This window comes from Pseudomonas sp. MF6776 (genome assembly GCF_016613125.1).
Classification (GTDB): domain Bacteria; phylum Pseudomonadota; class Gammaproteobacteria; order Pseudomonadales; family Pseudomonadaceae; genus Aquipseudomonas; species Aquipseudomonas iridis.
In genome coordinates, this window is record NZ_JAENSQ010000022.1 from 1 (window position 1) to 57671 (window position 57671).

General features: G+C 57.5%; 51 protein-coding genes and 3 pseudogenes (1 of these 54 running past the window's edge). 24 read left to right on the plus strand and 30 right to left on the minus strand.

Annotated features, from left to right (window positions below):
* The first annotated feature begins 111 nt into the window (after positions 1-111).
* Entirely contained in the window at positions 112-318 is a 207-nt protein-coding gene (locus tag JJD74_RS31535) for a universal stress protein (protein WP_442793287.1), read from the plus strand.
* A 127-nt stretch (positions 319-445) separates the two neighbouring features.
* Positions 446-586, plus strand: a pseudogene (locus tag JJD74_RS31540) (LysR family transcriptional regulator); the annotation flags it as partial.
* Positions 587-633: 47 nt separating this feature from the next.
* On the opposite strand, the gene JJD74_RS21750 reads toward JJD74_RS31540, so the two are convergent.
* Entirely contained in the window at positions 634-1242 is a 609-nt protein-coding gene (locus JJD74_RS21750; RefSeq protein WP_200616782.1) for a TetR/AcrR family transcriptional regulator, read from the minus strand.
* A gap of 160 nt (positions 1243-1402) precedes the next feature.
* Between JJD74_RS21750 and JJD74_RS21755 the strand changes: the two genes are divergently transcribed.
* From JJD74_RS21755 to JJD74_RS21770, 4 genes are all read left to right on the plus strand, one after another.
* The gene (locus JJD74_RS21755; RefSeq protein ID WP_200616783.1) at positions 1403-2569 is read left to right on the plus strand and encodes an ATP-NAD kinase family protein; all 1167 of its coding nucleotides are present in this window, start codon (positions 1403-1405) and stop codon (positions 2567-2569) included.
* A 34-nt stretch (positions 2570-2603) separates the two neighbouring features.
* On the plus strand, positions 2604-4007 hold the full coding sequence (gene gcvPA / locus JJD74_RS21760; RefSeq protein WP_200616784.1) for an aminomethyl-transferring glycine dehydrogenase subunit GcvPA: 1404 nt from the start codon (positions 2604-2606) through the stop codon (positions 4005-4007).
* A complete protein-coding gene (gene gcvPB, locus JJD74_RS21765; protein WP_200616785.1) occupies positions 4004-5560 on the plus strand; it encodes an aminomethyl-transferring glycine dehydrogenase subunit GcvPB in 1557 nt (518 codons plus the stop codon). Before gcvPA ends, gcvPB begins: the two co-directional genes overlap by 4 nt.
* Positions 5561-5682: 122 nt before the next feature.
* Positions 5683-7305: an acyl-CoA synthetase gene (locus JJD74_RS21770; protein ID WP_200616786.1), complete on the plus strand. Its 1623-nt coding sequence runs from the start codon at positions 5683-5685 to the stop codon at positions 7303-7305.
* Positions 7306-7449: 144 nt separating this feature from the next.
* Here the strand turns inward: JJD74_RS21770 and JJD74_RS21775 are convergent, their stop codons facing one another.
* On the minus strand, positions 7450-8115 hold the full coding sequence (locus JJD74_RS21775; protein ID WP_200616787.1) for a nuclear transport factor 2 family protein: 666 nt from the start codon (positions 8113-8115) through the stop codon (positions 7450-7452).
* Between the two features lie 416 nt (positions 8116-8531).
* Between JJD74_RS21775 and JJD74_RS21780 the strand changes: the two are divergent.
* Positions 8532-9022, plus strand: a pseudogene (locus JJD74_RS21780) (SDR family oxidoreductase).
* 39 nt (positions 9023-9061) lie between these two features.
* Here the strand turns inward: JJD74_RS21780 and JJD74_RS21785 are convergent.
* Positions 9062-9748: a LysR substrate-binding domain-containing protein gene (locus tag JJD74_RS21785; protein WP_200616788.1), complete on the minus strand. Its 687-nt coding sequence runs from the start codon at positions 9746-9748 to the stop codon at positions 9062-9064.
* Positions 9749-9825: 77 nt separating this feature from the next.
* Positions 9826-10398, minus strand: coding sequence for a hypothetical protein (locus tag JJD74_RS21790; protein WP_234451828.1), 573 nt, complete (start codon positions 10396-10398; stop codon positions 9826-9828).
* Between the two features lie 1549 nt (positions 10399-11947).
* Between JJD74_RS21790 and JJD74_RS21795 the strand changes: the two genes are divergently transcribed.
* The 3 genes from JJD74_RS21795 (at position 11948) to JJD74_RS21805 (ending at position 14689) form a co-directional block, all read left to right on the plus strand.
* Complete coding sequence (locus JJD74_RS21795; RefSeq protein WP_042559172.1) at positions 11948-12439, plus strand: cupin domain-containing protein; 492 nt, start codon at positions 11948-11950, stop codon at positions 12437-12439.
* Between the two features lie 341 nt (positions 12440-12780).
* Positions 12781-13674 (plus strand): glycine betaine ABC transporter substrate-binding protein, encoded by an 894-nt coding sequence (locus tag JJD74_RS21800; protein ID WP_200616789.1) that lies wholly within the window; start codon positions 12781-12783, stop codon positions 13672-13674.
* A gap of 349 nt (positions 13675-14023) precedes the next feature.
* On the plus strand, positions 14024-14689 hold the full coding sequence (locus tag JJD74_RS21805) for a TetR/AcrR family transcriptional regulator (RefSeq protein ID WP_042559171.1): 666 nt from the start codon (positions 14024-14026) through the stop codon (positions 14687-14689).
* A 13-nt stretch (positions 14690-14702) separates the two neighbouring features.
* On the opposite strand, the gene JJD74_RS21810 is transcribed toward JJD74_RS21805, so the two are convergent.
* The 7 genes from JJD74_RS21810 to JJD74_RS21840 all read right to left on the minus strand — a co-directional run bounded on the left by JJD74_RS21810 (position 14703) and on the right by JJD74_RS21840 (position 22348).
* A complete protein-coding gene (locus JJD74_RS21810; RefSeq protein ID WP_115148073.1) occupies positions 14703-15968 on the minus strand; it encodes an MFS transporter in 1266 nt (421 codons plus the stop codon).
* Positions 15969-15983: 15 nt separating this feature from the next.
* Positions 15984-16460, minus strand: coding sequence for an Atu1372/SO_1960 family protein (locus tag JJD74_RS21815; protein WP_200616790.1), 477 nt, complete (start codon positions 16458-16460; stop codon positions 15984-15986).
* Positions 16461-16541: 81 nt separating this feature from the next.
* Entirely contained in the window at positions 16542-17447 is a 906-nt protein-coding gene (locus JJD74_RS21820; protein WP_234451829.1) for a glycine betaine ABC transporter substrate-binding protein, read from the minus strand.
* Positions 17447-17917: a VOC family protein gene (locus JJD74_RS21825; RefSeq protein WP_047301088.1), complete on the minus strand. Its 471-nt coding sequence runs from the start codon at positions 17915-17917 to the stop codon at positions 17447-17449. Before JJD74_RS21825 ends, JJD74_RS21820 begins: the two co-directional genes overlap by 1 nt.
* Before the next feature lie 186 nt (positions 17918-18103).
* Positions 18104-19189 carry an L-dopachrome tautomerase-related protein gene (locus tag JJD74_RS21830; protein ID WP_200616791.1) on the minus strand — a complete coding sequence of 362 codons (1086 nt, stop codon included), beginning with the start codon at positions 19187-19189 and terminating at the stop codon, positions 18104-18106.
* 106 nt (positions 19190-19295) lie between these two features.
* Complete coding sequence (gene mdeB / locus JJD74_RS21835) at positions 19296-21959, minus strand: alpha-ketoglutarate dehydrogenase (RefSeq protein ID WP_200616792.1); 2664 nt, start codon at positions 21957-21959, stop codon at positions 19296-19298.
* Positions 21960-22039: 80 nt separating this feature from the next.
* Positions 22040-22348, minus strand: coding sequence for a putative quinol monooxygenase (locus JJD74_RS21840; protein ID WP_042562073.1), 309 nt, complete (start codon positions 22346-22348; stop codon positions 22040-22042).
* Positions 22349-22615: 267 nt separating this feature from the next.
* On the opposite strand from JJD74_RS21840, the gene JJD74_RS21845 reads away from it, so the two are divergent.
* On the plus strand, positions 22616-23506 hold the full coding sequence (locus JJD74_RS21845; protein WP_047301094.1) for a LysR family transcriptional regulator: 891 nt from the start codon (positions 22616-22618) through the stop codon (positions 23504-23506).
* Positions 23507-23564: 58 nt separating this feature from the next.
* On the opposite strand, the pseudogene JJD74_RS21850 reads toward JJD74_RS21845, so the two are convergent.
* Positions 23565-23726: pseudogene (locus JJD74_RS21850) on the minus strand (IS21 family transposase); the annotation flags it as partial.
* A 234-nt stretch (positions 23727-23960) separates the two neighbouring features.
* A complete protein-coding gene (locus JJD74_RS21855) occupies positions 23961-24347 on the minus strand; it encodes a VOC family protein (protein ID WP_042559163.1) in 387 nt (128 codons plus the stop codon).
* A 98-nt stretch (positions 24348-24445) separates the two neighbouring features.
* On the opposite strand from JJD74_RS21855, the gene JJD74_RS21860 reads away from it, so the two are divergent.
* Positions 24446-25330, plus strand: coding sequence for a LysR family transcriptional regulator (locus JJD74_RS21860; protein ID WP_200616793.1), 885 nt, complete (start codon positions 24446-24448; stop codon positions 25328-25330).
* Positions 25331-25376: 46 nt separating this feature from the next.
* On the opposite strand, the gene JJD74_RS21865 is transcribed toward JJD74_RS21860, so the two are convergent.
* The 3 genes from JJD74_RS21865 to JJD74_RS21875 form a co-directional block, all read right to left on the minus strand.
* The gene (locus JJD74_RS21865; protein WP_234451831.1) at positions 25377-26474 is read right to left on the minus strand and encodes an alkene reductase; all 1098 of its coding nucleotides are present in this window, start codon (positions 26472-26474) and stop codon (positions 25377-25379) included.
* Between the two features lie 220 nt (positions 26475-26694).
* Positions 26695-27513 (minus strand): DoxX family protein, encoded by an 819-nt coding sequence (locus JJD74_RS21870; RefSeq protein ID WP_200616794.1) that lies wholly within the window; start codon positions 27511-27513, stop codon positions 26695-26697.
* 275 nt (positions 27514-27788) lie between these two features.
* On the minus strand, positions 27789-28829 hold the full coding sequence (locus JJD74_RS21875; RefSeq protein ID WP_042559160.1) for a polysaccharide deacetylase family protein: 1041 nt from the start codon (positions 28827-28829) through the stop codon (positions 27789-27791).
* Between the two features lie 225 nt (positions 28830-29054).
* Between JJD74_RS21875 and JJD74_RS21880 the strand changes: the two genes are divergently transcribed.
* Positions 29055-29975 carry a LysR family transcriptional regulator gene (locus JJD74_RS21880; protein ID WP_042559159.1) on the plus strand — a complete coding sequence of 307 codons (921 nt, stop codon included), beginning with the start codon at positions 29055-29057 and terminating at the stop codon, positions 29973-29975.
* Between the two features lie 189 nt (positions 29976-30164).
* Here the strand turns inward: JJD74_RS21880 and JJD74_RS21885 are convergent, their stop codons facing one another.
* Genes JJD74_RS21885 through JJD74_RS21900 form a run of 4 tightly spaced genes read right to left on the minus strand, consistent with a single transcriptional unit; the run spans position 30165 to position 33193 of the window.
* On the minus strand, positions 30165-30956 hold the full coding sequence (locus JJD74_RS21885; protein WP_042559158.1) for an ABC transporter ATP-binding protein: 792 nt from the start codon (positions 30954-30956) through the stop codon (positions 30165-30167).
* Position 30957: 1 nt separating this feature from the next.
* On the minus strand, positions 30958-31773 hold the full coding sequence (locus JJD74_RS21890) for an ABC transporter permease (protein WP_042559157.1): 816 nt from the start codon (positions 31771-31773) through the stop codon (positions 30958-30960).
* Positions 31770-32891, minus strand: coding sequence for an ABC transporter substrate-binding protein (locus tag JJD74_RS21895; protein WP_200616795.1), 1122 nt, complete (start codon positions 32889-32891; stop codon positions 31770-31772). Before JJD74_RS21895 ends, JJD74_RS21890 begins: the two co-directional genes overlap by 4 nt.
* Entirely contained in the window at positions 32816-33193 is a 378-nt protein-coding gene (locus JJD74_RS21900) for a hypothetical protein (RefSeq protein ID WP_200616796.1), read from the minus strand. Before JJD74_RS21900 ends, JJD74_RS21895 begins: the two co-directional genes overlap by 76 nt.
* A 175-nt stretch (positions 33194-33368) precedes the next feature.
* On the opposite strand from JJD74_RS21900, the gene JJD74_RS21905 reads away from it, so the two are divergent.
* Positions 33369-34265 carry a LysR family transcriptional regulator gene (locus JJD74_RS21905; protein ID WP_200616797.1) on the plus strand — a complete coding sequence of 299 codons (897 nt, stop codon included), beginning with the start codon at positions 33369-33371 and terminating at the stop codon, positions 34263-34265.
* A 147-nt stretch (positions 34266-34412) separates the two neighbouring features.
* Here JJD74_RS21905 and JJD74_RS21910 read toward each other — a convergent pair whose 3' ends face one another.
* The 4 genes from JJD74_RS21910 to JJD74_RS21925 all read right to left on the minus strand — a co-directional run bounded on the left by JJD74_RS21910 (position 34413) and on the right by JJD74_RS21925 (position 39331).
* The gene (locus JJD74_RS21910) at positions 34413-36815 is read right to left on the minus strand and encodes a TonB-dependent receptor (RefSeq protein WP_200616798.1); all 2403 of its coding nucleotides are present in this window, start codon (positions 36813-36815) and stop codon (positions 34413-34415) included.
* 67 nt (positions 36816-36882) lie between these two features.
* The gene (locus tag JJD74_RS21915; protein ID WP_200616799.1) at positions 36883-37830 is read right to left on the minus strand and encodes a FecR domain-containing protein; all 948 of its coding nucleotides are present in this window, start codon (positions 37828-37830) and stop codon (positions 36883-36885) included.
* Complete coding sequence (locus JJD74_RS21920) at positions 37830-38339, minus strand: sigma-70 family RNA polymerase sigma factor (protein ID WP_200616800.1); 510 nt, start codon at positions 38337-38339, stop codon at positions 37830-37832. The genes JJD74_RS21915 and JJD74_RS21920 overlap by 1 nt, the downstream gene beginning before the upstream one ends.
* 83 nt (positions 38340-38422) lie before the next feature.
* Positions 38423-39331, minus strand: a complete 909-nt coding sequence (locus tag JJD74_RS21925) for a helix-turn-helix domain-containing protein (RefSeq protein ID WP_200616801.1) — start codon at positions 39329-39331, stop codon at positions 38423-38425.
* 161 nt (positions 39332-39492) lie between these two features.
* On the opposite strand from JJD74_RS21925, the gene JJD74_RS21930 reads away from it, so the two are divergent.
* The 5 genes from JJD74_RS21930 (at position 39493) to JJD74_RS21950 (ending at position 45815) form a co-directional block, all read left to right on the plus strand.
* Positions 39493-40851 carry a glutamine synthetase family protein gene (locus JJD74_RS21930; protein WP_115148083.1) on the plus strand — a complete coding sequence of 453 codons (1359 nt, stop codon included), beginning with the start codon at positions 39493-39495 and terminating at the stop codon, positions 40849-40851.
* 158 nt (positions 40852-41009) lie between these two features.
* Positions 41010-42098 carry a polyamine ABC transporter substrate-binding protein gene (locus JJD74_RS21935; RefSeq protein ID WP_200616802.1) on the plus strand — a complete coding sequence of 363 codons (1089 nt, stop codon included), beginning with the start codon at positions 41010-41012 and terminating at the stop codon, positions 42096-42098.
* Complete coding sequence (locus JJD74_RS21940) at positions 42095-43396, plus strand: NAD(P)/FAD-dependent oxidoreductase (RefSeq protein ID WP_200616803.1); 1302 nt, start codon at positions 42095-42097, stop codon at positions 43394-43396. Before JJD74_RS21935 ends, JJD74_RS21940 begins: the two co-directional genes overlap by 4 nt.
* Positions 43397-43591: 195 nt before the next feature.
* Positions 43592-45247 (plus strand): PqiB family protein, encoded by a 1656-nt coding sequence (locus tag JJD74_RS21945; protein ID WP_200616804.1) that lies wholly within the window; start codon positions 43592-43594, stop codon positions 45245-45247.
* 16 nt (positions 45248-45263) lie between these two features.
* Entirely contained in the window at positions 45264-45815 is a 552-nt protein-coding gene (locus JJD74_RS21950) for a PqiC family protein (protein WP_200616805.1), read from the plus strand.
* Here JJD74_RS21950 and JJD74_RS21955 read toward each other — a convergent pair whose 3' ends face one another.
* A complete protein-coding gene (locus JJD74_RS21955) occupies positions 45816-46661 on the minus strand; it encodes a site-specific integrase (protein ID WP_234451832.1) in 846 nt (281 codons plus the stop codon).
* 384 nt (positions 46662-47045) lie between these two features.
* Here JJD74_RS21955 and JJD74_RS21960 point away from each other — a divergent pair, with 384 nt between their 5' ends.
* The 5 genes from JJD74_RS21960 to JJD74_RS21980 all read left to right on the plus strand — a co-directional run bounded on the left by JJD74_RS21960 (position 47046) and on the right by JJD74_RS21980 (position 53112).
* A complete protein-coding gene (locus JJD74_RS21960) occupies positions 47046-48425 on the plus strand; it encodes a UDP-glucose dehydrogenase family protein (RefSeq protein WP_200616806.1) in 1380 nt (459 codons plus the stop codon).
* Between the two features lie 207 nt (positions 48426-48632).
* Entirely contained in the window at positions 48633-49811 is a 1179-nt protein-coding gene (locus tag JJD74_RS21965; RefSeq protein ID WP_200616807.1) for an MFS transporter, read from the plus strand.
* A gap of 155 nt (positions 49812-49966) precedes the next feature.
* Complete coding sequence (locus JJD74_RS21970; RefSeq protein ID WP_042559228.1) at positions 49967-50662, plus strand: HPP family protein; 696 nt, start codon at positions 49967-49969, stop codon at positions 50660-50662.
* A gap of 188 nt (positions 50663-50850) precedes the next feature.
* Positions 50851-51957, plus strand: a complete 1107-nt coding sequence (locus JJD74_RS21975; protein WP_200616808.1) for an enoyl-CoA hydratase/isomerase family protein — start codon at positions 50851-50853, stop codon at positions 51955-51957.
* 3 nt (positions 51958-51960) lie between these two features.
* On the plus strand, positions 51961-53112 hold the full coding sequence (locus JJD74_RS21980) for an acyl-CoA dehydrogenase family protein (RefSeq protein ID WP_150615577.1): 1152 nt from the start codon (positions 51961-51963) through the stop codon (positions 53110-53112).
* Between the two features lie 125 nt (positions 53113-53237).
* On the opposite strand, the gene JJD74_RS21985 is transcribed toward JJD74_RS21980, so the two are convergent.
* The 5 genes from JJD74_RS21985 to JJD74_RS22005 all read right to left on the minus strand — a co-directional run.
* Complete coding sequence (locus JJD74_RS21985) at positions 53238-54011, minus strand: enoyl-CoA hydratase (RefSeq protein ID WP_200616809.1); 774 nt, start codon at positions 54009-54011, stop codon at positions 53238-53240.
* A 15-nt stretch (positions 54012-54026) separates the two neighbouring features.
* On the minus strand, positions 54027-55154 hold the full coding sequence (locus JJD74_RS21990; protein ID WP_200616810.1) for an acyl-CoA dehydrogenase: 1128 nt from the start codon (positions 55152-55154) through the stop codon (positions 54027-54029).
* Positions 55155-55296: 142 nt separating this feature from the next.
* On the minus strand, positions 55297-56490 hold the full coding sequence (locus JJD74_RS21995; RefSeq protein WP_200616811.1) for an acetyl-CoA C-acyltransferase: 1194 nt from the start codon (positions 56488-56490) through the stop codon (positions 55297-55299).
* Positions 56491-56502: 12 nt separating this feature from the next.
* On the minus strand, positions 56503-57264 hold the full coding sequence (locus JJD74_RS22000; protein WP_200616812.1) for an SDR family NAD(P)-dependent oxidoreductase: 762 nt from the start codon (positions 57262-57264) through the stop codon (positions 56503-56505).
* 16 nt (positions 57265-57280) lie between these two features.
* Positions 57281-57671 carry the end of an AMP-binding protein gene (locus tag JJD74_RS22005; RefSeq protein ID WP_115148093.1) on the minus strand. Its footprint extends 1274 nt past the window's final position, so 391 of the gene's 1665 nt are visible here — the last part of the coding sequence; the start codon falls outside the window, past its right edge — the gene reads right to left on this strand; the stop codon is at positions 57281-57283.

Genomic DNA, 57671 nt, shown 5'->3' on the forward strand with positions numbered 1-57671 from the left:
ATCTGCCCGATCATCGAGGCACTGATCAGAGAGTAATGCCTGGCGGGTGAGCTGGAGATCGGAAAGCCCCTTTACGGTGGGATTCAGAGCTTACGTTGGTTTTTGGTTCCATTGCTCCCCAAACCCCGTATTGCATTCACATCACACCTTTTACAAGGAAATGCGGCGGACGCAATTGTGGCGTGCTCCCAACTGCTGGGGTGCGACAGCATTATCCTGGGGTCGCACGGTAACGGATATCTGGTAGGGATTTTTCTGGGTTCTGTCGCGGCTAAGGTGATTCAACTCTCGGATGTACCAATCACCTTAGTCAAATAACAGATCGTCAAATGCTTGATAGCGCGACCCCATGAGTGGGTGATCAAAGGTGTTCTTTGAGGATCGCAAACCGAAACGCTAAGGCGAGCCTGGAGCGCACCTGGGTCAGTTAATCCGCTCGTTGACGTCGTTGCTAAGGGGTGAGGAACGCATCGAAGGCCCAAGGCCGCCGCAACTAACGGTCGACGACGGCAATGCGTACCTCGCCGCCGGCCTGGCTGGTCTGGGCATGCTGTGGCTGCCGCATTACATGGCCGAGCATGCGCTGGTGATTCGGCGGAGTTGATGTGGAGAGGCATTCGGCCCAATGCCTCATTACTGCTGATGTGTGGTTTTATCAGTCAGTAGCAATCCGGAAGCCAATGCCAGGAAGCTTTCGGCTACATGCTCGGAAGCCGTTTGGGGATCTTCGGCATTGGCAATCCACAAGGAAGCGCCGAGCAGGGCACCCATGATCAGGCGTGCCGTCGTTTCGGTGTTGACCGCACGGATCGTGCCTTCATCGATCAGCTTCTGGATGCTGCGCTGAGTGCTGCGGATACACGCATTCTTGCTTGGCCATTGTGATGGATCACCCAGTACCGACGGGCCGTCGAGGAACACAATGCGCTGGATTTCAGGCTCGAGGGACATCTTGATGTAAGCGATGGATTCATCAATAAAGCCCTCCCAAGTCGTGCTGGCCTCAGCAATGATGAGCGACAACCGCGCCATCATCTCTTCATCTATCTGTGCGATGACCACCTGTAGCAAACCTTTCTTGTCACCAAAGTGATGGTAAAGCGCGCCTCGGGTCAGCCCGGCTTTAGCGGTTAAATCATCCATAGAACTGTCCGCATAGCCCTTCGCAGCGAATGCGTCCCGCGCCGCCTTGATCAGCTTGCCGCGGGTCTCGGTAATCATGTCCGCACGCTTCTGTGCCATCGACCTCTTCCTTATCAAAAAATTAACATTCGTGACGTATGTTAGTTGACATGCGCAGCGTATGTCGTATTGTGACTGACATACGAGGCGTATGCAATATATCTGAGCAGTGTGCTGCTCAGGCTGTGATACGCCGTCATTCAGCACAGGATACCGAGCAATGCGTGAGCAGCGCGATTCCGATATTTCACGCCTTTACGCCAGCCAGGGCAAAACCATCGGGCTGATTGTCAACCCTGTCGCCGGCATGGGCGGGCGTGTTGGCTTGAAAGGCACCGATGGTCCTGAAGTTCTGCAGGAAGCGATACGCCGTGGCGCGCGGCCAGTCTCAAGCGAACGGGCCACCCTGGCGCTCAAGCGCCTGGCGGCCTCGGCCACGCCATTTCGATTGATGACCGGCGCCGGCGACCTGGGCGAAGACGTCGCTCGCGCCGCCGGTCTCGACCCGGTCGTCGTATACCGACCATCTTCTGGATCGAGCCGGCCCGAAGACACTCGAAAGGCGGCCCTTGTCATGGCAGACGCCTGCGTCGATCTGCTGCTTTTCGCCGGGGGCGATGGGACCGCGCGTGACGTGCTGGAAATGGTCGGCGATCGCGTGCCCATCCTCGGTATCCCGACAGGCGTGAAAATGTACTCCGCCGTCTTCGCTACCAATCCGCAGAACGCCGGGAGCCTCGCGGCACGTGTTATTGCCGGCGAGTCAAAGGTGCGCCTTCGCGAGGCTGAGGTCATGGACATCGATGAGGCCGCCATGCGCACTGATCAGATGTCGGCGCGCCTGTATGGCTACGCACTCAGTCCGCACGAACGCCACCTGGTGCAAAACGCCAAGGCCGGTTCCGTCCCCAATGAAAACCTGGCGCTCGACGCCGTGGCCCGGCAGGTCGTCAGACAGATGAAAACCGGCTGCCTTTACCTGCTGGGGCCCGGCACCACGACGCGACGGGTGATGACCGAGCTCGGCCTGCCATCGACCCTGCTTGGCGTCGACGCGGTCATGGACGGCGCACTGGTGGGCGCCGACCTCAACGAACAAGCGTTGATCTGCCTAATGGAAGGCCATGAGACCCGAATCATCGTCGGCGTGCTTGGCGGCCATGGAAGCTTGTTCGGACGCGGCAATCAGCAGATCAGCGCCGAGGTGATCCGCCGCATCGGGCGCAAAAACATCATCGTGATCACCTCGATGGACAAGCTCATTTCCCTCGACGCCGGCTGCCTGTGCGTCGACACCGGTGACGGCGAAGTCGACGCCATGCTCAGTGGCCATATACGCGTTCACACAGGACCCGACCGGTCCGTCATTTTCAGGGTTCGATCCTGATCATTTGTTCCATCCGAAAAACGAGGATAACCCCATGAGTAATCATGTCGCCCACCCCTACATGGCGAACTCTGTTCCCGCACTCAAGCAGGAGATGCTCGACTCGATCGGTGTCGACAGCATCGAGGAACTGTTCGAGCAAATTCCCGAAAGCCATCGCCTGCAACGTCCGATCAACCTGCCGCCGGCACTGAGCGAGAGCGACCTGCGTCGGCACTTGATCAGTACGCTGTCGAAGAACAAAACGTGCGAGCAAAACCTGAATTTCCTGGGCGCCGGCTGCTGGCAGCACCACGTTCCGGCAGCGTGCGACGAGGTTGTGCGCCGCAACGAGTGGCTGACGTCGGTATTCGGCGAGCCAAGCTCCGACCATGGCCGCAACCAGGCCTGGTTTGAGTTCTGCAGCCAGCTCGGCGAGCTGCTGAACATGGACCTGGTGGGACTGCCGGTGCGCAGTTGGGGATGCGCTGCGGGCCACGCGATTCGAATGGCCACGCGCATTACCGGGCGCAACGAAGTAGCGGTGGTCCGCGCCATTGACCCGGAGCGGCTTTCGATCATCCGCAACTATTGCGAACCGGTCGACATGCCGAGCCACATCGTCGTACGTCTTGTCGACTATGACCCGGCAACCGGATTGCTCGATCTTGATCACCTTCGCGCCTCGATCGGCGCGCAAACGGCTGCCATCTATTTCGAAACCCCGTCCTACTTCGGGGTGATCGAACAGCAAGGCGCCGAAATTGCCGCCATTGCCCATGCGGTAGGTGCCGAAGTGATTGTCGGTGTCGACCCTATTTCGCTGGGCGTACTGGCTGCACCGATCGATTTCGGAGCGGACATCGTGGTGGGTACCACGCAGCCGCTTGGGGTGCATATGAATTGCGGTGGCGGCGTCAGCGGTTTCATCGCGACGCGCGACGAAGAACTTTATGCCCACCAGTACCCAACGCTGTTCATCAGCATCGGCGAAACCACCAAACCTGGTGAATATGGTTTTGGCCTGAGCCTGTTCGAGCAATCGTCATACGGCTTGCGTGATAAAGGAAACGATTGGACCGGACACTCGGTGTACATGTGGGCCATCGCCAATGCCGTGTACATGGCAATGATGGGGCCCCAAGGCTTTGAAGACGTCGGCAATGTCATCCTGCAACGAGCTCACTATGCGACGAAGTTGCTGGCTGACATTCCAGGCGTGCGCGTGACGTTTCCAAGCGGTTTCTTCAAGGAATTCGTGGTGAATTTTGACGCGACCGGACTCAGTGTGAAGGACATCAACAAGCGGCTTCTCGCACTCGGGATCTTCGGCGGCAAAGACCTGATACAGGACTTCCCGGAGCTGGGCGCCAGCGCCCTTTACTGCGTCACCGAGATTCACACTCAAGCAGATCTCGAGCGTCTGACCGCTGCACTCAAAAAGGTAATCGCACAATGAACACAACACTCAAGGAATACCACGCTCCCGTCTGGAGCGAACCGGTCATTCTGGAGATGGGCTATCCCGGCCGTCGCGGAGTGATTTTTTCTGACGTGGAAGCCGATGTTCAAGCTGCTGTCGGGAGTGCCGACGGCTTGATTCCTGCGAATATGCGCCGCACGCGCAAACCGGCATTGCCGGAAATGTCCGAGCCCGAGGTGCTGTATCACTATTTGCGCCTGTCACAGCAGACTCTGGGCATGATGAACATCAGCCTGTTCGGCACCTGCACCATGAAGTACAACGCGCAGATCAACGAGGCGATGGCTTGGCGGCCGGAAATCACTCATGTGCATCCGTATCAGGATGAGGACACCCTGCAAGGCGCGTTGGAAGTGGTGCATGGCATGGACACGATCCTGCGCGAATTGTCCGGGATGGATCAGTTCATCTTCCAGGCGGGTGGCGGTGCCGACGCGGCGTACACCAACTGCGCCGTGACACGTGCTTACCACGCGTACCATGGCGAACTGGCACAGCGTGACGAGATCATCACCACGATCCAGACCCACCCGAGCAGTGCGGCGACCGCCGCTGCGGCCGGGTTCAAGGTGATTACGTTGATGATCGAGGAGAACGGTTACCCGTCGCTCGAATCCCTCAAGGCCGCCGTGTCTGATCGCACCGCGGCGCTGATGGTGAACAATCCCGATGACATGGGCGTGTACAACCCGGAAATCCGCGAGTGGGTGAGGGTGGTGCACGAGGCGGGTGGTCTGTGCTTCTACGACCACGCCAACTTCAACGGCGCGATGACCAAGATCCGTGCCCGCGAACTCGGTTTCGATGCGTGCATGTTCATGTTGCACAAGACCTTTGGCGCACCGAAAAGCGGGGTCGGCGGCCCAGCGGTGGGTGCCTATGGTTGTTCGGCGGAACTCGCGCCGTTCCTGCCGGCACCGGTGGTGGCGTTCGACGGTGAGCGCTACAGCCTTGATTATGATCGGCCGCAGAGCGCCGGCAAGATCCGTGAATTCTGGGGCAACGTTCCCGTTATCCTCAAGGCCTATGCCTGGTCACGGGCCATGGGTGCTCAAGGCATGGCCGAAGCGTCCGATATCTCGGTTCTGGCCAACAACTACATGGAAAAAGGTCTGCTGGCTATACGCGGCGTAACCCGTTCCCACCCCGAAGCCACAAGTCCGCGAATGGAGATGACGCGCTACAGCCTTGAGCAACTCAAGGAAGACACCGGGGTCGACGTCCACGACGTGCAGAATCGTATGAGCGATTTCGGCATTGATCCGATGTGGAGCAGCCATCACCCGTGGTTGGTGCCGGAGCCTTTCACGCCCGAGGCGGGCGAAATGTATGGCAAGGAGGCGCTGGATACCTGGATCGCCGTGCTCGCGCACATTTCGGACGAGGCCTATTCGAACCCGGAGATCGTCAAGACCTCGCCGCATAACCAAGCTATTCACCGGATGAAAAGCGCGCCCCTGGAAGACCCGAAACACTGGGCAATGACCTGGCGCTCGTACCTGCGCAAAAACAACAAGCAGACTGTCTGAGCCGTTGCAGCGTCCCCCCGATGAGGCGGGGACGTCATCGAAACCTGATCAGAGCTAACAATCAGCCATCGGAGGTTGCCAGCATCGCTACACGGCTGGCGACTTCCCCACAGGAAAACGTCATGTCTATTTTCGAAACGGGCCTGATGCCCTCGTCAGTCAACCATATTGCCCTCTCGCCGCTGAGCTTCATCGAGCGGACGGCCTCTGTCTACGGTCAGTATCCGGCGGTGATCCACGGCGCTGTGCGGCGCAACTGGCAACAAACCTATGAACGCTGCAGGCGCCTGGCCAGTGCGCTCAGCGGGCGGGGCATCGGCAAGGGGGATACGGTGGCGGTCATGCTGCCCAACATCCCGGCGATGCTCGAAGCGCACTTCGGTGTGCCGATGATCGGCGCGGTTCTCAATACCCTGAACATACGCCTGGATGCCCAGGCCATTGCCTTCATGCTGGAGCACGGCGAGACCAAGGTGTTGATCACCGACCGTGAGTTCCACGAGGTCATCCGTGAGGCCTTGAGCGGGCTCTCCAATCCGCCGCTGGTGGTGGATGTGAACGATCCGGAGTACGGCGAAGGCAGTGCCGTCAGCGCGCTGGACTACGAAGCGTTCCTCGCTGAGGGCGATCCGCAGTTTGCCTGGCAATGGCCCGAGGACGAGTGGCAAGCCATCTCCCTAAACTACACCTCCGGCACCACCGGTAACCCCAAGGGCGTGATTTATCACCACCGCGGTGCCTACCTCAATTCCCTGGGCAATCAGATGACCTGGGCGATGGGCAATCACCCGGTGTATCTCTGGACATTGCCGATGTTCCACTGCAATGGCTGGTGCTATCCGTGGACCGTCACCGCGTTGGCCGGGATTCATGTGTTCCTGCGCCGGGTCGACCCGCAGAAAATCCTCACACTGATTCACGAACATAGGGTCAGCCATTTGTGCGGTGCGCCCATCGTCCTCAATGCGCTGGTCAACCTGCCGGACTCGGCCAAGACCGCCATCGATCATCCAGTCAATGCCATGGTGGCGGGCGCGGCGCCACCGGCCAAGGTCATTGGCGCGGTGGAGGCCATGGGCATCAAGATTACCCACGTTTACGGGCTCACCGAAGTCTATGGTCCGGTGACCGTGTGCGCTTGGCATGAGCAATGGGATCAGCAGTCACTGGATGAGCGTGCGAAGATCAAGTCGCGCCAGGGCGTGCGCTACCCGACCCTTGAAGGCCTGATGGTCGCCGACCCGCAAACCCTGGAACCCGTGCCTTTCGATGGCACCAGCATGGGTGAGATTTTCATGCGCGGTAATACAGTGATGAAGGGCTATCTGAAAAACGCCGAAGCTACAGCCGAAGCTTTCAAGGGGGGCTGGTTCCATACCGGCGACCTGGCGGTGCGACATCCTGACGGCTATGTCGAAATCAAGGACCGCCTCAAGGACATCATCATCTCGGGCGGCGAGAACATCTCCACCATCGAAATCGAAGGTGTGCTCTATCGCCACCCGGCGGTCCTGGAAGCGGCAGTGGTTGCCCGCCCGGATGACAAATGGGGCGAAACACCCTGCGCGTTTATCACGCTCAAAGTCGGGCATGAGGACACACGAGAGGCCGACGTCATTCAGTTCTGCCGTGAGCATCTGGCGGGTTTCAAGCTACCCAAAACCGTGGTGTTCGGCGAGCTGCCGAAAACCTCGACGGGCAAGATCCAGAAGTATTTGCTGCGCGACTCGGCCAAGGCACTCTGACAAGAGCGCCACTTGGAAACACCTGCGCGGATCGTAGGTTGCACATAGGCGGGATCGGCCCACCCCCGGCAACGGAGGAGGGCCGGGGACATGCCGGCTCGGTCTACAGGGTTCCACCGAGTGTCCGGAACATCCCGCTATCGTTCAGCAGCAATCAGGTGACGCCACAGGGGAACCTTGTCGTGGGCGCGCAGCGGATGTCGGTAGTTCGCGGAGTTCATTGGATTCCGTAGCGTCACCCGCGTCGGTGTCCTCTTGTATCAAGGTATCGCAGGCAAGAAAATCGGCGGGTCTGCACTTCTCGATAGAAGCACCGTCAAGATGAAAGGCATACGTTCTGAAAAAAGGCATCTCTGGCCTCCGGTGCAATCCTGATGACAGGTTGATGAACAGCGGCTGGCTGCCACCCCAATACAGCCACGTCCAACCGTCACCCTTGCGCTGGAAGATCCCGGTCGCAACATATTGGACGACCGTTGGCTCTTCGTTCTCAATCGTGTGACCGTCGATGCGGATTCGTGCCCAGGCAATGTCTCCGCGCATCCAGGACACCACGAGCCGTGGTTCCCAGCGGATGTTCAAGGTGGTCACCCAGGTCACTCCATTCTGTACTGCCTCGGCTCCCATGAAGTTCTCGTCCAGGCCGGAACCGGCGATCGCGACGTCAGGATCGGCGAAGTACTTGGCGACGTCCGAGCCTGGGGTGGAAAACCCCTGCAGAACCTTCGTAATAAACGCATTGAGAGATTCCCGGGTGGCCGTGTCGGTGATCATGGACGGCGACCGGTATCCGGCCAGGCGGTCGATCATAAAAACTCCTACTTTGGGCGCTGTAGGGGTTGTCTTCGGCTCACGGAGATGTGTCTGTCCGTTGCTTCTGGTAGTTCATACGCGGCGTATGTATTCATGTTATTTTGCATACGTAACGTATGTCAAGGTGCATGTATGCCGTATGTTTTTGTGTCAGCCGCAGCCGAGGAAGGTAGAAAGCTGGGGGAAGCCTTTGGAGGAAAACGCTGCCGGCGTGGGGGGGGGGAGTGATGCGCGCCAGCACTTTCTGCCGGCCGTTTTCACTCATCATTTCGCGGATTTTCATTATCCATAGACATGGATACACAAATTGGATTTAGCCCGTTTCTCTAAGTAATCCGACGGCTTAGAGTGAATTCGCCGGTTTGAAAAGCCGAGCTGAAAACCCCACTACGACCTCAATCGGAGATTCAACGTTGAGCAATAAATTGGCAGGTAAAGTTGCATTGGTCACCGGCGGCTCCACCGGCATTGGTCTGGCTTCGGCCCAGGAGTTTGCCGCACAGGGCGCAACGGTGTTCATCACCGGGCGCCGTCAGGCTGAACTGGATGCGGCGGTCGCGCTGATCGGCGATAAGGCGGTCGGAATCAAGGGCGACGTGGCCAACCTGACTGATCTGGACCATGTGTTCTCGCTGATCGCGGCACAGGCCGGGCATCTCGATAGCCGCGCAACATTCGTGTGAACGCCATCAGTGCTGGCCCGGTCGCCACGCCAGGTGTGGCAGGTATGGTGCCAGCCGAACAGCTCGATGGCCTGTACGCTCATCTGGCCAGCCTGGTTCCGATGGGGCGTATGGGTGATCCAGGAGAGGTTGCCAAGGCTGTGTTGTTCCTGGCGTCGGATGACAGCAGTTTTATCAACGGCATCGAACTGTTCGTTGACGGTGGTGCTGCGCAAATCTGATGGCGAAGGCATGAGTCAAACACACCCTGTGTGGGTGCTTCACTTCAATGTGGAAAAATGTTCAACCAGCCAATCGATGAACGCACGAACCCGATTGCTGAGATGTCGGTTGGGTGGGTAAGCCACATGGAAGGGGTAGGGGGCTGGACGCCAGTCCTGAAGGATGGGGACCAATGCCCCGCTCTCGATGTAGTGTTGCACGGCATACGTGAACGTATGGATTACGCCCAGACCCGCTAACCCGGCAACAATGTGTGCGTTGCTTTCATTGACGCTCAACACGCTGTTACCGATCACTTCGACTTTCTCGTCGCCGCGCTGAAAGGCTGCCGGGATCAGTCGATTGGTTCCAGCCGAGTGATAGCTGACAATGCGATGTGCATTTTCCAGCTCCCGTGGATGATTGGGTTCACCGAAACGTTGCAGATACGTAGGGCTTGCGCAGGTGGTACAGGAGGCCTTGCCCAAGAGCCTTGCCGCCAGCGACTGCTGCGCGATGGGACCGCCGCGAATGACACAGTCGACGTTGTCGCTGATCAGGTCGACAGTCCGATCGCTCACGCCCAGGTCGATCTTGATGTCGGGAAACCGTGCATAGTCAGGCAGGGTGGGAATGATCAGCGCGGTCGCCACGGAACCACCGACATTGACATGGATTTTGCCGCGAGGATTGCACTGCTCACCTTGAAAGCCGGCATTGATCTCCTCCAGATCCAGGATGATCATGATTTAACATAATATACATTATGCGAAGCGTTCTATAGAGGTCTGGGGGGCTCTTGTGGTCAGATTTGAAGCCAGGCTCATGACGGTTTAGGCTCCTTGCCTAGCTTGGGCTGAAAATCGGCCGGCGTCATTCCGTAACACACGATGAACACGTCTCTGCATTCCTGCTCGCGGTACCAGGCCACCACGCTGTCAATCAGTTCGTCCAGGACCCCAATTAGAATGTCGTCGTAGCCTTTTGGTGCACCGTTTTCGTATCGATAACGCGCATTGGTGAAAACGTCGCGGTATGTCTCGATCCAATGCTCGTGACGATCAAGCCGAACTCTTTGCCTGATTGGTTCAGGGATCGCATAGAACAACGTCAACAGATCGTGCTTGTTTGGATACTTACGGCTGGCCGGGATTTTCTCTGTCGTTTTCAAATACTCATGTGCAGCCGCGATTGCATCGTCGTCCGGTTTGTAGGTTTCATTGACTTGGCCAAGGTTGCCATTGGGCTTTGACACGAAGCTTTTGAGCAGGATTTCCATGCCAATTGCAGCATTGATCTGCGCAATGTCCAGCATGTCATGGCCACGTCTAAGGTGCTTCGCTGCCTTCAAATAGCGATATGCGCTTTCAACCATCCAGGGCGACAAATTTGTCATTACAACAGTCCTTTCACTCGTTTTCGTTCAGTTCTTAGACACCAAAGCCAGCAGCTTCGCAACGCTGGAGTCCTTGATTTACGTGGATTGTTACCGATTACACGTGTTTGCGTGCGGACTTGAAGGATACCGCCCATGCTTGATAGTGAGCACCTTTCCTTGTATCAACCACGCCGCTCAGGCTCGCCAAGTGGAGCTCTGCAGATTAATGGGGCCTCATGTAATCAGCATATCGGTATGTATACTGACAATTCCCAAGGGCATTGCTGAATGAGCGTTAGCAATATATGGGTTACGACATTGACCAAAACCTCAAACAAAAAATGCTTGATCGCAATAATCATCTCAGCGTCCAAAAAATTAATCGGACCCCTATTGTATTGGGTTTCCCCCCCCAAAAATCCAGCCCTTTTCATGAGCGTGACTCACACATTTATGAGCCCTAAATGACTGACATTCCTAAAGATCGAATAAAAAAAACGGAGAAGTTTTCTAAGTGCACTCTCACTATCGACATGATTAAAAGGCTTAATGCAACGGTACGGCAAGAGCGATGCCGCTCACGTAGAACGGCGAAACTTAAATATCTAGAAGCCCTCGTAGCTGAGTACCGTGACGTTTTTCGGGGATACGCAGAAAAAACACCCCCTCCGAGTGAGTAATCAATAATTCAGCCACAAATAACCAAAAAATATAACTCAACTAAATAGTCATTTAGTTGAGTTATAAGTTTACGGTGCCCCACATTTTTTGTGTCAGCTGTTTTGTGACAACTGATAACTATCAGCCCTAGGTATTGCACATCTGACCAGTGCATCCTAATGTGCCCAAGCTAGCGCGATTCCAACCTTGACAACTTAGAGCACTTCCACAAAGTCATTTTTATCCAGAACACTATCGAATTTCCGCTGCACAGCAATATATCAAGAGTTTCTAGCTCGGGTATTGTTCCGTTGACGGCTATTTGATTGTTCGGAGCCTCTCGAGGTCATATGCAGGCAACCAACCTTCAACTCCTTCAGCGCATGTCGTTGGTTGCTGTGGACATTGATTGTGTCTCGAAAAAAAGCTCGATTGCGCCCCCTTCTGCCGCTAGTCGTGCTACTGCGACAGTGCGCTTGTCATTGGCTTTCGGACTGAGCTTGAACCTGTTGACCGGAACTTCAGAATCTTGCGGGCGAGTATTTCTTACAATGCCGCACATTCGATAGCTGCCTTTCGTGGACCGCACCTGATCCCAGACTGAGCACTACTCAATCCCAAACAACTGCGGCTTGACCGAGCAGGATGACTTGATTTGTGGCTTAGGCTGCAAACGGAACGTAGGTCGGGAAAAGACATGCTTTCCTAATTTTCGACTTTCACTTCTCGAGAGTAACTCTTAGTCTGCAAACAGACTTTTTCGGAGTAGTTCAACGCTTTATTTTTTCGAAGGGTTTGCACAAGTGTGAATCCGATACGCAAACACCAAACTCACCTTGGCTAGACAGAACGCCTTCTGTTTACGTTGATTCTAATAAGTCTAATCGTTGTCCGGAGAAGTCACATCATGAAGAAAACAATAACCGCGGTATTGCTATCTACCTTAATGGTTGGTAATGCCGTATCTGCCGAAACGAACACCAATATTACCGAGGCACCAGGCCGAGGCAAACTGCCACTGCTGTCGCCCTATCGGCATACACTTCCCGATCTATACAATTTCGATAAGGCGCCAGTAGAGCAAACCTTGCCTGGCGTCACTCGGCAAGTGATTCACGGTTCTCAGAGCACTCTGGCGCGCTGGGTATTTGCAAAGGGTGCCATCGTGCCTCTTCACCATCAGCCCCATGAGCAGGTCACTTGGATAGTGTCGGGAGCAGTGGAAGTTTTTTCACAGGGCAAACGCTATACGGTCCGTGCTGGAGAGGTGATTATTTTCCCACCGAACGTGCCCCATGAGTTTCACGCCCTGGAAGAAGGTACTGTGAATGTCGACTTTTTCACCCCGCCTCGGCAGGATTGGATTGATGGCAATGGCAGCTATAACAAGTTGAAGTAGCAAGCCCTTGGAAGGGATACTTTGATTTATAGCTATTAATGTCTCTGTAGGAAGAGCTTGCTCACGAAGAACTTAAGAGCGCAGCGTCAAGTCAATCATTGAGATTTTTCGCGAGCAAGTTATCTCCTAAATAAGATTTGGCTTAAGTGTAAGCGAACAGCCAACACGCCTACTGAACTCGCAAATTAAGGATGATGGTGTCCGCCTATTTTTTAGCGGACGCGACTGATCGCACGCGCGATATAGAGGCACCAGCACCCACCTAATGACGCTGGTGCAAAACAGATCCTTTCCAGTGCGAAGTTTTAATTCGCAGGCTTAACTCTCTCTAAGGAGAAGACATGCGTAATCCCTCATCTCGCCGTTCAGCCAAAACTCAGGCCGTGCCTCACCAATCCTTCTCCAAAGCAAACGTTGTCAGCGGTCCGCGCATTGTTCGGCTAGGCGTGACAGACCTGTCTTTCCATCGCGCGACTGCGGCGGTGGTTGCGATTGTCATGCAGCGCATGGGGCTGACCGTAGAACGCCAATATGCGTTGCATGAGGTCAACTTTCGGCGCTTACGCGAGGGCTCGATCGATATGCTCGCCTCCGCCTGGCTTCCTTTCAGTCATGGGATTTACAAGCAGGCGGTGGACGCGGTGGCGCCTACTCGTGAACTCGGTCTGCATTACCAACCCTATGCTTTTTGGGGAGTGCCCGACTATGTGAACGAAAGTGAGGTTGCATCTATCGAAGACCTCTTCAATCCCGAGGTCCGCTCAAGGATGCACCCGGTGATTCAAGGCATTGGTCTGGGAGCGGGTATTACCCGGTTTTCGATGACAATCATGGAGAAATATGGTTTGAGGAACGCGGGTTATCAGTTCCGCACTGGTACCCAGGACGAGTGCATTGAAGCTTTTGAAGCGCTGTACCGCGAGCGACGCTGGGGCATCGTTCCGTTGTGGCACCCGCATTTTTTGCACCACCGCTACCGCATTCGCGATTTGAAAGATCCCAAAGGATTGCTCGGCAGCATTGATCGAGCGGTGCTGCTGGCTCGTGAGGATCGCCTGGCATTACTTACGAGCGCCGAGATCCAGGTGCTGGACAACATTCGTCTGTCGAATTTGACTGTTTCCGAACTCGATGATGCATTCAATCGCGGAGACCAGTCCGCCGATAATGCTGCAAACGATTGGTTGGCGAGGCACCCTGAAATCCTAAGCGCGTGGCTGAAGCCGTTGGGCTAACGCGTGTATTTTAAATACTTGGAGAATTTTCAAGTATGAGGCTGACAGCCTTTGACCCACTCTTGTCAGCAGCTATGCCAACCCATCGACTCGAGATATAAATTAACGCTCACCTGATACTGACAACGCTTTCGCTAATCAGTCTGGCTTTTTCCTGCAATAAGGGCAGCATCCGTACCACGCGGCAACGCGCAATACTCGTCGGTGCCGCACTGGTCATGCTACCTCTCGCCTTTGCCCCGCTCACTACGATATCCCTGAACGACTGTGGCACCGCAGCACCATTGTGCTCGCGCCAACGGGTATGATTATTCTATGAGTTGCACACCCTTTATTGCATAGGTCAACAATGGCAAAAATCAGCGACACCGAAAAAGCGTCTACCGCTGGTCGCAAGAACCTCACAGCGGTGGACCGTCAACAGCAGATGGTCGACCGGGCCATCTCCTTGTTTGCCCAGAAAGGCTTTGCCCTGACCACAAGGGAACTGGCCAAGGGTTTGCAAGTGACTCAGCCCCTGCTTTACCGCTACTTCCCCAGCAAACAGCTGTTAATCGAACAGGTTTACCAGCAAGTGTTCATGAACCGCTGGGATCCTGATTTGGAGCCTCGTCTCAAAGATCGCACATCCCCGTTGAGGAAGCGGCTGATTGAGTATTTCATCAGCTATACCCGCACGATACTGAACAATGAGTGGGTGCGAATCTTCCTGTATGCAGGCCTGCAGGACCCCGCTCTGAACCAGCGTTACCTTAAGCGCCTGCATGAGAATATCTTCCTGGTGATCATTGAAGAGCTGCGTCACCAGAGGCAACTCACCAACGCGCCGACCGAGCATGAGCTGGCCCTCGATATCGAAGTGCTGTGGGGCTTCCACAGCAGCTTCTTTTACTTGGGGGTACGTAAGTGGGTTTACCAGATGCCCGTCCCGGAAAATCTGACCGAGCTGATCACCCATCGAGTCAATAGCTTCCTGGACGGTGCCCTGCATTGCCATCCGGCACCGACGCCTTAGGCTGCAATTGCCATCAGTGTGGTGCCTCCAGCACATTCGGACGGTACCCACCGCGTTTGCGTGAGTAGAGCCACAGACTGGCAAAGGCGATGACCAGCACGCTAGGCAACAAGGCGACCACCAACAACGCGCTGGCGGTGTCGTATTGATCCATCAACGAACCGATTGCCGGCACGGCGACCATCACCGACAGCATGCCTGCGCCGCCCATCAAGTTGATCAAGAGCGCTCCGCCCTTGGGCAGCAACTCACTTGTGATCGCGAGCATAGTCGGCCAAAAGAAGGTCTTGCCAACGCCGAATGCCGTTACGCAGAAGAGCGCTACGGCGCCCGTCAAGCCGCCCTGTAGAGCACTTTGTCCGGACAAACCTAGGCCAAGCAAGCCTACCAGTGTCAGTACCGCACTTGAGGTCAGCACCGCAAAGGGCGAGTAGCGCGCGAAGATCCAACCCGACGCGTAATGCCTAAGAATGAACATCAAGCCTGCGGTGTACACCAAGAGCAGGATGCTGTTGCTGCCCAATTGGGGTAGCAGGTCGACCATGATTTTTGCGAACCATTGATCAGGGGCCAGCTCGGTGGCCGCTGTCAACCACATGAGCAGCATCAGCACGATGAACAAAGGGCGCTTGAGCTGGGCGAACATGACGCCGCTGGATATCCTTGCGTCTACTCGTTCGGTGCTGGGGTACTGGAGTGCAATGATCAGCATCAGATAACCGAGGGTGGGCAAGGCTACCACCGCCAACTTGACTTGCCAGGACAGACCCAGTTTTCCCAGGCCCCAAGCAATCAAGCCACCCACGATCAGACCCATTGGCCACCAGGCATGCAGCCTGGTGAGCATGCGCCGTTTGTCACGCTTGAACAGCGTAGCGACCAGAGGATTGGTCACGCCCTCCACAATGCCCTGGGCAATACCGGTGAGCAGAAATCCAAGATAAAGCACTGTGGTGCCCGTGGCTGCAAACACATCGTCAATGGGCTGGCCGCTGCTATTGGCCGGTGCCAACAGAATCAACGTAATCCCCAACAGGTAACCCAACCCGGACACAATGTGCAGGCACTTCATACCGACCCAATCAACAATCAAGGCGCAGGAAATAATGCCCAATGTAAAGCCCCAAAACACTGATGAAATCGTTAAGCCGATCATCGCGTTGGACAAGAGATAGTCGGCACTGATCGATTGCAATACGTCCGCGCGGATGGAAAAAATCATTGAAGTCACCAGCAGCGACAAGCAGCTGGCGAAGAACAGCTTATTGGCCTGAATCATGGTCTTGGCTCCTGTTCAATGGTGCTCTATTTCGGCAAACAGGTAGACCAGACAGAAGCCGTCCATGGGCATCACCGGGTTGGACCAAATCATCCGTGTGTGCCGGGCGCGCTCAGCGAATATCTCGACCAAAATGTCCGAAGCGCCGTCGAGGGCCTTGGGATGGTCGTAAAAATCCTCAGCGACATTGAGCACGCCTTCAAGCCTGTAGATCTGGCGGATCCGGCTCAGCTCACCTACTGCATCCTTGAGTTGAGCAATTGCATTCAACGCTGCCAGGCGGCAGGCCGCATACCCTTGCTCCAGGTCGAGATCGCGGCCCAAGCGTCCACGGTACTGAAGTTGACCATCGATCCAGGGGAACTGCCCTGAAGTCATCAGCGTATTGCCCACAATGCTCCAAGGCACATAGTTGCCCAGTGCTGGTGCGGGACGTGGCAAGTGCAAACCGGCGGCCTGCAGGCGTAACTCGGGTGTATTGAGAATATTCATTGTGAGGTCCTGTGTTGTTTTTATTGTCAGGCACACCGACGGCGCGCCTGGACGCTATACCGAGGAAAACTCTGTGGTTACTCAGCCAAGTGGGGTGAGCCAGGAAGCAAGCATTTGCGGGTTTTTATCCAACCAGCGGATAGCTGCCTGGTCAGCACTTCTGCCCTCTCGGTTGATGGCGTAATCAAGTTCGGCAACGATGGCATTGCTCAGGCGAATGTTGTCCAGTACCTGAATCTGCGCAGCACTCAAATGCCCGAGGCGATCGGCTCGCGCCAACAACACTGCGCGGTCGACGCTGCCCAGCAACCCCTTGGGATCCTTGAGGTCGCGTATGAGATGGCGGAAATGTAAAAACTGTGGATGCCAGAGCGGAACCACTCCCCAGCCCCCCGCCTGCACCAGACTTTCAAAAGCTTCCACGCACTCTTCCTGAGTGCCGGTACGAAAGTGGTAGCCTGCCGACGTAAGACCGTAATCGTCCATCATGCGCAGGGAAAAACGCGTGATCCCGGCACCCGGACCGATGCCTTGGATCAGGGGGTGCATGCGCGCTACGACCTGCGGCTTTAGCAGGTCCTCGACCGAACTCACCTCGGACTCCGGGATATAGTCAGGCACGCCCCAAAGCGCATAAGGCTCGTAATGCAGCCCCAGTTCACGTGTCGCGACCTGCTCTTCGACACGTGCCTTGTACAGCCCATGACTGGAGGGAATCCAGGCCGAGGCAATCATGTCGATCGCCCCTGCACGCAGTTGCTCGAAGTTGGCTTCGTGCAATGCGTAAGAGCGCTCTACGGCAAACCCCATGCGCTGCAGCACTTGCACAATGACCGCCGCAGTGGCGCGATGAAAGGAAAGATCGGTGACACCGAGTCGTACCATAGTCTGGTTCCCCATGAGGATATTGCCGCGGGCCAGCACCGGCGCCAACAGTGCCGCGCCACCCAAGGCATGAATGAGCTGTCTGCGGTTGAAACCTGCCATCACAGGTTTTTCTCAGAAAGATCGACAGCAAGGTGCGGCATGGCCTGACCCACGATGCGGCTACCCGGCACATAGTCGAAAATCATCTCGATGGTGATGCCGTTAGGATCCTCGAGAAACAGTTGGTGCTCAGCAATCTGAGGGATGACGCGCTCACGGAACGCGATCCCCATCGATTGCAACCGCGCCTGCACCTGCTCCAGCCCTTCGCAACGCAGCGACACGTGGTCGAGCGAACCCGAGCCATAGCCGCCCGGCTTGTCGCCGAGGTATCCCTTGAGTTCATCCGGATCGCCTTGGACGCTGGCTATGTGCAGTAACGGGTGGCCAGCGGCGTACATCCAGCATCCGGGAAAACGAAACCCCGGTCGCGGTCCAGGCGTCAGGCCGATGACGTGTTCGAAGAACTCGGCAGTTTCAGCCCACTGTTCGGTGCGGATGGTGAAATGGTCGAGCTGTAGCACTCCCATGGTTTCTCCTGGCATTAATTGATGCGATGAGTTGAAGCGCCAGCGCATCCCTTTGGCTGCATTGGTCGGCAATTAATTATCACTTGATAAATAAAATCAGACAACAAATTATCAATTGATAATTTGTATCGGTCACATGAAAAAGTCCCCATCCTGTCAACCAGGTTGGGGGCTTTGTAGTCAGGCTCAACGCGTGGGGAGCACGAAGATTGTCATCGGCCACTGGACGCGTGAAGTACCGTCATTGAACAAACTGACCCGATCCATTTGTGCTGCTGGCAACCAGAGCATGCCGTCACGATCAAGGAAAGGTGCGTCTACCCAATGCAGGCGGGGATCGACGATCAGCGTCTCAACATGCCCGTCGGGTCGCCGGACCCGTATCGCGTCATGGGCCAAGTCCGAGAAGTAAAGATTGCCTTTGGCATCCATCACGGTGCCGCCGGTCGGTGGCAGATCGGCAAAAGGCTCGACGCGGCTGGCGAGTTGCGCGGGCGTCACGTCAGGCGCCGTCAGGTCGCTGATGCGCACTTTGGACCATGGCCCCTGCAGGGGGCCGTAATATAACCATTGTCCATCCGGGCTGACTTCCAGCGGGTCGGCATTCACGCGTAGCGCGCTGCCGCCTGGTGCCTTGACCGTTTGGCCGCTGAGCACAATGTCTCTGTCATTCGTGGCGGTGACGGACGGATGCCCATCCAGTACGCGCCGGGCACTGCCACTGAGGAGATCCAGAACGATAATCCCCGCGTTTCCCGCATCGGTCAGGAAGGCATAATTGCCCTGGAACCGCACATCATCGATGTAGCTACCTGGCCGGGCGACCTCAGCGGAAAAGAGATAAGTGCGCTTCACGCGTTTTTCAGTCAGGTCAATGGCGACGAGCTTGGCCCCATCAGGTATCGGGTTACCACCAAACTCGGCAGCGCCGGTGTCCACCACCCACAGCGTGGTCTCTTCAAGACGCAGGGCATTGATGTTGACAAACGCTTGGCGTGCATCCTTTGCCGGTGCCCAGGCGTTCCATGCCGAATCCGGGTAAGCCGCTCGCCGTCCCTGCTCATCGACAATACTCAACTGTGGTCCCCTGCCTGCTGTCCAGCGAGGGCCGGCAACATAGGTTTGACCTTCAAGGTGAGCCACAGCGTTCCAGATTTTCTCACGGCTTTGCAATGCTGCTTCAAGGGCCGCAGGACTGCTTTGCTGGCTTGTACAGCCGGTTAGCGCCAAGGCCATTGCCAGCCCGCACCACCAAGGATCTACGCTGCTCATTGTTGAACCTCAGAAAGGAAATGCAGTGCCATGTTTATTCTCCCGATAAGGGTTGAAGAGTGAGTGACCAGATGAAAAGCGCCGCCCGCAGCCGGGCGGCGTCCATTCAACAATTCCAAGGGGCGGGTGACGTTGCATCCACGCCATACTGGACACGTGCCCGTGCATGGGCTTGCGGGTCGACCATGGCAAGGGCCGCCAGCACGATATGAAAGCGGTCTACTTCAAAAAAACTGCGCAAGGCCGAGCGCGTGTCGCTACGCCCAAAACCATCGGTTCCCAGGGCGATATAGGGCGCCTGTAAATAAGGTGCCACCAGTTGCACGTAACCCCGTACATAGTCGCTGGCCGCCACGATCGGCGTACTGCCGGGCAGACAGCGGTGGAGGTGACTCTGTTGCTCGACGTCGCCGCCAAATAGTTGTTGGCGTTGCACTTCCCGGGCCTCACGGGCCAATTCGGAAAAGCTGGTGACACTCCAGACTTCGCTACTGAGTTGCCACTCTTCTTCAAGCAGGCGGGCCGCCGCGATCACTTCGCGCAAGATCGCCCCGCACCCCAGCAAGCGCACCGCTGACGCCTTCTCGCCCTGTCGGCAGTACAGACGCATGCCACGAATCACATCCTCGTACTGGTCCGGCTCAAGTGAGGACTGGACATAGTTCTCGTTGGCCACCGTCAGGTAATAGAACTCGTCCTGCTGCTGCTCCAGCATGCGGCGGCTGCCATGGTCGATAATTACCGCTGCTTCGCTGGCGAACGCCGGGTCATAGGCACGGCAATTGGGTACGGTGGCAGCCATCAATTGGCTAGAGCCGTCCTGATGTTGCAGCCCTTCACCGGCCAGGGTGGTACGCCCCGAGGTGGCGCCGATGAGAAATCCCCTGGCCCGCTGATCCGCCGCCGCCCAGATCAGATCACCGATGCGCTGGAAGCCGAACATCGAGTAGTAGATGTAGAACGGCAACATCGGCTCGCCATTGACGCTGTAAGAGGTGGCCGCCGCGATCCAGGAAGAAATGGCCCCCGCCTCGGTGATGCCTTCTTCGAGCAACTGTCCGTCAGTCGACTCCTTGTAGTACAGCAGCGCACCAGCATCCTCCGGCTCGTACAACTGCCCGACTGCCGAGTAGATCCCGATCTGGCGGAACAGGTTGGCCATGCCGAACGTACGGGCCTCGTCCGCGACAATCGGGACAATGCGTGGCCCCAACTGCTTGTCCTTGATCAGGTTGGTAAACAGGCGCACCACCGCCATGGTGGTGGAGATTTCTCGATCTTCGCTGGTCAGCGCAAAACTTCCATAGCTGGCCAGCGAGGGCACGGGAATGGACGCGGCCTGGGTATTGCGCTTGGGCAGATAGCCGCCCAGCGCCTGTCGTTGGCGCTGCAGGTAGCGCAACTCAGGGCTGTCATCCGACGGCCGATAAAAGCGCATGTGCTCCACCGCTTCATCATCGAGCGGCAAGGCAAAGCGATCACGAAACGCCTTGAGCACCTCGACATCGAGCTTTTTCTGTTGGTGCGAGGTATTGCGAGATTCACCGATCTGGCCCATGCCAAAGCCTTTCTTGGTTTTCGCCAGCACCACGGTCGGCCTGCCCTCGTGCCGCCTGGCGGCATCGAACGCGGCGTGCAATTTACGAAAGTCATGCCCGCCCCGACGCAACGCGTCGATCTGTTCGGGGCTCAAGTGCGCAACCAGGGCCTGCAACTGTGGATCCTGGTCGAAAAAGTGCGCCTGGTTGTAAGCCCCGTCATTAGCGCCCAGGGTCTGATACTGACCGTCCACCATCTGGGCAAAATGACGCAACAGCGCCTGGCCTTCATCACGGGCAAACAACTCATCCCAGCCAGAGCCCCACAAGACCTTGATCACGTTCCATCCTGCGCCACTGAACAGAGATTCCAGTTCCTGGACAATTTGCCCGTTACCCCGAACAGGGCCGTCCAGGCGCTGCAAATTGCAGTTGATTACAAAGGTGACATTGTCCAGGCTCTCTCGGGCTGCCAACGAAAGCGCGGCAATCGACTCCGGCTCATCCATCTCGCCGTCGCCAAATACCCCCCAGACATGCCTCCCCTCAGTCTCGGCAATCCCACGGTGTTGCAAGTAGCGCAGGAACCGCGCTTGGTAAATAGCATTGATCGGGCCAATGCCCATGGAGCCGGTAGGAAACTGCCAGAAATCAGGCATCAGCCAGGGGTGCGGATAGGAACACAGGCCGCCGCCTTGCACCTCCTGTCGATAACGCTCAAGGTGGCTCTCTTGCAGCCGCCCCTCAAGAAATGCCCGCGCATAGACGCCCGGAGCCGAATGCGCCTGGAAGTACACCAGATCGCCTCGACCCTGCTCGCTGTCGGCACGAAAGAAGTGATTGAAGCCTACTTCGAAAATTTCCGCGGCCGACGCATAACTGGCGATGTGTCCACCCAGCTCGCCATAGGCTTTGTTTGCCTTGGCGACCATGGCCAGGGCGTTCCAGCGGATGATCGAGGTAATGCGTTCCTCCATCACAAGGTCACCGGGATAAATCGGCTGATGCTCCAGCGCAATCGTGTTTTGGTACAGCGAGTACGCACTGCTGGCTGTCTTAACACCCAGGCGGCTGGCCTGCTCGGCCAGGCGTTGCAGCAAAAACCTGACACGCGACTTGCCTGCGACTCTCGCCACCCCTACCAGGGCCTCAAGCCACTCGTTGGTTTCAATGACATCAACATCTTCAGGCACGGGCGCCACACGCTGTGGCCGTTGCGCGGAATCTTTCATGGTGGAGCACTCCGACAGACTGCAAGTGCTGCCCATCCAGCAAAACGTGTCGGGCAGCTTTAATGAGCGATTGAAAATTCCTAGTTCGATACTTGCTCAAGAAAGATCAGTTGCAGGGGCTCCTCGAGCAGGTCATCGGCGATGGCGGCGAAGTGCTGGAAATACGGCATGGCAAAGTGAGCATCGAGTGCGGCTTGATCCTCAAAGGCTTCGCGCATGTAAAAAGTGCCGCGCTGATCGCGCAGCTCAAACAATACGTAGTCAAGGTTCCCCGGCTCGGCGCGTGTCGGTTCAACCAATGCCAACAACGCCTCCTTCAGGGCCTGTTGTTGTTCGGCCTTAGCTTTAAGCACGGCAATTGATACCAACACATTCCTGGACGCATTCATCTTCGATTCTCCCCACATTAAGATCATTCAAATACCAATAAAGACGGCAGTGCCACGGCATGAAGTTGCCGCAACCGTGACTCGGAGCCCTTCGAACTTGCAGCGCTTGTTGGCTTCAATGGGCAAACCGTGCTGGGCAAAACGGGTGGCTGTCATGGAAACTCGCGGTCTTGAGGGCTGACGCACGATGCTCGCGATCATCTTCACCTTCCCAACGGCGGAGAAAAACCTGCAGAATCCGCCAACACTTTCACCTCAGGAATGAAAATGATCCGTATCGATGACCTGGGTTTGTTCGTGCGAAGCGCTGCGTTGGGGAGCTTCACGGCCGCCGCGCTGGAGGCAGATTTGTTGCCGGGTCAGGTCGCAGCCTCCATCAAGCGTCTGGAGCGCGAACTGGATGTACGCTTGTTTGCGCGCACCACCCGCAGCATTCGCTTGACCGCCGAAGGCGAGCAGTACCTGCCTACCGCGCAAGCGGTACTGGAGACCCTCAAACAGGGGCACGAAAACCTGCGTGGCGAGCACGCGCGCCTCAGGGGAGTGCTGCAAGTGGCAGCGCCGTCCGACCTGGGACGTAACCTGCTGCTGCCCTGGCTCTCGGCATTTCGCAAACAGAATCCCCAGCTTAGCTTGCGGTTTTTCCTGTCCGATCAGGTTTCCGACCTGTTTCGCGACCCGGTAGACGTCGCCATTCGCTACGGTTTGAATGAAGATGCCAGCTACGTTGCCCTGCCGCTGGCACCCTGGAATCGCAAAGTGCTGGTGGCTTCAAAAGACTATGTCGCGCGTCATGGCTGTCCGCAAACCCCCGATGACCTCAACCAGCACTCCTGCTTGCTATACCTGCAAAACGGTCGTGTCTACGACAAATGGTGCCTGGGTTCACACACCGTCCAAGTTTCAGGTCCGCTATTCAGTGACGATGCCGACGTGGTGCGGCGCTGGGCATTGGCCGGCGAAGGCATCGCCTACAAGTCATGGCTGGATGTGAGTGCAGATGTGGCGCAAGGACGACTCGTCCTCTTGCTTCCAGACTACCCTGGCGAGTCCTCGCCATTAAGCTTGGTATGCCCGCACCGCAAGCAGATATCACCAGCCGTGTCTCAACTCTACGCATGGTTGAGTAGCCAATTCAGCCATTTTGAACGCATCTGAACCGTGCCCGCGGCGCCCTCCCCTATGTCGCCACACACCGTCATCGCGGATTATCTGGTTTCACGTGGAAGACTTGGAGACGTCGAAACAGGCCGCCGATCATCAGGCTGTCTTCGCTCCAGTCGAATCGAAAGGCCTCCCCCAGAGCAAGAGTTAGCGGTACAAAAGCGCATGAAGACTTGTCTTGCTGACCTCGCCGGGTACGAACAAACGCCGTGAGTTAGCCACAGGGTCAGCAAAGGGCCGCCCACGACAATGGCCAAGGCATAGGCCGTGATCAACGATCCTGTCTGCCCCTCGCTGATCGCCAGACTTTCGGCCACTTGCGCAAGAATACCGGCGATCACAAACTCCGCCGTACCAATGGCGAATGCCCCAGCGTGAGGATCCATACTTGAAAAGGCATTTTGGTTGGATCAGTCATCGTTGTTTCTCCACGCGCACGGTTGAGTGACTACCAGCTGTTTTCAGAAGAGGCGCCTGGGAAAACGGTCTCTAACAACTGCCCGCCCGGGGTGCGTAAAAAAATCCGCCGCTCATTCAGCGTCGGGATATCAATGGTTCTGTAATCGATGCCAAGGCGTTCGAGTTTTGCCTTGAAGGCGTCGTAGTCGCCCATCCGAAACCCCACGTGGTCGATAAATTCGGCGGCACGCAGCAGGCCTTGGCCGTGGGCTTCGATGATGTGCACCAACGGTTGGCCCTCGCTGTACAGCCAGTGACCGCGTATGCCACGGATTTCCTGGGGGCGAGTGCCCTCCTCCAGATCAAAGACCTGAATCATGAAGTCGCGGGTAGCGCGAAGGTCGCGGGTACGTAGGGTGACGTGATCGATATGCACGATGTCGCTCCTCAAGAGTGAATGGAGAAACAATATCGTTGAAGCACAAGGCGTAGAATCCAGCCAAAAGCACAATCATATTCAGGGAAATCCGGATAATGCTCTTCGAGAACCTTGCGCTGTTTTTATTGATTGTCGAGAAAGGCGGATTGTCGGCGGCAGGCCGCGAGGTAGGGCTGTCGCCCACGTCTGTATCGGAACGGCTCGGGGCTTTGGAAAGGCACTACGGCGCAACCCTGCTGACCCGTACCACACGCTCGATCAGCCTGACGGACGAAGGACGGATGCTGATGGAGGGCGCCCGACGCCTGCTCGCAGAAGCTGAAGACATCGAGAGCAATATCAAACTGGGCACCGAGCGGATCTCGGGCCTGATACGCCTGAGCGCCCCCGTCGACCTGGGGCGCAACCGCATCGTGCCAATCCTCGATGATTTTCTGGAGGAACATCCCGACGTCAGCCTCGACCTGAACCTGACCGATGGCTACCTGGATCTGGCGGGGCAAGGAATTGATTTTGCCATTCGATATGGCGCCCTGCCCGACAGCACCCTGCGCGTCAGAAAACTCAGCGAGGGCCGTAGGGTCGTGTGTGCATCCCCCGCCTATCTCATGGCCCACGGCATTCCCCAGCACCCATCGGACTTGGTGCAGCAGCAGTGCATCCTGATGCGCTTTGGCAGCAGCATCCACCGTGAATGGCAGTTCTACGCCGATGGCCGTACGTTCAAGGTGCTGGTGTCAGGCAGGCGTATTGCCAATGATGGCGATCAGGTGCGCCAGTGGTGTCAGGCGGGTCACGGCATCTGTATCAAGTCCTACATCGATGTGCGTGATGACTTGGACGCAGGCCGACTGGTCGAGGTGTTGGAGACCTACTCCCTGCCGGGCGTGGATTTGCAGATTGTCTACCCTTCCGGCCACGCAGTACCGCGCCGGGTCAAACTGCTGATGGACGAAATCTCCTTGAAGCTGGCGACCTGAGCGCGCTCCAAGAAGATTTTTTGGATCAGACGTACAGCTTTCAGCCCTACTGAGCCCAGGCGGCAAAGTCCGAGTAACCTCGTTCGGTACCGCCAAACAACTCAGCCCCCTCCAGACCGGCTAACGGGTAACCCTTCTCCAACCGCAAAGGCAGATCGGGGTTGGCGACAAACTTGCGTCCGAAGGCGATAAAGTCTGCGTAGCCTTTTTCCAGTACCCACTCAGCAAGTTCCAGGTCGTACTTACCGGCCACCACAATTGCATTGCGAAAGCGCTCACGCACGGCTTGGCGGAAGTCCTCGGGAAACTTGGGGGCATCATCCCAGTCCGCTTCAACCAGGTGCAGGTACGCAATGCCCTTATCCTGCAAATAGCTGGTTGCCTCCAGCAAAGTCGGCAGAATGTCCGGACAGGCCATGCCGCGCGCCGTAAGAAATGGCGCAATCCGTATCGCTGTGCGATCGCTCCCCACTTCATCAACTACCGCATCCATGACTTCCTTGAGAAAGCGCAGGCGGTTCTCGCGAGATCCGCCGTATTCATCCGTACGCGTGTTCGAAGTGGTACGCAGGAACTGGTCGATCAGGTAGCCGTTGGCCCCATGCACTTCGACACCGTCGAAACCTGCCGTCATGGCATTACGTGCAGCCTTACGATAATCGTCGACGATGGCGTGGATTTCGTCGCGCTCCAGTGCCCGTGGTATCGGGCACGGGGCCATACTGCCGACACCCGATTCGGCATCCACTTTCCAGATGCTGCCATCAAACGCAATCGCGGAAGGCGCGACCGGTAATTCGCCATTGTGAAAGTCAGGGTGCGACATGCGCCCTACATGCCACAACTGCAAGAAAATTCGTCCGCCAGCGGCATGCACTGCATCGGTTACCAAGCGCCAGCCTGCGACCTGTTCTTCACTGTAAATCCCTGGTGTGAAGGAATAGCCCTTGCCCTGAGGCGAAATCTGCGTGGCTTCGGTAACAATGAACGCAGCCGACGCACGCTGCGCGTAATACAACGCGTTCATGGCGTTCGGCACATCGCCAGGCTGGGTGCTGCGCGATCGAGTCATGGGTGCCATGACTACACGGTTGGGCGTATTAAGTTGACCAACAACGCCTGGTGTGAAAAGTGTGGACATCAGTGTCTCCTGGTAAATAGTGGGGGGCAATGACCACAGAATATCCACGAGGGGATTTCTTGATAATCGACTCAGCTCGGGAAACATATTCCGGTTAATCCGGATAATGCGCACGGCTATTGGCCTGCTGGGTAGGCCGACGCATTTGGCGCAGGCAATCGCAGCCCCTTAACAAAGCCAACAGAGGTCAAAGTGGAAGTTGTAGAGCCCTAACGGTCATATATCAGTAGCGCGGAGTTCGCAGGTAATTATCAACAGAAACAGGACCGGCTCCCGTGAATGCAAAGACCCCTACAACAAAGGCCCAGAGAGCAGGAAACTCCCAGCCCCCCGTAGGCAACACCCATATGTAACCCACGCCGTAGTGTCCGCCCATTCCAACGGACACCAGCAGGTACACGGCGCCGCCGAAGGCCGCCAGACGCGTTAGAAAGCCAAACGCCAGTCCAAACGCTACAGCCAACTCTATTAGCCCGGCCAGCACCACAAAATAGGCTGGATACGGCAGGCCTATACTTGCGAAGTAATTACGAAACACTTCAAACGCCTGGGGTCCAGCGAACAAATGCCCGGCGAAATGAGCAATGAACATCATACCAACATAAACCCTGATTGCGGTCATGCCCCATTGCTCTGAACTTGTACCAGCCACACTGCGATCGTGCTGAATAATGCTCCAGAGCTTTAGCATCAACAAGACAAATAGCCCTACACACGACCAGGTTACCCAAGGTAATCCAGGACCCGTTTCTGCCAGAAGTAGCGGATCAAGCGCTGATCCGGTTTCACTCAAGGCGCTGAGGCGCATAGTGGAAAATAAACGACCGACTACAAGCAATGAAAACATCGTAGCGAGCCATGCAAAAAACGAGTATGGACGTTGCCATAGCGAAAAAAAAGACAACCCCAACAACATGATCAACCCCACTAACGATATTAGCGTCCAACTCGAAATGGAGTAGATAAAAAACGAACTAACCGACAATACAACCACCATGACAGTGGTCAACAATGACAGCCAATTAACAACTTTTATATTCATAGACATACAGCGCCTCACACGCAATTTATCGGGATAATGATAAAATCACAGCATACTGAAGGCCATTTAAAACCATCCCTTTCAAGGTCCTTGAAAATTACCCGGCGTTCATCAGTTTTGGCTTTCTGCAGGAGCGAGCCTGCTCGTAAAACTTATGATCACCGAACCCATCGAACATTCGCGTTATGGTCGAATATCGCGGATTCTCATGATCCTTGATCGGGATGAAACTTAAATCTCTTCAAAACCTATAAGGTGGGCAACCCTGATCTAACCTATATCGTTTCTGACTCTCTGTACGAGAGTGGACTTTCCAGGGTGTAGCGAGCGATTTCATCCTTACGCATAAACTTCACGCCCGCATGACTATTAGCATATTTCAGAAACTCACCCCATACACGAACCATTTGAGGGGAGCCACTGATGCGATCATGGGCACTGACAGACATCATCCGACGGCGAGTACTGCTCTCTTCATACAACTGATCAAAGTCTAATTTTATCTGCTCCAAAAACTGACTTGGTGAATAATTACGACCCTCAACCAACAGGATATCGTTATTACGCAATGTATACGGAACTACCACAAAGTCTTTATTATTCACCTTCTCTATAAAAGGCTCGTCACGACTAAGATCGTCAATATGATAGAGATAACCCAACTCTTGCAGCAGTGATAGCGTATTTGGGCCGCGCCGTAACCAATTGCAGTTGTAACCCGCAGGACTCTGGCCCGTTACTTCTGCGACCATGTCCCGCGCTTGTTGTAAAAATTTGCGTTCTTCATCTCGCCCCATCGCATATTGAGAGCTCCAGCGCGGCCCGTGACCAGACGCTTCATGGCCGCGCCTCACTATTTCCCTGGCCAACTCCGGGTGACGCTGAGCGGCTTCGCCAATCATGTGACAAGTGACTTTCACGCCATACCGGTCCCACAGATCAAGCATTCGCGGTATACCTTCCCGGTAGCCGTAGGCAAACCAGGTATTCGCGGCAGCATCCGAAGGCACACTGTCAGGAAAATCCACACGAGGGAACGGGCTGTCCGTGCCTTTCGCAGGCTGACCACCAGCCTCGAACTGCATCGACACTGAAACTACCAGGCGCGTATCACCGGGCCAAAACTTCCCCTGCTTGCCAGCGACCTTGCCTTTGTTGCCGTCCTCGAGAACGGGAACCGACGCCGCTGATGCCTGGTTGACTAAAGTCGTGGCTGCGAGGGCGGCCACACCTACCCCCGCGTGCTGGAGAAAAGTGCGGCGCTGTGGGTTATCGGGCGTCTGGATAGAAGGTTGGTCTCGATCATCGGCTTTCATAGGTCTCTCTCAGATTTGGCTTTCAGTTTGACTCGTTGATCACAACGGCCAGACGTCAAGCGGCATGCAGGGCAATGAGCAATCGGATCAGGTTGTTGAGCGCCTGACATCCCGTGGATGAAGGCTGATCATCCACGAACAAAATAATTTGAAGAACAGCCTATTTCGAGAAGGTATATTCAAATAATATTTGAGAATGTGCCCAGCAGAGCGCCCCGCTTACCGATGAAAGCCCTACAGGATCTTGAGATTTTTGTACGTACCGTTGACACCGGAAGCCTGTCTGCGACAGCTCGCAAGCTCGACCTGACGCCGGCTGCGGCAAGCGCTGCGCTTAAACGCCTGGAAGCAGAACTGGGCGTGCAACTGTTCGTGCGATCGACTCGCAGCCTGCGTCTGACAGAACACGGCGAACGTTTCCTGGAAGATTGCCGTCCGGCCTTACAGACACTGCACAAAGCCGCGCAGCAAATCGCCGTGGGCGATCCGGTACTGCATGGCGTTCTCAAGCTCGCTGCATCGTCCGACTTCGGCCGTAACCTGCTGCTGCCTTGGCTCAACGACTTCCAAAATCTGCACCCACAGGTTGAAATCCGTCTGCAGCTGTCAGATCGCATGGCCAATGTGTACAGCGAGCCTGTCGATGCGGCATTCCGCTATGGTCAACCTCCAGACTCCAGCCTTGTGGCTCTTGCACTGGCACCGACGCACCGTCGTGTGCTTTGCGCCTCACCCGCTTATCTGGCCAGGCATGGCACGCCCTCAAGCCCCCACGAACTGACCGACCATGCCTGCCTGTGCTTTATGCTAGGTGACAACGTGCGTGACAGATGGCGCTTCTCTTTGGGGGATGAGCCGCAGATTACCGTGCGCGTCAGGAGCATGAATGTGTCCAACGACGGCGACGCCGTGCGACTTTGGGCGCTGCTGGGTAAGGGTATCGCCTACAAGGCGCGTTTAGACGTGGCCAAGGATCTTGCGCAAGGGCATCTTCAGGCCTTGTGTACCCATTGGACGACCGAGCCGGCGCCACTCTTCATGGTGCTGCCGAGCCGACGCCAGATCACCCCGTTGATACGCACTTTGCGCGATTACATTATTTCTCGCGTTGCGCAATTGGATAGCCAGACACTAGAGGCTTGGTAGTTCAGCGTTATCGAAATGTTGGACCGGAATTTTTCCTTCGATTGCCAGATAGACGGCAACAAGACACGAGAGGACAAGACACAAAAAGATAATCGTCACACCTTGTCATAGCGCGGTGTGACGATTGGGTGTTGCAACTGATTGAATGGGGTTCAGATTTTGCTTCTGAACGACATTCTCGGTCTTTTATCAGTCGCCCGTGGCAAGTTTCATTTCATCGTTGGAATGGCGCTGCTGCTCCTCCATGACCAACAGGCCAAGTTCGCGTTTCAGTTTGTTGAACTCTGGCGAAGCCGGATCACGCGGGCGGGGTATCTCGACAATGTGATCGCGCTTGACCGTACCTGGGCGGTAAGTCATCACAACAATGCGGTCAGCGAGATAGATTGACTCCTCTATCGAATGGGTGACGAAGAGAATCGTCTTGCCTAGCTTCTGCCAGATGCGCAGCAATTCATCCTGCAAATTGCGCCGGGTCAGCGCATCGAGAGCACCGAAGGGTTCATCCATCAGCATGATTGGCGAATCGAGCGCCAACACACGGGCAATGGCTACGCGCTGGCGCATGCCACCGGACAAATCTTTTGGAAAACGGTCGCGAAAATCAGTGAGGTGCAACAACGCCAGCAACTGATTGACCGTCGAATCGATCTCCGACTTCGACTTCTTCTGCACTTCAAGGCCAAACGCAATATTCTGAGAAATGCTCATCCACGGGAATAGTGCGTATTCCTGAAACACCATGCCACGATCCGGGCCAGGCCCGATGATGTTCTTGCCCTCGACGGTAATCTCCCCATCCGAAGGCAGCGCAAAGCCAGCCACGGCGTTGAGTAGCGTTGACTTGCCACAGCCCGAAGGGCCCAGCAAACAAACGAACTCCCCCTGCTTGATCTCCAGATTGATATCCTTCAACGCAATGACATCCTTGCCCGGCGTCTTAAAGACCTTCTGTACGTTGTTGATGATGATTTGGGCCATGCTATTGCTCCAGGCCGCGATGCCAGCGCAGCAAATGGTTATTTAGTCGACTGACAGCGGTATCGATAAGGAGTCCGAGCATGCCGATGGTGATCATGCCTGCGATGATTTTGTCCGACCACATGAACTCCCGAGCCTCAAGAATCCTGAAGCCCAGGCCGTCGTTGACCGCAATCATTTCGGAAACGATCACGACGATAAACGCGGTGCCGATACCGATGCGCACACCCGCCAGGATGTAGGGTGTCGCGGCTGGCAGGATGATGCGGCTAAACATCGTCCACTGATTAACCCCCAGATTACGTGCAGCGCGCAGGTAGATTCCATCGACCTGACGGACACCGGCAATGGTATTCATCAATACGGGGAAAAAAGCACCAATGGCAATCAGGAAGAAGGACGGTGGATTGCCCAGCCCGAACCAGAGGATAGCCAGCGGAATATAAGCAATGGGTGGAATCGGCCGCAGTATCTGCATCAGCGGATTAAGCAGCTGGTAGATGCGGTTGCTGGCCCCCATTAGAAGGCCGACGGGCAACGCCAGCGCGGCACCGATGATGAAACCGACGATCACGCGGTAGAGGCTGGAGTAAGCGTCATGCAGTAGTTCGCCGGAGAATAGCCAGGCGAGATAGCTCTGGTTGGGTTCCTGCGATTGCAGCGGCAGCAGATAGGCCCACCACTTGATTGCGACTGCAGTGGGAGAAGGCAGAAGAACCGCCGAGAACAACCCGAAACGCGAACCAGCTTCCCAGAGAATCAATATCACCACCGGGACCAGCAGCCCCTCGGCAAAGCTCTTGAGTTTGTACATCATTGCGTCACCTTCAGATCGGCCTTAGCCTTTTGCAGCAAGTCAAGCTTGACCCACTCGGCCGCCTTCGGTGGCTTGCTCATCTTCCCCGCACCATACTTGGCCATGTAACCGGTGGTGATGTCGATATGCTCGAGGGTAACGTCGTACGTGTATTGCGCATTTTCCATGGCGTCCTTGAAGTCCTGTGGACTGAGTTGTCCTTTGAACATCTGCTCGCGCACGTATTTGTCGGCCAAAGCCATATCTTTGTTGAATAGTAAGGTCGACTCTACAAAACAGGTGACAACACGCTGCGCAACGTCGGGGGCTTCCTTGTACATTTTTTCGGTCATGACGAGCAGGCGAGAAGGGCTGCCCATGGCTGTGTTGTAGGGCTTGGTGATTTCGATTCCGATGTTCTTGCTGAGTGCTTGTGTTGCCTGCGGCTCGGCTTGATTCATAGCGTCTATTTGCTTGGTGACCAAGGCATTGTTGAGATCGGCAAAAGCGAGGAAAACTATCTGCACATCCTTGCCCGGTTTGTCAGACCAGGTCAGGCCTGCAAGCTCAAGCTCTCCATAGAGCATTAGCTCCAGCGCAGTACCGCGAGTTACAGCGACACGCTTGCCTTTAAGGTCTTTCATACTTTTTATGCCACTGTCGGCTCCGGCGATGATGCGCGCGCCTCCGGTCGAGAAACCAGCCAGAGCAAAGATTGGCACACCGTTAGAGCGCCCGGAAATGGCTGCCTCCGAGCCAAAAGCGGCGATATCGAGGTCACCCGAGATGATCGCCGGAAGCATGTCAGTACCTTTAGAAAAAACCCGCTCTTCAACCTTCAAACCGTATTTGCTGCAATGGTCCTTCATGTACGAGACGGCCCCGAAATGTGCCAGTTTGAGATTGCCGAGACGGACGACATCCTGGGCTTGAGTGGGTGAAGCCGCCAATAAAAGAGGGCTGCCTGCGAGCAAGAGTGCAATGCGGAAAATAGAGTTTTTCATTTTGTCTGCTTCTTGTTGTAAGGAAAATGTGACTGACAAATCGTTGTGGTATTGCTCGGTTACGCTGAACTCGGAGGGTTCCACTGTTGCTTGATGTAATCGTGTTTGGGAACCGGCTGCAGAAAAACGCAGCATTGAACCCACTGATCCGGGTGGGTGGCATCAATGGCTTTTCCTAGGTGCTCCAGAACCATCTGGATCATCGCTCGCTGCATTTCGGCAGGCCTTGGATTAGTCAGAACCAACGTCGCGATAACTTGTTGGGCGCTCGGATCATCAGCTGAAACAGCCGCGGTACAGGGGTGGATGCGGGATTTAAGATCTGACAGCCTGGCCCAGCCTTCATTGGCCAGCCCGGTGTGCAGCTTGTTCAGGATATTTGCCCAGTCGATGACATCGATAATCCCAGCGCTTGCTTCAATTTTGATATGTGGCATGGCAGACCTGTTTGGCCAGGAGAGGAGAAAAAAGACTGCGGTGGAAAAGCTGGCTACCACCACATTTGACGGTCACCAGTATCCCCAATAGGATTTGCCAAGGTAAATTCACTTTTTTCTTTAAAAAACATCGGAAAAACCTATTAAAAATCGCGACCCTCTTGAAGTCATTTCGTTGCGCCAATTGCGCTATTTCAGCGCAGCGATGGAATGCAGCAGCTTTAACGAAGCCGCGAAATCATGTTCGATTTCGCAACCTGCCTTGTCTGAACAAATTGCCGCTCTGGAGATGACGCTCGGACTCAAGCTATTTGATCGCAGTGGGGGGCGCGCCAGACCGACACAACCGGCCAATCAACTTCATCTGCAGATTTCAGCTTGCCTTGGCGATCTCCAGGCGGCATTGCGCAGCATCAGCGATCGCTCGCAAGAGGTTGACGGGCTGGTGCGCATAGGGCTCGTACAATCCTATGGCGAATGTTGGGTTTTACCGGTTGTCCGCCGGGCGCAGGAGCAATGGCCTGCGTTGTCCGTATCTCTACGCCGGCGTAGCGCGCAGGCATTGACCGATGGTGTCCTGCGCGGAGATTTCGAACTGGCGGTGACATTTGATCCTGAACCTTCCGCGGACCTGGAGATTACGAAGTGCTTCCAGGAGCAGTTTGTGGCGATTAGCAACGCGCCGCACAACGGAGAAAGCATCGATTTGGTAACGCTTGCCCAAGTTAAATTAGCGTTGCTGCCCAGCGAGTACATGATGCGACGGCAACTAGACGCAGCCTTTGCCAAGGCCCGACTTAAGCCGTGCGTTTATCTTGAGTCAGATGTTTTGTCTGATTTGGCAGAGGCTACGCGCTACAACAATGTGACCGCTGTCATGAACACCATGGCGGCGCTCAGCTTGAACATGCTTGATGGGGCTCGCCCGATTTCTGCACCCGGCTTGCATCGCTCTGCATACCTGATTCGTTCCCGAAAGCGTTATCACACCAGCGCCTCCTTGCATTTGTGGGAAGCATTGCGCGAAGGAGTTCCACCATTGCCAGCGGCATTTGTTCTTCGCGACGTGTGAGGCGGATCTGCCCTTGAAATAGTTCTAAACCGCCCGCCCGTCAACTTTGAGTGCACGCTGAGTGCAGTTAACGTCACATCGACAGCACTTAAAGATGTTTGGCGACGTTATCAACAAAATGATACCGCCGCCCTTCCCACCTCACCGTCAAAAATCGACTGTCGCTGACAACAGATAAGTCCGCGGCGTCGACAGCGTCAAACCCGGCTCGCTGTCATCCGAAGCGCCCGCCGAACTCCAATAGCGTTTATCCATCACGTTCTCGATGTTGGCACGCAGGGTAATGTTTTTGTCATCGACTTTGAACGCGTAACGCGTGCCTACGTCGAAGCGCTCCCAGGAGTCGATTTCCTTCTCGTTGGACTGATCCAGATACTGCGAGCTGGAATAGATTCCGCGCCCGGTCAGCGTCAACCCTTGCACAGTCGGCACGTCCCATTCGGCACCCAGGTTGACGTTGTATTTCGGCGTGGCCGGCGCGCGGTTGCCATCGAAAGTGCCGTTGGTGGTGTGGGTCAATTCGCTGTCGATATACATCACACCGCCGAGCAGCCGGAAACCTTTCAGCGGCTCACCGAACATACTCAGCTCCACCCCATTGTTCTGCCGTTTGCCGTTCGGGCCGAACACCCGCGTCGTGGCGTTGGTTTCGTAGGCTGGCTGTTTGATCCGGAACACCGCAGCGGTCAAGGCGTAAGCGCCGGCGTCGTATTTGGCGCCGACCTCGACCTGGCGGCTGATGAACGGCGGGAAGATTTCATCCTCGTTCACCGAGGTCGAAGGCGCGATCTTGCCCTGACTAAGGCCTTCCATGTAATTGGCGTACAGCGACAACTTGTCGGTCGCCTTGAACAGAATGCCCCCCGAAGGCGAAATCTTTTCCTCGTCGTAAGCGGTGTCGCCCTTCACATCGTCGCTCCAGTCGTCGACCTTGACCCGCTGCCAGCGCGCGCCGAGGGTCAGCAACAGGCGATCATCAAAGAAACCCAGCGTGTCGGACAACGCCACGCCGCTGAAGCGGTTTTCGGTATAGACCTTGGCATCTTGACGCGTCGGTGCACCGGGTTTGGCAGTTGTCACCGGGTCGTAAAGGTTGCTGCGTCCTGCCGCATAGCGGGCGCCGCCGTTTTCGAAGTCCATGTAGAAATAGCTGGCGGCCAGGTTGATCTCATGGCTGACCGGGCCGGTATGGAACCAGTTACGCACGCCAGCCGTGGCCGTACGAACGTTCTCGTCGCGGGTGAAATCCCGTGGCTGCACGCTGAAATCGCCAGCGTCGTTGGTGACGGAAACGGCATGGCGCAGGAAGTCATGGTTGCTTTTACGCGCGCCGAGACCGCCGTACACCATCACCGAATCGCTGACATCGAACTCACCGTTGACGGTGCCAAAGGTGTCCTTGGTTCGCGCCTGGCTCCAGGGCTGCGCGTAGTTGTTTCGCACGTCGTTGGCGTTTGGAACCTTCGCGTTGGCCGCCACCTGAACACGTTCTTGCGGGGCGTCAGTATCGCGCTCGGTATGACCGATGTCGGTCGACAGGCGCAGACGATCGCCACGAAAGTCCAGGCCAAGTACCGCCATATCGCGATCAATACGCTGGTGATCCCATTCAGTGTCGCCAGACTGTTTGACGCCGTTGAAGCGCAGGCCGAATTGGTTGTCCTCGCCGAAACGTCGACCGACGTCCACTGCTCCCCCAAGCTGATTGTTGGAGGCGTAACTGGTCGTCAACGAAGTAATTGGCTTGTCGGTAGCATGCTTGGGCACCACGTTAATCCCGCCGCCCACACTGCCCCGGGGCGAAATGCCGTTAATCAGTTGGCTCGGGCCTTTGATGATGTCGACGCGATCGGCCATTTCCATGTCGATCGTGTACGTTGGCAATACGCCGTAGAGCCCGTTATAGGCAACGTCACTGTTGAACAGACTGAAGCCGCGGATGGTGAATTGCTCGTAACGCCCCCCTGCCGGGTTGGTCGCGCGCACCGAAGGATCACTGGCGATCAGATCCCCCAGGGTCCGGGCCTGCTGGTTCTTGACCGCTTCGCTGGTGTAAGTGGTCATGCTGAACGGAGTTTCCATGAAGTCCTTGGACCCCAACAGCCCTTGCGAACCACGCCGTGCGACCTGGCCGCCGGCAAACACGTCGGCATCCGACGAGCCGGTGGCGCCGAGAATCGAGGTCGGCGCCAGTTCCAGACTGCTGCCGTCCGCCGCCGGAACCAGGATGTAGGCATTGCCGCCCACTGGCTGCAACTGCAAACCACTGCCCAGCAACAAGCGAGTGAAGCCCTCCTCCACCCCGTATTCGCCGGACAGCCCTGCGCTGTTACGCCCGCTGACCAGTGCCGGGTCTACCGACAGATTGACCCCGGCCAAACCGGCAAAGCGCGTCAACGCCGTGCTCAGATTACCGGCCGGTACCTGATAGCTGCGGCGCTCTGCGCCATCGGCCCAACTGGTCGACATCAACAAGGGGCTGGCACTCAGGCTCAGCAGCAGACTCAATTGCAACAACGGACGCAAACGACTTGGGAATACTGCGGGCATTGGAAAAAGCTCTCGATTTTGTTCACTTGCCTGAAATGACCAGCGAGGCGAAAAAAAGGGACAGCCTTCAGCTAAAGTTTTTCCGCGGGACGAGAGAAACCCAGAAACGGGTGCGCGTATGGACGTCGATTGGCAGACTCGCCGCCAGTAATGAAAGGACTTGATCAGTGTTGTCGAGGCGGAAACTGCCGGTGATGCGCAAGGACTCCAGTGCCGGATCCCAGCGCAATATCCCGGATCGATAGCGGCTCAACTCCCGCAGGAAATCCCCCAGTGGTTGGTTCTGCGCCATCAACACACCTTCACGCCAGCCCGGCATCAAGGCATCGAACGCTGCGACACGCCCGGCGCCGGACGCTTGCAGACTGACCTGCTGGCCCTGACTCAACATCAGCGCCGGCCCTTGCAGCGGCTGCAACTGCACCGCACCACTGACCACCGAAACGCGGCATTCACGTTCGCCGAGGCGCAGGCAGACTTCGCTGCGACTGACGCTGATCCGCCCGTAAGGTGCGTTGATCATCAAGGCTGAGTCGCCGGGAACCTTGAGCGCCATCTCGCCGCGCACCAGCGTCAATTGACGGGCAACCAGATCGATGTTGACCGCGCTGTCCGTGTTCAACTGCAACGAGCTGCCATCCGCCAGCTGTAATTGACTGTGTTCACCAGTGCCGGTGTGCAGATCGGCCCGCCAGACGTCCAGCGGCAATTGCCGACTGATCAGCCACGCCGCCGGCACCAGCGCCGCCAGACCGAGCGCGCGTTTCAGCGCTGCACGACGTGCCGGATCCGGGCGATCCAGGGTGGCCATGGCCAATGCCGAAGGCAGGCCGCTAAAGCGTCGGCGCAACAGCTGAATCTTCTGCCAGGCATTTTCATGGCGGTGATCGCTGCTGCGCCAGTGTTGCAGGCGCGTGTGATCATCATCCGTGGCCTCGCCCGACTCCAGCAACGCCAGCCATTGCGCAGCAGCGCGGGCCACTTCACGCGTTTCGTCGCTGGGGGCAACACGCATCACAAATCCACCAGCAAACAATGCTCGTATGCCTGCGCCATGTAGCGTTTGACCGTGCGCTGGGAAACCTGCAAGCGCTCGGCAATCTCGCGATAACCCAGCCCTTCGAGCTGACTCCACAAAAATGCCCGGCGCACCGGCCGCGGCAAACCATCGAGCAACTCGTCCAGCGCTTGCAGGGTTTCCAGCAGCAGCCAGCGCTGCTCTGGCGAAGGCACGCTCTCCTCCGGCAATTGCGCCAGTGCTTGTAGATAGGCTTTTTCGAGTTGGCGGCGGGTGTAGAAATTGCTTAACAGGCGTTTGCCCACGGTCAGCAGATAGGCTCGCGGTTCCTGAATATCGGCCAGGGGTTGCGCACTGGACAGCACGCGCATGAAGGTGTCCTGACTCAGATCTGCCGCATCCCAGGCGTTGCCCATGCGTCGACGCAGCCAGGTTTCCAGCCAGCCGCGGTGATCCCGATACAGGTCGTGCAGGTTCTGCTCCGAGGGCGCCGCTGCTTCAATCATCTCAAGAGACCCTGCGCGAAGTTAGATTCAAATGAGACTGATTCTAATTAACTTCGCGGATGAGACAAAGGTCTTTTTACGGGTCAGGCCATGTGTGAGCGCTTGAGGGTCTCGCTCGGCAGCTCTTTGAACAACGCTCGGTAGCTGCTGGAAAACCGCCCCAAGTGCCAAAACGACCAATGCATCGCGACCTCGGCAACCGTGGTTTCCGTCGGCCTGCGCTTGAGCAACTCGCGGTGCGCACTGTTCAACCGGCGCAGTCGCAACCAATGGCTTGGCGTCATCCCGGTGAAGTGCTTGAAGGCTTGCTGCAACTGCCGCAGCGGAACACCCGCCACGTGCGAAAGCTCCAGCAGATTCAGCGTCTCTTCGGGTGAATCCGCCGCCCATTCGCCGATGCGCTTCATGATCATTCGCTCCTCGGTGCGGCGCTGCAAACCGCCGCGCTCCAGATGCACCCGCGCGTTATCGAGGATGAACAGACAGTCCTCAAGCAACTGTTGAGTCAGCGCCTCTTTTTCAACCAGATCAATGGGTTGCGTCAACTTCGTGAGAGTCGAGCTTAACCAGCGACTGAACAAGGCGTTCTGCCCGCCATTGAGCGGCGCCATGAACAGGCCTTCAAGTTTGGCCACATCCAGACCGTGCTGACGGACGAATTCGGGGCCGAACACCACGGCAATTTCCTGGTAGTTCTCCGGGGTGATCCAGATGTTGCGGCTCTCTTCATTGAGCAGGTACAGCGCGTTGTCACTGCGATCAAAACAGAACGCCAAAGCACCCGATGGCGCGCTGAAATTTTGCTCGACCCGGGTGTTCATCTGCTCTTCGTAGACCTCGACACCCTGCAGATCCAGATAGCGAATCTGTCCGGCGAAATGGCCTGGCGACATCTGTTGGTAATGCTGAACCCAGCCCGGCGTGGCGCGGACTTGCTCGGCCACATCGGCGGTATTGAACGCTTGAACCTGGAGCGAATTGCACGTTGTCATGGGGTGACCTTGCGCACTCTTTTGGTGCGCTTTGGTGTGTTTAAAGTGGATAGATGGAACTGCAAGGCTCGCCCAAGATAGTCGTCAACGCGCTACAGGGGAAGGGGCGGAAGATGAAACCCGCCCTCCCCGGCGTCAATAAAACCAATAACGAGGTCTTTATGAATGCCCCTTTCGATCAGCTGTTCACTTGGCTGAAAGATCACAAGATTACCGAAGTTGAATGTGTGGTCAGCGACCTGACCGGCATTGCCCGCGGCAAAATCGCACCGACCAACAAGTTCCTGCATGAGCGAGGCATGCGCCTGCCGGAAAGTGTGCTGCTGCAAACGGTAACCGGGGACTTTGTCGACGACGACATCTACTACGACCTGCTCGACCCGGCCGACATCGACATGGTCTGCAAGCCTGTGGCGGATGCGGTCTATGTGATTCCTTGGGCGATCGAGCCGACCGCCATCGTCATCCACGACACCTTCGATAAATTCGGCAACCCGATCGAGCTGTCGCCACGCAACGTGTTGAAGAAAGTCTTGCAGCTGTACACCGATAAAGGCTGGAAGCCGATTGTCGCGCCGGAAATGGAGTTCTACCTGACTCAGCGCTGCGAAGACCCGGACCTGCCGCTCAAGGCACCACTGGGCCGCTCGGGCCGTGCTGAAAGTGGTCGTCAGTCATTTTCCATCGATGCCGCCAACGAATTCGATCCGCTGTTCGAAGACGTTTACGACTGGTGCGAACTGCAAGGTCTGGACCTCGACACACTGATCCACGAAGACGGCCCGGCGCAGATGGAAATCAACTTCCGTCATGGCGACGCACTGGATCTGGCCGACCAGATCACCGTGTTCAAACGCACCATGCGTGAGGCAGCGCTCAAGCACAACGTCGCGGCGACGTTCATGGCCAAGCCGGTTGGCGACGAGCCGGGTAGCGCCATGCACATTCACCAGAGCGTGGTGGACATCGCCACCGGCAAACCCGTCTTCGCCACCGCTGACGGGCAGATGAGCGAGCTGTTCCTGCACTACATCGGCGGTTTGCAGAAGTACATCCCGAAAGTCCTGCCGATGTTTGCGCCCAACGTGAACTCGTTCCGCCGCTTCCTGCCGGACACCTCGGCGCCGGTGAACGTCGAATGGGGCGAAGAAAACCGCACCGTCGGCTTGCGTGTGCCGACGTCCAGCCCTGAGGCGATGCGTGTGGAAAACCGCTTGCCGGGCGCCGACGCGAACCCGTATCTGGCGATTGCCGCGAGTCTGCTCTGCGGTTACCTCGGCATGGTCGAGAAGATCGAGCCGAGCGCGGGCGTCGAAGGTCGCGCTTACGAGCGCCGCAACCTGCGCCTGCCGATCACCATCGAAGAAGCGCTGACGCAAATGGAAGAGTGCGCCACCGTCGCCGAGTACCTGGGCAGCAAGTTCGTCCGTGGCTATGTCGCGGTGAAACGTGCCGAGCATGAAAACTTCAAGCGCGTGATCAGCTCGTGGGAGCGTGAGTTCCTGATGATGAGCGTCTGATACCTACGAAAATTCCTTGTGGGAGCGAGCCTGCTCGCGAAAGCGGTGTGTCAGGCGACGTTGATAGTGCCTGTTCTCACGCATTCGCGAGCAGGCTCGCTCCCACAGGAAAAGTTGAACGCCTGAATAATCCAACAAATCCAAGAAGAGGTGTCGATATGCGTCTATTGAAATCCCTGATCCCGCTCAGCCTGAGCGTTCTGTTCAGCGCCGTAGCCCATGCCCAGGCACAGGTCAGCGTCTACAACTGGACCGACTACATCGGTGAAACCACCCTCGCCGACTTCCAGAGCCAAACCGGCATCAAGGTGATCTACGACGTTTTCGACTCCAACGAAACCCTCGAAGGCAAACTCCTCGCCGGCCGCACCGGCTATGACGTGGTGGTGCCGTCCAACCACTTTCTCGCCCGTCAGGTAAAAGCCGGGGCGTTCCTCAAACTGGACCGCGCGCAACTGCCCAACTGGAAAAACCTCGACCCGAAACTGCTCGAACTGCTGGAGAAAAACGACCCGGGCAACGAACATTCCGTGCCGTACCTGTGGGGCACCAACGGCATCGGCTACAACGTCGACAAGGTCAAACAAGTGCTGGGCATCGATCACATCGATTCGTGGGCCGTGCTGTTTGAACCGGAGAACCTGCAGAAACTCAGCCAGTGCGGCGTGTCGATGATGGACTCTGCTGACGAAGTCTATCCGGCCATCCTCAACTACATGGGCCTGGACCCACGCAGCGAGAATCCGGAAGACTATAAGAAAGCCGAAGCCAAACTGCTGAGCATCCGCCCGTACATCACCTACTTTCACTCGTCCAAGTACGTGTCGGACCTGGCCAACGGCGACATCTGCGTGGCCTTCGGTTATTCCGGCGACGTGTTCCAGGCGGCCAATCGCGCCAAGGAAGCCAAGAACGGCGTGAACATCGCCTACGCGATCCCGAAAGAAGGCGCCAACCTGTGGTTCGACCTTTTGGCGATTCCGGCCGACGCCGGCAATACCAAAGAAGCCCACGCGTTCATTAATTACCTGCTCGATCCGCAGGTGATCGCCAAGGTCAGCGGTTCGGTCGGTTATGCCAACCCGAACCCGGCCGCCAAGCAGTACATGGATCAGGAGCTGGTCAACAACCCTGAGGTTTATCCGTCTCAAGCGGTGCTCGACAAGCTCTACATCTCCTCTACCCCGCCCCAGGCAATCATGCGTTTGATGACCCGGTCCTGGAGCAAAGTGAAGTCGAACAAATGAATCAGTACACCCAAGAACACGCCCGCTCCTACTACGCAGCCTCGGCTCGGGCGACCACTCCCTACCCTGTCCTGGACGGCGATCTGAGCGTCGATGTCTGCGTGATCGGCGGCGGGTTCACCGGGGTCAACACCGCCATCGAGCTGGCTCAGCGCGGGCTGTCGGTGGTGTTGATCGAGGCGCGGCGGATTGGCTGGGGCGCCAGCGGCCGCAATGGCGGCCAATTGATCCGCGGGATTGGCCACGAGGTCGAAGGTTTCGCCAAGTACGTGGGTCAGGAAGGCGTGCGCTATTTGCAGCGCGCCGGGATCGATTCGGTGGACCTGGTGCGCCAGCGCATTACAGACAACGGCATCGAATGCGATATGCGTTGGGGCTTCTGCGAGCTGGCGAATACGCCGGCGCAATTCGCCGCGTTCAAGGAAGAACAAGTCAGCCTCGCCGAACTCGGCTACGCCCATGAAACCCGACTGGTCGGGCCCGAGCAGATTCGCCAGCAAGTGGTGAATGCCGAGGGTTACGCGGGCGGTCTGATCGACATGGGCTCTGGTCACCTGCATCCACTGGATCTGGTGCAAGGTGAAGCGCGACTGGCGGCGTCGCTTGGCGTGAAAATATTCGAGCAGAGCCCGGTACTGGAAATCATCCATGGCACAACGGCTCAGGTGCGTTGCGCCACTGGCACCGTGCGTGCCGGCAGCCTGGTGCTCGGTTGCAACGCGCACCTGGATGAACTCGAACCTCAGCTGAGCGGCAAAGTGTTGCCCGCCGGAAGCTACATCATTGCCACCGAGCCGTTGTCCGAAGCACGCGCCGCGCAACTGATCCCGCACAATCTGGCCCTGTGTGATCAGAAGGTCGGACTCGATTACTACCGGCTCTCGGCGGACCGGCGCTTGTTGTTCGGCGGTGCCTGCCATTACTCCGGGCGAGATCCAGCAGACATCGCCGCCTACATGCGCCCGAAGATGCTCAAGGTCTTCCCGCAACTGGCCGACGTGCGCATTGATTATCAGTGGGGCGGCAAGATCGGCATCACTGCCAACCGTTTTCCTCAGGTCGGGCGCCTAAAACAGCACCCGAACGTGTTCTACGCCCAGGGTTACTCCGGTCATGGCCTGAACGTGACTCACTGGTGCGCAAAACTGCTCGGCGAGGCGATTGATGCCGGCCACAGTCAGGGCATGGACGTGTTCAGCGGCGTGCCGCACATGACCTTCCCCGGCGGCCCGGCCCTGCGTTCGCCGTTGCTGGCACTGGGCATGTTCTGGTATCGCCTGCGCGAGATGCTCGGCTAACACACGATCCCATGTAGGAGCTGCCGAAGGCTGCGATCTTTTGATCTTGCTTGATTTGATCGCTCCCACGCAGGAGCTTGGGAACGATCACCGTCAACATCGTCAGTAATTTGCTCTATCGCCAAGCACTTCTATATTGATGAAGTGCTTTTGCGTTCCTGACGCTCAGTGCCCAATTATCAGAGGAGGACACGGATGAAGTCGTCAGCCACCAACGAGCCGCCAGCACCGGGCCAGGCGCCCATAAAAACCCGACGCTTCAGCCTGTCGCTGGTATGGGTCGTGCCGATTATCGCGGTGCTGGTGGGCATTTCGCTGGTGGTGCACAACCTGATGCAGGAAGGGCCGACCATCACCGTCAACTTCAAGACCGGCAGCGGTCTGGTGGCAAACAAGACCGAAGTCAAATACCGCAACGTGGTCATCGGCCGGGTCACCGATGTCGAATTGAGCGATGACCAGAAAAGCGTCAACGCCACCATCAAACTGGCCAAGCAGGCCGAAAGCTTTACCCGCGAAGACTCGCAGTACTGGGTGGTACGCCCACGCATTGGCGCTGGCGGCGTGTCCGGTATCGACACCCTGCTCTCCGGCGACTATATCGGCGCCGACATTGGCCAAGCCAATAACCGCGCCAAGCAGTTCAAGGGTCTGGAGAACCCGCCGCCGATCACCTACGGCGAACCGGGCAAGCGCTTCATGTTGCACACCCAGGATCTCGGCTCGCTGGACATCGGTTCGCCGGTTTACTACCGCAAGATCCCGGTTGGCCAAGTGGTCGCCTACACCCTCGCCCAGGACGGCAAAGGCGTCGACATCGAAATCTTCGTTCATTCGCCCAACGATGCCTTCGTCACCGAAAACACCCGGTTCTGGAACGCCAGCGGCATAGACGTCAGCGTTGGCGCCAACGGTTTTCAGGTCAAGACCGAGTCGTTGTCGTCGATGCTGGTCGGCGGCATCGCCTTCCGTGCGCCGGATTACAGTCCCAACGATGTAGCAGCGACCGATGACAAAGACTTCGAGCTGTTCGAGGATCAGTTGACCGCCCTCGCCCCACCCAATGGCAAGGCGCAATACCTGAGCTTGCGCTTCGACCAGTCTCTGCGCGGCCTCAAGGTTGGCGCACCGGTGGAGTTCCTCGGCATGGAAATAGGCCGGGTGGTAGCAATCAATCTGGATTTCGACGCGAAAAAACGCAGCTTCCCGCTGAACGTTGGCATCGTCATTTACCCGCAGCGCCTCGGCCAAGCCTACAAAAAAATGCTCACGGCGTTCAATCATGACCCCAACGACGAAGCCGCCGGTATACGCCTGATGGGCACCTTTATCGACAACGGCCTGCGCGCACAGGCCCGCAGCGGCAACCTGCTGACGGGCCAACTGTACGTAGCGCTGGACTTCTTCCCTAAAGCCGAAAAAGTCGCCTTCGATCCATCGGCTCGTCCCGTGGTCATACCGACCGTGCCAGGCAGCCTCGAACAGTTGCAGGAAAAACTCGAAGCGATGGTCGACAAAATCAACAAACTGCCGGTGGAACGGATCGCCAGTAACCTCGATGGCAACCTGGTCGAGTTACGCAAAGGCCTGAGCCAGTTCAATGCGAAAACCTTGCCAGGCGTACAGAGCACCCTCGCCGACGTCAGCAAAACCCTGCAGTCCGCCAACTCCACGCTGGCCGATGACTCACCGCAGCGGGAAAAAATCAATGAGACCCTCGATGAACTCTCTCGCATGTCGCGCTCCCTGCGTGAGTTCTCGGACTACCTGGGTCGTCATCCGGAATCGTTGATTCGCGGTCGTCCCGAAAACGCCGGGCCGATGGACCTGAAAGGACCGCCACGCAATTGAGCACAGGAGCTGAACCATGGCTTTACCGTTGAAGATCACCGTGCTCGCCGCATTTATGCTGCTTGGTGCTTGTCGCAGCGATCCGATCAGCTTTCACACGCTGGTGCCGGCACAACCGGGTTCTGGCCGAAGCGGATCGGAGATCGCCATAGAAGGCATCACCGTGCCGCCGCAGGTCGATCGCGCGCAAATCGTCATCCGTCAGGGCAACAGTGGCCTAGCGATACTGGAGACTGAATGGTGGGGCGCGACGCTCGCGGATGAACTGCGCACTGCCTTGGTCGACCAGTTGAGCAGCGCCAGCGGCCAGCAGAAACTCTCGGTGCGCGTCGACGTGCAGCGCTTCGATTCGATCCCCGGCCAGTACGGTTTGATCGACGTCAAATGGCGTTTGCGGCCACTCGGCGCGGCTGACAGCGCACTGCTGACCTGCCGTTCCGTCCTGCAAACGCCGTCCGGGCCAAGCATCGACGAACTGGTGACGGCGCAGCAAAACAACGTCAAACGTCTTGCCGCGCAAATCACTCAGGCCGCCAGTGGGTCGCGCGGTTGCCCTCCCGCCTCCTGATCAGAGATCGAAGCGATCCACCGCCCGCCGCCGCTCGTTGTCGTCACGCACATCGTAGTTGGCGGTGGTCTGGATGTTGCTGTGATGCGCCAGCTTCTGCGCAATCGACAGATCATGCTCTTCGATCACACGGGTGATGAACGAACGCCGGAAATCGTGGGGCATGATCTTCACCCCGACCTGTGTGCCGCGCTGGCGGGCGATGTAATAGATCGCGTGTTTGGTGATGCGTTCGCGGGTGATGTGGCTGCCACGACGGATGCGATTGAACAGAAACCCGTCATCGCTTTCACCTTCCTTGAGCTGAGAGCGACGCAGTTCCAGCCACGCATCGAGCTTTGCGAACGCCCACGCCGGAGCGTACTTGATCAGTTGTTTGTTGCCTTTGCCGATGACGGTCAGGCTGCGCTCAGTGAAATCGACCTGATTCAAATCCAGATCCACCGACTCGGATTTGCGCATGCCGGTGCCGTACAGCAGCGCAATCACTGCGGCGTCTCGCAAGCCCTGCGGGCGTGGGTCGGCGGCGCAGACTTCCATCAATTCGTGAATCAGCGTGCGTTTGAGATTGCGCCCCTGCGATAACCGCGTGCCGGCGATGCCTTTGACCGAACGCATTTTCAACAGGTGATCCTGAGTGATCAGGCTCATGCGCCAAGCTTCGTTCATCACCCCGCGTACGGCATTTACATAGAGCGAAGACGTATTGGGCGCGTAGTTGTCCTCACGCAAAGCCGCCACCAGTGCAACGACATCTTCAGGTTGCAAGCCGTGCCATGGAATGTCTTCGAGATTCATGTCCTCGAAACCCAGACGGTCGGCGGCGTCCTGCAAGACGTAGCGCATGGTCAGTTGGCTGGAAGGCGCCAGGCGTGCCAGATAAAGCGTTAGCGGATTAGTGTTGGACGGGGAAGATGGGGTACTCGACAAGTCAATCAAACGAAACGGCCTTGAATGGAAAACAGTTCATTACAACATGACAAAAAACGGCAAAACCTGAATGCGACCGGTTGCCGGAAAAGGCTCACAACCTGCCGGCCAAGGGCTTAAAAGTCAATCAGGCATTCTCCGACCGGTATCCCAAGCCCTTGAACTTCCGCGTTTTTCAGACAACCGGGCGGACGTTGCAGGCGCGATAGACGAATTGAAACATGCCCTTGCCTACCCTGATCGCGGTCAACAACAGATCAACACTCATCTGGCTCGTGCGTCCGCATTCAGGAGTGCTTCATGAAAATCACGGTATTTGGCAGTGGTTACGTCGGTCTGGTGCAAGCGGCTGTGCTGGCCGAAGTCGGGCATGACGTGGTGTGTATGGACGTCGACCAGAACAAGGTCAACTTGCTGAGTCAGGGCCACGTCAGCATCTTCGAACCGGGGCTGGCCAGCCTGGTGCGCGAAGGTCTGGATTCGAAACGCCTGTTGTTCACCAGCGACGAAAAACTCGCCGTGCAGCACGGCCGTGTGGCGTTCATTGCGGTGGGTACGCCGTCGCGTGAGGACGGCTCGGCGGATCTGCGCTACGTGCTCTCGGTCGGCGATGCGATTGCCCGTCACCGTGAACATCCGCTGATTCTGGTGGAGAAATCCACGGTGCCGGTGGGCACGGGCGACACCTTGCGCACGCACATCGAAAAGGCCTTGATCAAGGTGGGTCGTTTGCTGCATTTCGATATCGTCTCCAACCCGGAGTTTCTCAAGGAAGGTTCCGCCGTCGCCGATTGCCGGCGTCCGGATCGCATCGTCATCGGTTGCGAGGGCGATGAGGTGCGTGACGTGATGCGCGATCTGTATGCGCCGTTCAATCGCAACCATGACCGCATCATGTTCATGGATCTGCGTAGCGCCGAGCTGACCAAGTACGCGGCCAACTGCATGCTGGCGACCAAAATCAGTTTCATCAACCAGATCGCCGAGCTGGCCGAACACCTGGGTGCCGACATCGAATCGGTGCGCCAGGGCATCGGCGCCGACACGCGCATCGGCTATCACTTCATCTACCCGGGTTGTGGTTATGGCGGTTCGTGCTTTCCCAAGGACATGCGCGCCTTGATCCACAGTGCCGAACAGGCGCACTGCTCCAGCGATTTGCTGCAAGCGGTCGAAGCGATCAATCAGCGGCAGAAGCACAAGCTGTTCGAGCGTATCAACGCGTTCTACCAAGGCGACCTGCGCGGCAGGACTTTCGCCCTGTGGGGCCTGGCCTTCAAACCCAACACCGACGACATGCGCGATGCGCCGAGCCGGGTCTTGCTGGAAGAACTGTGGGCCGCCGGCGCCAGCGTGCGCGCGTTCGACCCCGAAGCCATGCAGGAAACCCAGAACCTCTACCCGGACGAAGCAAAACTGATGTTGATGGGCACGCCTGAGTCGGTATTGCCCGGCGCCGACGCGCTGATCATCTGTACCGAGTGGCAGCAGTTCAAGGCGCCGGATTTCGACTTGATCAAGCAGCGCCTCAACACCCCGGTGATCTTCGACGGTCGCAACCTGTACGACGCCGAACGCCTGGCGCGCAATGGCTTCCAGTACTTTCCGATGGGCCGTGGCGAGTCGCGCAAATTGCCGATCTCGCTGCAGCAATGGCCGCGCGCGTCCGACGTCGCCTGACCGGTTATTGCGACCTCTGAGCTCTGTGTAGGAGCTGCCGAGGCTGCGATCTTTTGATCCTGTTTCTTAACAATCAAGATCAAAAGATCGCAGCCTTCGGCAGCTCCTACAGAGGGAATTTTGTTGTGTCAGGTTGACCGGTGACTGCGACCCGGCGAGGATGGCGACGCCCGCTTGTGCATCTGAAATAAGGACATTGACCTCTTCGTGGCCACCTACTCGCCCCTGATCCGCCGGCTGATGATCAGCTCGCTGACAGTCGTTATCAGCCGTGCCCTGATCAGCCCATTGCTGACCTTGTTCCTCAGCAACAAACTCGGCCTCAACCCCCAGGACGTCGGGCTGCTGCTGGGCATTGCGGTGTTCAGTGCCACGCTGCTGTCGCTGTATGGCGGTTACATCATCGATCGCCTGGACAAGCGCCAGTTGCTGATCCTTACCATGCTCTCGAGCGGCATCGGACTGATCCTGCTGACCTTCGCGCAGAATCTGTATCTGGTCACGCTGGTGCTGATCATCAGCGAAACCGCCTCGGCGCTGTTCCTGATCTGCTCCAAGGCGATCCTCAGCGAGAACCTGCCCATCGGTCAGCGGGTCAAGGCGTTTTCCCTGAACTACACGCTGACCAACATCGGTTACGCCGTCGGCCCGATGATCGGCGTGGTAATCGCCGGTATTCAGCCTGGCGCGCCGTTTATCGTCGCCGGTGCGATCGCCTGCGCCAGTGTGTTTTTGCTGCTCGGCGTCGCCAGGAAGGTGAGCCCGATATCGCCGCTCGGCCAGCCGCAAAGCTTTCTGAATACCCTTATCATCCTGAAAAACGACCGCACGATGGTCCTGTTCACCCTCGGCTGCCTGCTCAGTACGTTGGTCCACGGGCGTTTCACCTTGTACCTGTCGCAGTACCTGCTGGTGACCCACACTCAACAACAGACGCTGGACACCATGGCCGCCCTGCTCGCCTGCAACGCGATCACAGTGATCCTGCTGCAATATCAGATCGGCCGGTTCCTCAAGCGCGAGCACCTGCGGTACTGGATTGCCGGGGGCACCGCGCTGTTCATCGTCGGGCTGATCGGCTTCAGTGTCGCCGACAGCCTCGTCGGCTGGTGCGTGGCGATGTTCATCTTCACTCTGGGCGAGATGATCATTTACCCGGCGGATTTCCTCTTCGTCGACACCCTGGCCCCGGAAGAACTACGCGGCAGCTACTACGGCGCACAGAATCTGGCGGCACTGGGCGGTGCTGTAAGCCCGGTAATGTGCGGGTTCCTGCTGATGCACACACCGGCACCGAGCATGTTTTACGCCCTTAGTGGTCTCGCGGCGCTGGGCGGCTATCTGTGTTTTGTCAGCGGGCGCAGGGTCGCTTCAATGCAAAAGTAATGCACTAAAACTGCATTAATATGAATTTGTCAGCATCGAGATTGATCGGCAAACTGTGCGCGTTCCTCCCCCAATGTTGGAACACTTCGAGGGCTTTCCGGATTTGCCGGACAAGTCCTTTTTTTTGCCCGGATTTTTGCAAGGATCGGTTTCACATGCTCGCTCGCTGGTTGCCCGCCGCCATCAACACTCGCCCCACCGAATGGAGCCGCGCCGCTATCGGCATGGCACTGGGCACGCTGTTCAGCGTGTGGTTGTGCGCCCAGGTATTCGGGCATGAAGTCGCTTATCACCTGATCGGCCCGTTGGGCGCGTCGGCGGTGCTGCTGTTCGCCGTATCGTCCGGCGCCCTCGCCCAGCCCTGGTCGATTCTGGGCGGCTATCTGTGTGCCGGCGTCGTGGCATTGCTGGTCGCCCATGTGCTCGGCCGAACACTCGGCAGCGCGTGTCTGGCGGCGGGCATCGCGTTGATTCTGATGTGTTGGTTGCGTTGCCTGCACCCACCGGCCGGCGCGTTGGCGTTGACGTTAGTGCTGGCCGATCCCGCGACCATCGCCATGGACTGGAAAGCCATGGAGCCAGTGATGTTGGGGGCTGCGTGCATGTTGGCCAGTGCCTTGGCCTACAACAACCTGACGCGCATCCGTTACCCAAAACGCCCCGCCGAACCTGCGCCGGTGGTTGCCCCGGTCGATAGCCAGGCGATCACTGCTCAAGACCTGAAACTGGCGCTGGCTGACATGGAGGCGTTCATCGACATCACGCCTGAAGACCTGGAGCAATTGATCCACGCCAGTGAACTGCATGCCAAACGGCGCAGCATTGGTGAAGTTTTCACCCGCCCGTCCTGAATCCCCACACTTCTGTGTAGGCGCTGCCGAAGGCTCCTACACTGTCATTGCATTCCATCACCTGATGTAAAAATGCACACAGCCCCTGCAGATATCCTCGTTGTACAGGGCAAATTTGCACTGTTACGATCCGTTAACGCTCGCGCGCGAGCTTCTCGAATAAAGACAATAAAAGCAGGGAGTTAGTGATGACTGCTCAGGCTTCATCCCCGCGGACTCTGTCCATGGATGCCACGCAAAACGAAGTGCTGGCCGAGGTTCGCAACCACATCGGTCACCTGACCCTCAACCGCCCTACCGGCCTCAACGCCATTACCCTCGACATGGTTCGCCTGCTGCAACAGCGGCTCGACGCCTGGGCGAGCGACGCCGATGTGCACGCCGTTGTCCTGCGCGGTGCCGGTGACAAAGCCTTCTGCGCTGGCGGCGACATTCGTTCGCTTTACGACAGTTACAAGAGCGGCGACACGCTGCACGAAGATTTTTTCGTCGAGGAATACGCCCTCGACCTGACGATTCACCACTACCGCAAACCGGTGCTGGCGCTGATGGACGGATTCGTCCTCGGTGGCGGTATGGGTCTGGTGCAAGGCGCCGATCTGCGCGTGGTCACCGAAAAGAGCCGACTGGCGATGCCGGAAGTGGCCATCGGTTATTTTCCGGATGTCGGTGGCAGCTATTTCCTGCCGCGCATTCCCGGCGAGTTGGGGATATACCTGGGCGTCAGCGGCGTGCAGATCCGCGCTGCCGATGCGTTGTATTGCGGGCTCGCCGACTGGTATCTGGACAGCAGCAAACTGGCCACCCTCGATGAAAAACTCGATCAGATGGAATGGCAGGACACACCGCTCAAGTCGCTGCAAAACCTGTTGGCCAAACACGCTGTGCAAACCCTGCCCGATGCGCCGCTCGAAGCCTTGCGTCCGGCCATCGACCACTTCTTCGCGCTGCCGGACGTGCCAAGCATGGTCGAGCAACTGCGCGCCGTCACCGTTGCCAACAGCCATGAATGGGCGACCACCACGGCTGATCTGCTGGAAACCCGCTCGCCGCTGGCCATGGCCGTTACGCTGGAAATGCTCCGTCGTGGCCGGCACTTGAGCCTGGAACAGTGCTTCGCCCTCGAACTGCATCTGGATCGTCAGTGGTTCGCCCGCGGTGACCTGATCGAAGGCGTGCGCGCCCTGCTGATCGACAAAGACAAGACACCTCGCTGGAACCCGCCGAACCTCGCCGTGCTGGACGCTGCGCAAGTGGCGAGTTTCTTCCACGGTTTTGCTGAGAGCGGGAGCTGAGCCATGCACGATCTCGAACTGACTGAAGAACAAGTGATGATCCGCGACATGGCCCGGGACTTTGCCCGCGGCGAAATCGCGCCTCATGCGCAAGCCTGGGAAAAGGCTGGCTGGATCGACGACGCCCTCGTGGCGAAGATGGGCGAGTTGGGTCTGCTGGGCATGGTCGTGCCCGAAGAATGGGGCGGGACCTACGTCGACTACGTCGCTTATGCGCTGGCCGTGGAAGAAATTTCCGCCGGCGATGGCGCCACTGGCGCGTTCATGAGCATCCACAACTCGGTGGGTTGCGGCCCGGTGATGAACTACGGCAGCGACGAGCAGAAACAGACCTGGCTGGCGGATCTGGCCAGCGGCGCGGTGATCGGCTGCTTCTGCCTGACCGAACCGCAGGCCGGTTCCGAAGCGCACAACCTGCGCACTCGCGCCGAGCTGCGCGATGGCCAGTGGGTGATCAACGGCGCCAAGCAATTTGTCAGCAATGGCAAACGGGCGAAACTGGCGATCGTGTTTGCGGTGACCGACCCGGATCTGGGCAAGAAAGGCATTTCGGCGTTTCTGGTGCCCACCGATACACCGGGCTTCATCGTCGATCGCACCGAACACAAAATGGGCATCCGCGCTTCCGACACCTGTGCGGTGACGCTGAACAACTGCAGCATTCCCGAGGCCAATCTGCTTGGCGAGCGCGGCAAGGGTCTGGCGATTGCCCTGTCCAACCTTGAGGGCGGACGCATCGGAATTGCCGCGCAAGCGTTGGGGATTGCCCGCGCGGCGTTTGAAGCAGCGTTGGTTTATTCGCGGGACCGAGTGCAGTTCGGCAAGCCGATCAACGAGCACCAGAGCATCGCCAATCTGCTGGCCGACATGCACATGCAATTGAACGCGGCGCGGTTGATGATTTTGCATGCGGCGCGTCTGCGCACGGCGGGCAAACCGTGTTTGTCAGAGGCCTCACAGGCCAAGCTGTTTGCGTCCGAGATGGCCGAGAAGGTTTGCTCGTCGGCGATTCAGATTCATGGCGGGTATGGCTATCTGGAAGATTATCCGGTCGAGAAGTATTACCGCGATGCGCGGATTACCCAGATTTATGAAGGCTCGAGCGAGATTCAGCGGATGGTGATCGCTCGGGAATTGAAGAACTACCAGCTCTAAAAGCAAAAGATCGCAGCCTGCGGCAGCTCCTACAAGGAAACACATATTCCCGTGTAGGAGCTGCCGCAGGCTGCGATCTTTTGATCTTCTAAAAGCATCGCCAGCAGGCCAGTCAAGTTCGCGAATTACTTACCCTTGAACTCAGGCGTCCGCTTGGCCACAAACGCTGCCATGCCTTCCTTCTGATCCTGCGTCGCAAACGCCGCATGGAACACCCGGCGCTCAAACCGCACACCCTCCGTCAAATTGACCTCAAAGGCGCGGTTGACGCTTTCCTTGATCATCATCGCAATCGGCAATGATTTGCTGGCGATCACTGCGGCGACCTTCAACGCTTCATCGAGCAATTCATCACTCGGCACGATCCGCGCGACGATGCCGCAACGTTCAGCCTCAACCGCGTCGATCAAACGCCCGCTCAGGCACATTTCCATGGCTTTGGCTTTGCCCACGGCGCGAGTCAGACGTTGTGTGCCGCCCATGCCCGGCAGCACGCCGAGGTTGATTTCCGGCTGACCGAATTTGGCGTTGTCGCCGGCCAGGATAAAGTCGCACATCAACGCCAGCTCACAGCCACCGCCGAGAGCAAAGCCATTAACGGCGGCGATGATCGGTTTGCGGCGGTTGGCAACGCGATCACTGTCGCTGAACAGGTCGTCCATGTAGATCTGCGGATAAGTAAGCTCTGCCATTTCCTTGATGTCGGCACCGGCAGCGAAAGCCTTTTTTGAGCCGGTGATGACGATGCAACCGATGTTGCCATCCGCTTCCAGCGCATCAAGCGCCTGGTTCACTTCGCTGACCAGTTGCGCGTTCAGCGCGTTGAGCGCCTGTGGCCGGTTGAGAGTGATCAAGCCAACGCGGCCGTGATTTTCCAGCAGAATCGTTTCGTAAGTCATGGATAAAATTCCTGGTCAAAGATTGCGCGAAATAACCATGCGCTGAATATCGCTGGTGCCTTCGTAGATCTGGCAGACGCGCACGTCGCGGTAGATGCGCTCCAGCGGGAAATCGTTGAGATAACCGTAACCGCCGAGCGTCTGCAAAGCCATCGAGCAGACTTTCTCGGCCATCTCCGAGGCGAACAGTTTGGCCATGGACGCTTCAACCAGCGTCGGTTGACCGCTGTCACGCAGCGCTGCCGCGTAATGCACCATTTGCCGGGCGACGGCGATTTGCGTCGCCATGTCGGCGAGGCGAAAAGCAACGGCCTGGTGCTCGATGATCGGCTTGCCGAACGTGTCGCGGTCACGGGCGTAATCGCGCGCCGCTTCGAATGCTGCGCGGGCCATGCCCACCGATTGCGAGGCGATACCGACGCGGCCACCTTCGAGGTTGGCCAAGGCGATTTTGTAACCTTCGCCCTCCTCACCCAACCGGTTGGCGACCGGCACTTTGACGTCTTCGAAGAGAATCTGGCAAGTGTCCGAGGCGTGCTGGCCGAGCTTGTCTTCGACGCGGGCAACTTTGTAGCCCGGCGAGTCGGTCGGCACGATAAACGCGCTGATCCCGCGTTTGCCGGCACCTGGATCGGTCACCGCAAAGACGATCACGATCCCGGCGTTTTGCCCGGAGGTGATGAACTGTTTGCAGCCGTTCAGCACGTAATGATCGCCTTCCAGGCGTGCGCGGGTCTTCAGGCTGCTGGCGTCGGAACCGGCCTGCGGTTCGGTCAGTGCAAAAGCCCCAAGCATGGCGCCGCTGGCCAATGGCTTGAGAAAACGCTCGCGTTGATCGTCGTTGCCGAACTTGAGGATCGGCACGCAACCCACCGAGTTGTGCACGCTCATGATCGTCGAGCAGGCACCGTCGCCGGCGGCGATTTCTTCCAGCGCCATGGCGTAGGCCAGGTAACCGGTGTCGCAACCGCCCCACTGCTCCGGCACGAGCATGCCGAAAAAGCCCAGCTCGGCCATCTCGCCAATGGCTTCCTTGGGAAAGCGGTGCTCGCGATCCCACTCGGCGGCGAACGGTTTCAGCCGTTCCTCGGCAAACTGCCGGGCCATGTCGCGGATCTGTTGTTGGTCTTCGTTGGGGATCATGGTGAGTCCTTAAATCCGGTTTGCTACGCAAAACCCTGTGGGAGCGGGCTTGCCCGCGATGAGGCCGTGTCAATCAAAATATTGGCTGTATGACCCACCGCCATCGCGGGCAAGCCCGCTCCCACAGGGTCAGGTGTCAACTTCAGTAAACGCATTCCACGGCCATGGCCGTTGCTTCGCCGCCACCAATGCAGATGGCCGCGATGCCGCGTTTCAGATTGTTCTGGCGCAACGCCGAGAGCAACGTCACCAGAATCCGCGCACCCGACGCACCGATCGGATGGCCCAGCGCACAGGCACCGCCGTGGATATTCAGCTTCTCGTGCGGGATATCGAGATGCTTCATCGCCGCCATCGCAACCACGGCAAACGCCTCGTTGACTTCAAACAGGTCAACCTCGGCCAGCGACCAGCCGGTCTTCTTCACCAGTTTGTTGATCGCCCCGATCGGTGCCACCGGAAACAGTCCCGGGGTATCAGCGAACGCCGAGTGACCGTGAATGACCGCCAGCGGTTTCAAACCAAGTTTCTGCGCCTGCGACTGACGCATCAGCACCAGCGCCGCTGCGCCGTCAGAAATCGAACTGGAGTTCGCCGCCGTCACCGTCCCGCCTTCGCGGAACGCCGGTTTCAGCGAAGCGACCTTGTCCAGTTTGGCTTTCGGCGGCTGTTCGTCATTGCTGATCAGCACCTGCTCTTTGCCGACGGTCACGGTCAGCGGGACGATTTCGTCCTTGAAGCGGCCGTCCTTGATCGCCTGTTGCGCGCGCGTGGTCGAGGTGATGGCGAAGGCGTCCTGCTCTTCACGGCTGAATTCATTGGTGTCGGCGCACTCCTCGGCGAAGGTGCCCATCAGGCGCCCCTTGTCGTAGGCGTCTTCGAGACCGTCGAGGAACATCGAATCCAGCACCCGGCCGTGGCCCATGCGGTAACCGGCGCGGGCACGATCCAGCAGATACGGCGAGTTGGACATGCTTTCCATGCCGCCGGCGATCACCACATCGGCGCTGCCAGCGACCAGCATGTCGTGGGCCAGGATGGTGGTTTCCATGCCCGAGCCGCACATCTTGTTGACGGTGGTACAACGGGTCGATTTATCCAGCCCGGCGCCCAGCGCTGCTTGCCGCGCAGGGGCCTGGCCGAGGCCCGCAGGCAATACGCAACCGAACAGCACTTCATCGACTGCATCGCTGGCGACACCGGCGCGTTCAACCGCGGCCTTGATGGCGGCGGCGCCGAGTTGCGGCGCGGTGAGGCTTTTCAGTTCGCCCTGAAAGCCGCCCATCGGGGTGCGAACGGCGCTGACGATAACAATCGGATCGTTGGAAATAGTCATGACAAATCCTCCTTACCTGGCGGCCATGCGCAAGGCGCCGTCGAGACGGATCACCTCACCGTTGAGCATGCTGTTTTCGATGATATGCCGAACCAGCGCGGCGTACTCGGCAGGCTTGCCCAGACGCGGCGGGAACGGTACGCCGGCCGCCAGCGAGTCGCGGACTTCCGGGGTCATGCCGGCCATCATCGGCGTTTCAAAAATGCCCGGGGCGATGGTCATCACGCGGATGCCGAAGCGCGCCAGCTCACGTGCGGCCGGCAGGGTCAGGCTGGCGATGGCGCCTTTTGACGCTGCATACGCGGCCTGACCAATCTGGCCGTCGAACGCCGCTACCGAGGCGGTGTTGATGATCACGCCGCGCTCGCCATCGGCATTGGCCTCGCTCTCGGCAATCGCCGCAGCGGCCAGGCGCAACATGTTGAAGCTGCCGATCAGGTTGACGTTGATCACCTGGGCAAAACTGGACAATACGTGCGGGCCGTTCTTGCCAAGGATCTTCTCGCCCCGGACGATGCCGGCGCAGTTGACCAGACCATTGAGGCTGCCGAATGCAGTGACGGTCGCTTTTATGGCGGCTTCGGCGGCGGCTTCATTACTGATGTCGGCGACGACGCTTTGCGCACCCAGGCGTTGGGCCTGCGCGGCAACCGCTTCGGCGTTCATGTCCACCAGCATCACTTTGGCGCCGGCACTCACCAGCAATTCAGCGGTGGCTGCACCCAGGCCGGAAGCGCCGCCAGTGACGATAAAAACCTTGTTCTCGATCTGCATGACTGTTTCCTTCGATTCAAGCTGAAACGTTGTGCGCCGCGGCCTCTTGAGCCTTGGCGATTTCCTGGTTGCGCAAGATAAAGCGCTGCAATTTGCCGCTCGGGGTCTTGGGCAATTCGCTGACAAATTCGATTTCACGCGGGTACGAATGCGCGGCCAGACGTTTGCGTACGTGCTGGCGAAGTTCTTCGGCCAACTCTGGTGCCGCGCGGTATTGCGCGCTGAGCACCACGAAGGCTTTGACCAGTTCGGTGCGCTCCGGATCGGGTTTGCCGACCACCGCGGCCTCGACCACGGCCGGATGTTCGATCAACGCGCTTTCGACGTCGAATGGGCCGACGCGGTAGCCAGACGTGGTAATCACGTCGTCGCTGCGGCCGACGAAACTGATGCTGCCATCCGGATTC

What these genes read in the sequence shown, in the direction of transcription:
- JJD74_RS21970 (WP_042559228.1), top strand. Translation starts at nt 49,967, where the DNA reads ATGCTCGCTCGCTGGTTGCCCGCCGCCATCAACACTCGCCCCACCGAA.
- JJD74_RS21815 (WP_200616790.1), bottom strand. Translation starts at nt 16,460, where the DNA reads ATGAATATTCTCAATACACCCGAGTTACGCCTGCAGGCCGCCGGTTTG.
- gcvPA (WP_200616784.1), top strand. Translation starts at nt 2,604, where the DNA reads ATGAGTAATCATGTCGCCCACCCCTACATGGCGAACTCTGTTCCCGCA.
- JJD74_RS21950 (WP_200616805.1), top strand. Translation starts at nt 45,264, where the DNA reads ATGGCTTTACCGTTGAAGATCACCGTGCTCGCCGCATTTATGCTGCTT.
- JJD74_RS21790 (WP_234451828.1), bottom strand. Translation starts at nt 10,398, where the DNA reads ATGACAAATTTGTCGCCCTGGATGGTTGAAAGCGCATATCGCTATTTG.
- JJD74_RS21860 (WP_200616793.1), top strand. Translation starts at nt 24,446, where the DNA reads ATGCTCTTCGAGAACCTTGCGCTGTTTTTATTGATTGTCGAGAAAGGC.
- JJD74_RS21900 (WP_200616796.1), bottom strand. Translation starts at nt 33,193, where the DNA reads ATGCCACATATCAAAATTGAAGCAAGCGCTGGGATTATCGATGTCATC.
- JJD74_RS21840 (WP_042562073.1), bottom strand. Translation starts at nt 22,348, where the DNA reads ATGAATGCGTCCAGGAATGTGTTGGTATCAATTGCCGTGCTTAAAGCT.
- JJD74_RS21755 (WP_200616783.1), top strand. Translation starts at nt 1,403, where the DNA reads ATGCGTGAGCAGCGCGATTCCGATATTTCACGCCTTTACGCCAGCCAG.
- JJD74_RS21820 (WP_234451829.1), bottom strand. Translation starts at nt 17,447, where the DNA reads ATGGCAGGTTTCAACCGCAGACAGCTCATTCATGCCTTGGGTGGCGCG.
- JJD74_RS21810 (WP_115148073.1), bottom strand. Translation starts at nt 15,968, where the DNA reads ATGATTCAGGCCAATAAGCTGTTCTTCGCCAGCTGCTTGTCGCTGCTG.
- JJD74_RS21895 (WP_200616795.1), bottom strand. Translation starts at nt 32,891, where the DNA reads ATGCTGCGTTTTTCTGCAGCCGGTTCCCAAACACGATTACATCAAGCA.
- JJD74_RS21875 (WP_042559160.1), bottom strand. Translation starts at nt 28,829, where the DNA reads ATGAAAGCCGATGATCGAGACCAACCTTCTATCCAGACGCCCGATAAC.
- JJD74_RS21990 (WP_200616810.1), bottom strand. Translation starts at nt 55,154, where the DNA reads ATGATCCCCAACGAAGACCAACAACAGATCCGCGACATGGCCCGGCAG.
- JJD74_RS21945 (WP_200616804.1), top strand. Translation starts at nt 43,592, where the DNA reads ATGAAGTCGTCAGCCACCAACGAGCCGCCAGCACCGGGCCAGGCGCCC.
- JJD74_RS21920 (WP_200616800.1), bottom strand. Translation starts at nt 38,339, where the DNA reads ATGATTGAAGCAGCGGCGCCCTCGGAGCAGAACCTGCACGACCTGTAT.
- gcvPB (WP_200616785.1), top strand. Translation starts at nt 4,004, where the DNA reads ATGAACACAACACTCAAGGAATACCACGCTCCCGTCTGGAGCGAACCG.
- mdeB (WP_200616792.1), bottom strand. Translation starts at nt 21,959, where the DNA reads ATGAAAGATTCCGCGCAACGGCCACAGCGTGTGGCGCCCGTGCCTGAA.
- JJD74_RS21955 (WP_234451832.1), bottom strand. Translation starts at nt 46,661, where the DNA reads ATGCGCTACGTCTTGCAGGACGCCGCCGACCGTCTGGGTTTCGAGGAC.
- JJD74_RS22000 (WP_200616812.1), bottom strand. Translation starts at nt 57,264, where the DNA reads ATGCAGATCGAGAACAAGGTTTTTATCGTCACTGGCGGCGCTTCCGGC.
- JJD74_RS21795 (WP_042559172.1), top strand. Translation starts at nt 11,948, where the DNA reads ATGAAGAAAACAATAACCGCGGTATTGCTATCTACCTTAATGGTTGGT.
- JJD74_RS21975 (WP_200616808.1), top strand. Translation starts at nt 50,851, where the DNA reads ATGACTGCTCAGGCTTCATCCCCGCGGACTCTGTCCATGGATGCCACG.
- JJD74_RS21890 (WP_042559157.1), bottom strand. Translation starts at nt 31,773, where the DNA reads ATGATGTACAAACTCAAGAGCTTTGCCGAGGGGCTGCTGGTCCCGGTG.
- JJD74_RS21995 (WP_200616811.1), bottom strand. Translation starts at nt 56,490, where the DNA reads ATGACTATTTCCAACGATCCGATTGTTATCGTCAGCGCCGTTCGCACC.
- JJD74_RS21800 (WP_200616789.1), top strand. Translation starts at nt 12,781, where the DNA reads ATGCGTAATCCCTCATCTCGCCGTTCAGCCAAAACTCAGGCCGTGCCT.
- JJD74_RS21915 (WP_200616799.1), bottom strand. Translation starts at nt 37,830, where the DNA reads ATGCGTGTTGCCCCCAGCGACGAAACGCGTGAAGTGGCCCGCGCTGCT.
- JJD74_RS21805 (WP_042559171.1), top strand. Translation starts at nt 14,024, where the DNA reads ATGGCAAAAATCAGCGACACCGAAAAAGCGTCTACCGCTGGTCGCAAG.
- JJD74_RS21980 (WP_150615577.1), top strand. Translation starts at nt 51,961, where the DNA reads ATGCACGATCTCGAACTGACTGAAGAACAAGTGATGATCCGCGACATG.
- JJD74_RS21770 (WP_200616786.1), top strand. Translation starts at nt 5,683, where the DNA reads ATGTCTATTTTCGAAACGGGCCTGATGCCCTCGTCAGTCAACCATATT.
- JJD74_RS21870 (WP_200616794.1), bottom strand. Translation starts at nt 27,513, where the DNA reads ATGAATATAAAAGTTGTTAATTGGCTGTCATTGTTGACCACTGTCATG.
- JJD74_RS21940 (WP_200616803.1), top strand. Translation starts at nt 42,095, where the DNA reads ATGAATCAGTACACCCAAGAACACGCCCGCTCCTACTACGCAGCCTCG.
- JJD74_RS21925 (WP_200616801.1), bottom strand. Translation starts at nt 39,331, where the DNA reads ATGACAACGTGCAATTCGCTCCAGGTTCAAGCGTTCAATACCGCCGAT.
- JJD74_RS21960 (WP_200616806.1), top strand. Translation starts at nt 47,046, where the DNA reads ATGAAAATCACGGTATTTGGCAGTGGTTACGTCGGTCTGGTGCAAGCG.
- JJD74_RS21930 (WP_115148083.1), top strand. Translation starts at nt 39,493, where the DNA reads ATGAATGCCCCTTTCGATCAGCTGTTCACTTGGCTGAAAGATCACAAG.
- JJD74_RS21750 (WP_200616782.1), bottom strand. Translation starts at nt 1,242, where the DNA reads ATGGCACAGAAGCGTGCGGACATGATTACCGAGACCCGCGGCAAGCTG.
- JJD74_RS21830 (WP_200616791.1), bottom strand. Translation starts at nt 19,189, where the DNA reads ATGAGCAGCGTAGATCCTTGGTGGTGCGGGCTGGCAATGGCCTTGGCG.
- JJD74_RS21825 (WP_047301088.1), bottom strand. Translation starts at nt 17,917, where the DNA reads ATGGGAGTGCTACAGCTCGACCATTTCACCATCCGCACCGAACAGTGG.
- JJD74_RS21935 (WP_200616802.1), top strand. Translation starts at nt 41,010, where the DNA reads ATGCGTCTATTGAAATCCCTGATCCCGCTCAGCCTGAGCGTTCTGTTC.
- JJD74_RS21880 (WP_042559159.1), top strand. Translation starts at nt 29,055, where the DNA reads ATGAAAGCCCTACAGGATCTTGAGATTTTTGTACGTACCGTTGACACC.
- JJD74_RS21785 (WP_200616788.1), bottom strand. Translation starts at nt 9,748, where the DNA reads ATGATCATCCTGGATCTGGAGGAGATCAATGCCGGCTTTCAAGGTGAG.
- JJD74_RS21775 (WP_200616787.1), bottom strand. Translation starts at nt 8,115, where the DNA reads ATGATCGACCGCCTGGCCGGATACCGGTCGCCGTCCATGATCACCGAC.
- JJD74_RS21845 (WP_047301094.1), top strand. Translation starts at nt 22,616, where the DNA reads ATGATCCGTATCGATGACCTGGGTTTGTTCGTGCGAAGCGCTGCGTTG.
- JJD74_RS21985 (WP_200616809.1), bottom strand. Translation starts at nt 54,011, where the DNA reads ATGACTTACGAAACGATTCTGCTGGAAAATCACGGCCGCGTTGGCTTG.
- JJD74_RS21885 (WP_042559158.1), bottom strand. Translation starts at nt 30,956, where the DNA reads ATGGCCCAAATCATCATCAACAACGTACAGAAGGTCTTTAAGACGCCG.
- JJD74_RS21910 (WP_200616798.1), bottom strand. Translation starts at nt 36,815, where the DNA reads ATGCCCGCAGTATTCCCAAGTCGTTTGCGTCCGTTGTTGCAATTGAGT.